General features: G+C 40.3%; 40 protein-coding genes, 1 tRNA gene and 1 pseudogene (1 of these 42 cut by a window edge). 15 read left to right on the top strand and 27 right to left on the bottom strand.

From position 1 onward, the window contains the following. From AC1F2U_RS15955 to AC1F2U_RS15940, 4 genes are all read left to right on the top strand, one after another. Positions 1–1,326, top strand: partial view of a PQQ-dependent sugar dehydrogenase gene (locus AC1F2U_RS15955; protein ID WP_480261976.1) — the 3' portion only. It extends 120 nt beyond the left edge of the window; 1,326 of the gene's 1,446 nt are visible here — the last part of the coding sequence; its start codon lies beyond the left edge, outside the window; it ends in the stop codon at positions 1,324–1,326. A gap of 191 nt (positions 1,327–1,517) precedes the next feature. Continuing rightward, a complete protein-coding gene (locus AC1F2U_RS15950; RefSeq protein WP_480261975.1) occupies positions 1,518–1,853 on the top strand; it encodes an STAS domain-containing protein in 336 nt (111 codons plus the stop codon). Positions 1,854–2,430: 577 nt separating this feature from the next. Then, positions 2,431–2,515 (top strand) — tRNA-Ser (locus AC1F2U_RS15945). Positions 2,516–2,732: 217 nt separating this feature from the next. Continuing rightward, positions 2,733–3,914, top strand: coding sequence for a CapA family protein (locus AC1F2U_RS15940; protein WP_480261974.1), 1,182 nt, complete (start codon positions 2,733–2,735; stop codon positions 3,912–3,914). 83 nt (positions 3,915–3,997) lie between these two features. Here the strand turns inward: AC1F2U_RS15940 and AC1F2U_RS15935 are convergent, their stop codons facing one another. Both AC1F2U_RS15935 and rpiA read right to left on the bottom strand, forming a co-directional pair. After that, positions 3,998–5,623, bottom strand: a complete 1,626-nt coding sequence (locus AC1F2U_RS15935; protein WP_480261973.1) for a serine/threonine protein kinase — start codon at positions 5,621–5,623, stop codon at positions 3,998–4,000. Between the two features lie 429 nt (positions 5,624–6,052). Further along, a complete protein-coding gene (rpiA, locus tag AC1F2U_RS15930; protein WP_069070380.1) occupies positions 6,053–6,760 on the bottom strand; it encodes a ribose-5-phosphate isomerase RpiA in 708 nt (235 codons plus the stop codon). Between the two features lie 243 nt (positions 6,761–7,003). Here rpiA and AC1F2U_RS15925 point away from each other — a divergent pair, with 243 nt between their 5' ends. After that, positions 7,004–7,681, top strand: a complete 678-nt coding sequence (locus tag AC1F2U_RS15925; protein WP_480261972.1) for an S-layer homology domain-containing protein — start codon at positions 7,004–7,006, stop codon at positions 7,679–7,681. Between the two features lie 30 nt (positions 7,682–7,711). On the opposite strand, the gene AC1F2U_RS15920 is transcribed toward AC1F2U_RS15925, so the two are convergent. The 3 genes from AC1F2U_RS15920 to AC1F2U_RS15910 all read right to left on the bottom strand — a co-directional run bounded on the left by AC1F2U_RS15920 (position 7,712) and on the right by AC1F2U_RS15910 (position 15,948). Continuing rightward, positions 7,712–8,983, bottom strand: coding sequence for a hypothetical protein (locus AC1F2U_RS15920; protein ID WP_480261971.1), 1,272 nt, complete (start codon positions 8,981–8,983; stop codon positions 7,712–7,714). A 688-nt stretch (positions 8,984–9,671) separates the two neighbouring features. Then, a complete protein-coding gene (locus AC1F2U_RS15915) occupies positions 9,672–11,999 on the bottom strand; it encodes a hypothetical protein (RefSeq protein ID WP_480261970.1) in 2,328 nt (775 codons plus the stop codon). Between the two features lies 1 nt (position 12,000). Continuing rightward, a complete protein-coding gene (locus tag AC1F2U_RS15910; RefSeq protein WP_480261969.1) occupies positions 12,001–15,948 on the bottom strand; it encodes a hypothetical protein in 3,948 nt (1,315 codons plus the stop codon). Between the two features lie 436 nt (positions 15,949–16,384). Here AC1F2U_RS15910 and AC1F2U_RS15905 point away from each other — a divergent pair, with 436 nt between their 5' ends. From AC1F2U_RS15905 to AC1F2U_RS15890, 4 genes are all read left to right on the top strand, one after another. After that, the gene (locus tag AC1F2U_RS15905; RefSeq protein WP_480261968.1) at positions 16,385–19,213 is read left to right on the top strand and encodes a DUF3131 domain-containing protein; all 2,829 of its coding nucleotides are present in this window, start codon (positions 16,385–16,387) and stop codon (positions 19,211–19,213) included. Between the two features lie 454 nt (positions 19,214–19,667). Further along, positions 19,668–21,662 carry a glycosyltransferase gene (locus AC1F2U_RS15900; protein ID WP_480261967.1) on the top strand — a complete coding sequence of 665 codons (1,995 nt, stop codon included), beginning with the start codon at positions 19,668–19,670 and terminating at the stop codon, positions 21,660–21,662. A 73-nt stretch (positions 21,663–21,735) separates the two neighbouring features. Next, a complete protein-coding gene (locus tag AC1F2U_RS15895; RefSeq protein ID WP_480261966.1) occupies positions 21,736–22,443 on the top strand; it encodes a PIG-L deacetylase family protein in 708 nt (235 codons plus the stop codon). Between the two features lie 76 nt (positions 22,444–22,519). Next, positions 22,520–22,846 (top strand): STAS domain-containing protein, encoded by a 327-nt coding sequence (locus tag AC1F2U_RS15890; protein ID WP_099099412.1) that lies wholly within the window; start codon positions 22,520–22,522, stop codon positions 22,844–22,846. Between the two features lie 42 nt (positions 22,847–22,888). On the opposite strand, the gene AC1F2U_RS15885 is transcribed toward AC1F2U_RS15890, so the two are convergent. Further along, positions 22,889–24,079: a PP2C family protein-serine/threonine phosphatase gene (locus AC1F2U_RS15885; protein ID WP_480261965.1), complete on the bottom strand. Its 1,191-nt coding sequence runs from the start codon at positions 24,077–24,079 to the stop codon at positions 22,889–22,891. A gap of 150 nt (positions 24,080–24,229) precedes the next feature. Here AC1F2U_RS15885 and AC1F2U_RS15880 point away from each other — a divergent pair, with 150 nt between their 5' ends. Continuing rightward, positions 24,230–24,661, top strand: a complete 432-nt coding sequence (locus tag AC1F2U_RS15880) for an ATP-binding protein (protein ID WP_480261964.1) — start codon at positions 24,230–24,232, stop codon at positions 24,659–24,661. 18 nt (positions 24,662–24,679) lie between these two features. Here AC1F2U_RS15880 and AC1F2U_RS15875 read toward each other — a convergent pair whose 3' ends face one another. The 18 genes and pseudogenes from AC1F2U_RS15875 to AC1F2U_RS15790 form a co-directional block, all read right to left on the bottom strand. Continuing rightward, on the bottom strand, positions 24,680–25,021 hold the full coding sequence (locus AC1F2U_RS15875) for an Hpt domain-containing protein (RefSeq protein WP_480261963.1): 342 nt from the start codon (positions 25,019–25,021) through the stop codon (positions 24,680–24,682). Then, positions 24,999–25,379, bottom strand: a complete 381-nt coding sequence (locus AC1F2U_RS15870; RefSeq protein WP_480261962.1) for a PAS domain-containing protein — start codon at positions 25,377–25,379, stop codon at positions 24,999–25,001. The genes AC1F2U_RS15875 and AC1F2U_RS15870 overlap by 23 nt, the downstream gene beginning before the upstream one ends. Further along, on the bottom strand, positions 25,376–25,879 hold the full coding sequence (locus tag AC1F2U_RS15865) for a hypothetical protein (protein ID WP_480261961.1): 504 nt from the start codon (positions 25,877–25,879) through the stop codon (positions 25,376–25,378). Before AC1F2U_RS15865 ends, AC1F2U_RS15870 begins: the two co-directional genes overlap by 4 nt. 5 nt (positions 25,880–25,884) lie before the next feature. Further along, positions 25,885–26,235, bottom strand: a pseudogene (locus tag AC1F2U_RS15860) (Rab family GTPase); the annotation flags it as partial. A 178-nt stretch (positions 26,236–26,413) separates the two neighbouring features. After that, positions 26,414–31,120 (bottom strand): response regulator, encoded by a 4,707-nt coding sequence (locus tag AC1F2U_RS15855; protein WP_480261960.1) that lies wholly within the window; start codon positions 31,118–31,120, stop codon positions 26,414–26,416. A gap of 206 nt (positions 31,121–31,326) precedes the next feature. After that, positions 31,327–32,676, bottom strand: a complete 1,350-nt coding sequence (locus tag AC1F2U_RS15850) for a hypothetical protein (RefSeq protein ID WP_480261959.1) — start codon at positions 32,674–32,676, stop codon at positions 31,327–31,329. Positions 32,677–32,963: 287 nt separating this feature from the next. Continuing rightward, on the bottom strand, positions 32,964–33,176 hold the full coding sequence (locus tag AC1F2U_RS15845; RefSeq protein WP_480261958.1) for a CopG family transcriptional regulator: 213 nt from the start codon (positions 33,174–33,176) through the stop codon (positions 32,964–32,966). 55 nt (positions 33,177–33,231) lie between these two features. After that, positions 33,232–33,906 carry a response regulator transcription factor gene (locus AC1F2U_RS15840; protein WP_480261957.1) on the bottom strand — a complete coding sequence of 225 codons (675 nt, stop codon included), beginning with the start codon at positions 33,904–33,906 and terminating at the stop codon, positions 33,232–33,234. Next, positions 33,903–34,118: an ATP-binding protein gene (locus tag AC1F2U_RS15835; protein ID WP_480261956.1), complete on the bottom strand. Its 216-nt coding sequence runs from the start codon at positions 34,116–34,118 to the stop codon at positions 33,903–33,905. The genes AC1F2U_RS15840 and AC1F2U_RS15835 overlap by 4 nt, the downstream gene beginning before the upstream one ends. Positions 34,119–34,287: 169 nt before the next feature. Continuing rightward, the gene (locus AC1F2U_RS15830; RefSeq protein ID WP_480261955.1) at positions 34,288–35,721 is read right to left on the bottom strand and encodes a sensor histidine kinase; all 1,434 of its coding nucleotides are present in this window, start codon (positions 35,719–35,721) and stop codon (positions 34,288–34,290) included. Between the two features lie 371 nt (positions 35,722–36,092). After that, positions 36,093–38,801 (bottom strand): MGH1-like glycoside hydrolase domain-containing protein, encoded by a 2,709-nt coding sequence (locus AC1F2U_RS15825; RefSeq protein ID WP_480261954.1) that lies wholly within the window; start codon positions 38,799–38,801, stop codon positions 36,093–36,095. Between the two features lie 464 nt (positions 38,802–39,265). After that, positions 39,266–39,721 (bottom strand): VOC family protein, encoded by a 456-nt coding sequence (locus AC1F2U_RS15820; protein WP_335003645.1) that lies wholly within the window; start codon positions 39,719–39,721, stop codon positions 39,266–39,268. A gap of 34 nt (positions 39,722–39,755) precedes the next feature. Further along, positions 39,756–40,778 (bottom strand): glutathione S-transferase family protein, encoded by a 1,023-nt coding sequence (locus tag AC1F2U_RS15815; RefSeq protein ID WP_480261953.1) that lies wholly within the window; start codon positions 40,776–40,778, stop codon positions 39,756–39,758. Positions 40,779–40,917: 139 nt separating this feature from the next. Further along, complete coding sequence (locus AC1F2U_RS15810) at positions 40,918–42,945, bottom strand: amylo-alpha-1,6-glucosidase (protein WP_480261952.1); 2,028 nt, start codon at positions 42,943–42,945, stop codon at positions 40,918–40,920. 184 nt (positions 42,946–43,129) lie between these two features. Next, positions 43,130–43,771, bottom strand: a complete 642-nt coding sequence (locus tag AC1F2U_RS15805; RefSeq protein ID WP_480261951.1) for a GNAT family N-acetyltransferase — start codon at positions 43,769–43,771, stop codon at positions 43,130–43,132. Between the two features lie 186 nt (positions 43,772–43,957). Further along, positions 43,958–44,776, bottom strand: coding sequence for a PD-(D/E)XK nuclease family protein (locus AC1F2U_RS15800; RefSeq protein WP_480261950.1), 819 nt, complete (start codon positions 44,774–44,776; stop codon positions 43,958–43,960). Between the two features lie 90 nt (positions 44,777–44,866). Beyond that, positions 44,867–45,091 carry a hypothetical protein gene (locus tag AC1F2U_RS15795; protein ID WP_480261949.1) on the bottom strand — a complete coding sequence of 75 codons (225 nt, stop codon included), beginning with the start codon at positions 45,089–45,091 and terminating at the stop codon, positions 44,867–44,869. 82 nt (positions 45,092–45,173) lie between these two features. Continuing rightward, positions 45,174–45,413 (bottom strand): hypothetical protein, encoded by a 240-nt coding sequence (locus AC1F2U_RS15790; protein ID WP_480261948.1) that lies wholly within the window; start codon positions 45,411–45,413, stop codon positions 45,174–45,176. 753 nt (positions 45,414–46,166) lie between these two features. Here AC1F2U_RS15790 and AC1F2U_RS15785 point away from each other — a divergent pair. The 5 genes from AC1F2U_RS15785 (at position 46,167) to AC1F2U_RS15765 (ending at position 55,884) form a co-directional block, all read left to right on the top strand. Then, positions 46,167–46,715, top strand: coding sequence for a PadR family transcriptional regulator (locus tag AC1F2U_RS15785; RefSeq protein WP_480261947.1), 549 nt, complete (start codon positions 46,167–46,169; stop codon positions 46,713–46,715). Between the two features lie 64 nt (positions 46,716–46,779). Further along, positions 46,780–50,205 (top strand): efflux RND transporter permease subunit, encoded by a 3,426-nt coding sequence (locus tag AC1F2U_RS15780; RefSeq protein WP_480261946.1) that lies wholly within the window; start codon positions 46,780–46,782, stop codon positions 50,203–50,205. A 30-nt stretch (positions 50,206–50,235) separates the two neighbouring features. Beyond that, positions 50,236–50,433 carry a hypothetical protein gene (locus AC1F2U_RS15775; RefSeq protein ID WP_480261945.1) on the top strand — a complete coding sequence of 66 codons (198 nt, stop codon included), beginning with the start codon at positions 50,236–50,238 and terminating at the stop codon, positions 50,431–50,433. A 303-nt stretch (positions 50,434–50,736) separates the two neighbouring features. Next, entirely contained in the window at positions 50,737–52,089 is a 1,353-nt protein-coding gene (locus AC1F2U_RS15770) for an efflux RND transporter periplasmic adaptor subunit (protein WP_480261944.1), read from the top strand. Between the two features lie 267 nt (positions 52,090–52,356). After that, positions 52,357–55,884 carry a WD40 domain-containing protein gene (locus AC1F2U_RS15765; protein ID WP_480261943.1) on the top strand — a complete coding sequence of 1,176 codons (3,528 nt, stop codon included), beginning with the start codon at positions 52,357–52,359 and terminating at the stop codon, positions 55,882–55,884. A 63-nt stretch (positions 55,885–55,947) separates the two neighbouring features. Here the strand turns inward: AC1F2U_RS15765 and AC1F2U_RS15760 are convergent, their stop codons facing one another. The 3 genes from AC1F2U_RS15760 to AC1F2U_RS15750 all read right to left on the bottom strand — a co-directional run bounded on the left by AC1F2U_RS15760 (position 55,948) and on the right by AC1F2U_RS15750 (position 57,511). Beyond that, positions 55,948–56,151, bottom strand: a complete 204-nt coding sequence (locus tag AC1F2U_RS15760; protein ID WP_094351396.1) for a hypothetical protein — start codon at positions 56,149–56,151, stop codon at positions 55,948–55,950. A gap of 10 nt (positions 56,152–56,161) precedes the next feature. Continuing rightward, positions 56,162–56,725, bottom strand: a complete 564-nt coding sequence (gene def, locus AC1F2U_RS15755; RefSeq protein ID WP_322668450.1) for a peptide deformylase — start codon at positions 56,723–56,725, stop codon at positions 56,162–56,164. A gap of 498 nt (positions 56,726–57,223) precedes the next feature. Then, the gene (locus tag AC1F2U_RS15750) at positions 57,224–57,511 is read right to left on the bottom strand and encodes a Mo-dependent nitrogenase C-terminal domain-containing protein (RefSeq protein ID WP_480261942.1); all 288 of its coding nucleotides are present in this window, start codon (positions 57,509–57,511) and stop codon (positions 57,224–57,226) included. Positions 57,512–57,671 lie beyond the last annotated feature (160 nt).

The following is a 57,671-nucleotide window of genomic DNA, read 5'->3' as shown; positions in this document are numbered from 1 at the left end:
ACTGGAGTAAGTGTTGTACCTCAAGCCCTGCGTCCTGATATCAAGGTTCGCAATATTATTAATACATTATCAGTCTCTCCTTCTGTGCGGATTGTAAAAGATCCACGAAACAATACTCTCTATTACCTCAAACGAAATGGTGAGATTTCTCAAGTCAATTTAGCCTCCTCTACTAAAACACTTGTTTACAACTCTAGTAATCATAATTTAAGTGAAACTCAAGGTATGGCCATTGGCCCTAACGGCACTATTTATTTAGTTGGCAATGCAGACCTTGTGAATAACCAAACTCAAGCAATTATTGTTAAAGGTGTAATTAATTCGAGTACAAGACAGCGTATCTGGTCTATCTTAGCTAAGAGTGCAGCCTATCCCAAAAGCAAAACAGCTTATGACCATCGGTTCAACGGCGTAGTTGTTAGCCTGGATGGTAACTTTATCTATGTGAATAGCGGTTCTCGTACCGATCATGGTGAGGTTCAGTCTGTTGATGGTCTATATCCTAATACTCGCGAAGTTGGATTAACCGCCTGTATACTCCGTCTTCCTAGTAATGGTAATAATCTCTTTCTGGCAAACAATCGAGCAACTTTAAAGACAGCTGGCTATATTTTTGCAGAAGGAATACGTAATACTTTCGATATGGCTTTTGCACCTAATGGGGATTTATTTGGCACAGAAAATGGCCCAGATCGCGATATGTCAGAAGAATTAAATTGGCTACGTTTAGGTGGTAATTACGGCTTTCCTTGGCGTATTGGTGGAACAGATAATCCACAACAATTTCCCAATTATAATCCTGCCACTGACCGATTGTTAAGCCCTCAATTTAACGCTATTCAAAAGGGCTACTATCGTAACGATCCCACCTTTCCTATTCGTCCTACTGGAAATTTGAATGAACCAATTCCTAATCTTGGCCCGGACGCAGATAATTACCGCGATCCTGTAGATGGAAAAATCAAAGATGCCAGTGTTCTTGGACAAAGTTTTAGCACTTTTACAACACACCGTTCTCCTTTAGGCTTAGTTTTTGATACGCAAGGAGTGATGAGTCCAGAATTCAATAAAGATGGATTTATGTTAAGTTGGACACCAGGCGATCCCACTGGTGAAACATTAATAGGCCCTTTTAAAGATGCCAGCCAAGACCTACTGCATTTAAAGTTAACTAAAGTAGGAAATACCAACTATAAACTTAACGCTACACGCCTTGTCAAAGGTTTTAGTAATCCCATTGATGCTGAGATTATTAGCAATAAGATTTATGTTCTAGAATATGGCGGAAATCAAGGAATTTGGGAAGTCTCTATGCCTACCAAGTAAAGTAAATTCGACATTCGCCCAACAAGTGACAGCATCGACAACGCCAAACGAAAATAGATTGCGAGAATCTAACTTTTCTAAACTTATTTATCTTTTTTCCTTAAGTGTCTTATCTGTCTTAACTGTCCTTGTAACAATTTTTCAGCCGTGATAAGTTCTTGTAAAACCAACACTATTAACGAAGCATAACTATGTCAATAGAAACAAGAACTGTGAAAGACGTGACTATTTTAGATGTAAAAGGCAAAATGACAATTGGCCAAGGTGATTTAACCCTTCGCGAATCTATCAGCAGCGCACTTGCAGATGGTGCTAGAAATATTTTGCTCAATTTAAGCGGAGTGACTACAATAGACTCTTCGGGGATAGGTGAGCTAGTATCAAGTTATACTACAACAAATAACCGAGGTGGGAAACTTAAATTAACAAATCTTCCCCCGAAAGTTAATGATATTCTGATGATAACCCAACTCATAACGGTTTTTGAGACTTATGACAGTGAAACAGAAGCACTTCAATCATTCTAATTAGTGGGATTTTTGCTGTCTGTACTGATACTGAAAAAACAAGGTACTAAATATCTAAGTACAGTAGAGATTTAAGATTTTTGCTCTGCCTGTCCCTGTAACCAATTCAATACTTAACTCATCCCACCTTTTCCCACCTTTTGATTGGTGGGATTTTTAGTTTCAGGATCTATGCATTAGTCACATCTTTCTTAACAAAAGAGTTAAAGTGTAGAAAGCAGATACAGCAGTAGTTTAAGCGATAGAAGGCAAGGATGAACGGGAGTGCGATGTCTGACGACAAGCCTTACGGCTACGCTTTTATTGGAGTAGTTGAGATAAGAGGATGCTGATTAAAAAATATTTAACAGAATAATACGAGTACTGTTATTTTTAAGCCATGCTAATGTAAGTAACATGAATCTTGTGATGTCTTTTTCGATGTCTACAGACCTTAATTTGCCGTTGGTGTTCTTGGAAGATTGCATTACGCAAAAAAAGCGATAATGCTATAGTAGTATAGGGAATACAGCAAAATTTCCCTAAATTTACAGCATTTGAATGTACAATAGATACTCAAATGTCTGAATAAATAGTTGGAGAGGTGTCCGAGCGGTTCATGGTGACGCACTCGAAATGCGTTTTGGGGAAACCCAACGGGGGTTCGAATCCCCCCCTCTCCGTTCAAAAGATTACTGAAAATTTACTACAATGTGGCTGAAATTTGCCTACCTATAGAAATGGTCTTGAGCAACTTGTCTGTTTATTTGCAAGTTGGATAGGATTATCGCTTAATATTTACGTAGTCAAATATTTGCCAAAAACACTAAAATATACACCATTAACACAGATTTTACAGATTTTCGGGATAAACTAATGCCATCGTGTGAGGAGTGAACGATGGTAGATCGCAGCTTGGGGCGAGTATTCTCATTTAGTCTGATCGGCATTTCTTTATATCTGAGTATTAGTATAGGAGTCATTATCCGGCTTGGTCAGTCACAGCGATTAAACGCTGCTACTATGCCGACTAAGCCTGTGCAGTTTCCATTAGCTATTCCTGAACTTACCCCATCAAAAACACAACAACAAACCTTTCCAAATACTATTACTATCAAAGCCGTTGGAGATATTATTCCCGGCACTAATTTTCCTAACTATAGATTACCCCGCTTTCGAGATCGATTATTACCAAAATCAGTGAGAACTCACTTGCAAGGATCTGATATCTTGTTTGGTAATTTTGAAAGTAGTCTAACTAATTATCCCTATACTGCTAAAGATATTAGTCGAGGACAAGTCTTTGCTTTTCGCTCTCCACCTGCATACGCCCAGCTTTTTGCTGAGGCTGGTTTTAATGTGTTCAATATGGCAAATAACCATGCTATGGACTTTGGCCCGGTAGGGTTCAAAGATACAATGAAAAATCTTCAGGCTGTAGGCATTGCAACATTAGGTCATAAAAATCAAATTCTTTATTTGGAAGCTAACAATATCCCTGTGGCAATGATCGGATTTTCTCCTTATGAAATGTATAACTCCATCCATAATTTAGGAGCAGCTAAAGCACTCGTGGCAGAAGCCAAAAATAAAGCCAATATTGTAGTAGTATCGATGCACGCTGGAGCGGAAGGAACGGGAGCACTACACGTTAAGAATCAAACAGAGTTTTTTTATGGAGAAAATCGAGGTAATGCGATCGTGTTTGCTCGAAACATGATTGATGCTGGAGCAGACTTAGTACTAGGACATGGCCCTCACGTTCCCAGAGCGATGGAAATTTATAAGGGAAAAATCATTGCCTATTCTTTAGGAAACTTTTTGGGATATCGGACTTTATCTACAAATGCCCAAACAGGTGACTCAATGATTTTAGAAGTCAAACTCAACTCAGCAGGAAATTTGGTATCAAGTAAAATTATTCCCGTTCGGATGGATCGGCAGGGAATTCCTCATATCGATCGCAGTTTTCAAACTGTAAAACTTATGCGTTATTTGAATAATCAAGCTTTTCCCAAAAATCCGGTGAAGATTAATAAGAAAGGGGAAGTTGTTGTACAGAATAAACTTAATCCTTCCTAAAATAATTCGTAATTCGTAATTAGTTAATAGGAGCCAGCGTGGTGCTGGACTTACCGCGCTGCTTTACCAAAATCTAAAATTGATTAATTATTGTCATCTTGTGGCTTTTCCTCGAACTTTTGAATATTCTGGGGTTGGCTATTAGTCGGTGAATTTTGCTTTTCTAGTGTTGGTACTACCACAGCAGAAGGATCTGATTGTTTGGATTCTGTTGGTGGTGCTGGTGGTATAAGTAGAGGTTTTGATGGACTTACGGGTTGAGGGGAGGCAGGATTTTGACTAGAAGCGGGTAAGTTATTTTGTGGGAATGGCAATGGTGCGGGGGAAGCTTTTCGAGATGAGCGGATTGCCCGTAGTTTCTCCACTAAGGAGGGTGTGGGGGAAACGCTAGGTGAAGGTGTGGATTGTTCGGAATCACCGCGTTGCGATTCTCTTGTAGGGCTGCTGGTAGATTCTTCTTGGGAAGAACGACGATTGCGGCGACGCTGCTTGGAATTAGAGACGGGTGCTTTTTCGGTTCTTGAAGTAGTGTTAGTCTGTTCACCTCTGGGTGAAGATGTACTATCAAAATTAGGTGCTTTCGCGCCTGATTCTTGAGTTGGCTTTTCAACAAGTGGCTTGGCGGTTGGCTGCTGCTGAGATTTGGGTAATATACTGGCAATCCCAAAACCTGCTGTCGCAGCAACTAGGGCTACACCCATACCAATAAATACTTTAGATGACCCCAGCTTTTTAGCCAGTACAGTTTCCTTAGCCATGCCTGGGTTGGGTTGCGCCAACACAGATGGTCTATGAATAGAATTTTGGGCTGTTTTCCCAATTAAAGTTGCTGCCTGCTGGGCAGATAAATTAACAGTTGGCACTGCGTAAGTGGGTAAAACTTGCGATGTCCCATTCACCTCATTTCCAGGTAGCAATTGCAGCCAGTCAGCAACTGTCGCTGGCCGAAAACGAGACTCTACTGCCATACCGCGCATTACCGCCTGGTTGACAGCAGCACTCAAGTGTGGTTGCAGTTCGCGCGGGGAAGGCATTTGTTCGCGATCGCGCAATAATGCTGGCATGGGAACTTGGGCTGTCAACAGTGCATATAAGGTTGCTGCTAAACCATAAACATCCGTGGCGGGTGTGCGCGCCGCTTGCGTCATATACTGCTCAATCGGAGAATAACCTTCAGAAACCAGACCTGTGTGAGTCTGTCTGACACCGCCATTAAATTCCCTAGCAATGCCAAAATCAATTAGTATTACTTCCTGTGTTCCTTGACGAAGAATAATATTATCTGGTTTGACATCGCGGTGTAACAAGCCGTTGTTGTGTACTACCTGCAACGCTGCCCCTATTTGCCGGATGTAATGAATTGCTGTAGCTTCAGGCAAAGTTATTCCTGGTAATACAAATGCGTCTCCCAAGGTTTCACCAGGAATGTATTCCATCACCATGTAAGGCAGTCCAGCTTCTACAAAAAAGTCACTAACTCGGACTATGTTTGGGTGAATACACGTAGCTAATCGTCTGGCTTCATCTTGGAATTGGCGCTCGAATTTGGCAAAATCAGGATGTTGTCGCAGCCGTTCGTTGATGGTTTTCATCACCACCTCCTGACCCAAGTAGTGATGCCTAGCTTTAAAGGTAATGCCAAAGCCGCCCCGCCCTATTTCTTGAATTAGGGTATATTTTCCATCCTGCAAAATTGTGCCTGCTAACATAAAGAGTCCTGAGTCCTGAGTGAGCAGATAAGTAGCGAGTCCTGAGTTTTGAGGGATTTCCCAAAAATTTTCCCATATTTTTATCGGGCAGGATTCTTGCCTGTCTATTTTACGGGATGATTTAGTTGTTGGAATTCCTGAAGTGAGAAAGACCTCCCCACGATCGCAACAGTTTTATCTTTCTCAGATGATAACGCGGGAGTGCGGCAAGCCTAAAGCAGAAGACGCGCTAAGGCTATTTTTTAGGTTTTATAGAAAAGTAGACTAAAGTTTAGTGTCAAAACAGAATTCAGAAGTCAGAATTCAGAATGAATGATGTACAACTGGCGACTTTTGTGAAATTTCTGTTTAAACTCACTAGAATCTTTCTGAGTTTTGGATTTTAGAGACATCTAAAATCTAAAATCCAAAATCTAAAATCCAAAATTATTACAGTTGCCGCACTAATGGCTGACCATCTTTGACTTCGCCAATTAAAACTAAATCGACACAGTTCACAAAGATACCATTTTCCAGAACGCCGGGAATGTTATTCAATGTCTTTTCTAATCCGGCTGGATCTTCAATAGAGTCAAATCTGACATCTAAGACAAAGTTCCCTTGGTCAGTGATTACTGGCCCAGCTTTTTTTACACCCATGCGGAGTTCTGGTTTACCACCGAGTTTTTTGATGGCATTGGTTACAGGAGTAATTGCCATTGGAATCACTTCCACGGGCACAGCAAAACTAGAACCTAAGCGGTCTACTAACTTGCCACTGTCTACCACAACGATGAACTGTTCTGCTAGGTAGTCTACAACTTTTTCGCGGGTATGTGCTGCACCACCGCCTTTAATCAAATTCTTCTGCGGATCGACTTCATCTGCGCCATCAATGGCAATATCGATGTGGTCAATTGCATCCAAGGTGGCGAGAGGGACACCGTACTGCTTTGCCAGTACTTCTGACTGAAACGAGGTAGGTATACCAATGATATCTTTGAGTTCACCAGACTTGAGGCGATCGCCCAAAAACTGAATCGTATATGCTGTAGTTGACCCCGTACCCAACCCGACAATGGAACCTGATTTGACTAGGGCGGCGGCGGCTTTGCCAACTTCTTGCTTCATTAACTTGACGGGATCTGTTGTTGTCATTCCCAAAACTCCTGAAAAACTGACTATAGTCCATAGTAGTGGGCGGATAACGCCAAAACATCAAAGGAAAAAACAAGTTTTTGCTGATTTCCACTCCCTTGATGATGAAAACCAGCTCGCCTATTACGTAGCTATGCAACATCGCCTAGCCCAAATTCGTCATTAATTAACTGAGATTAAATTTTACGTTAACCTCAGTAACGTAGTTTTTTGAATTCACGTTAGCAGCTACAAGTGGTTATCATGATACGTCAGCTTTCAATTACTCTCTCTTTAATGGCACTCCTACAAAGCTTGCCAGCAATTGCTCAAGTACCAGAATCTACTTCTGAAATACCAGCTGATTCCATTCAACAGGTAACTGCTGTCAAATGGATGACAAACTTTCCCGATGGCAAATTTTATCCAGAAAGGTTATTGAGTCGGGCAGAATTAGCCTCGATTATGGTAAAAGCATTTCGCCTAGATAAAAGAGAAGCTGTTACCAAAGAAAATTTAACTATTCCAGATGTTCCTCGTTCTTATTGGGCATTTAATGATATACAGACAGTCCTAAAAACTGACATCATGAAAGGCTATCGGGGTAATGAATTCTTTCCTAACCAAAAGGTGACAAGGGCAGAAGCTCTGGCTATTTTCGCCCAGGCTTATGGTGTATTTCAATTTCCTGATGCCGCTGTAAATGAAATTCTGGCTTCACATCCAGATGAAAAATCTATCCCAACTTGGGCTAGAAAAGCGATCGCGACAGTAGCGACTGAGGGATTTCTGAATACGGATGCTCAAGGCAATATTTCCCCATTAAAACCTGTAACCCGTGGGGATATGGCTTATGTATTGAGTAAATATTTGCAACGACAACAGCAACAACCCGAAACACCAGAAGTTCCGATAATTCCAAATAGCCCACAATCTCCTTAGCTAAACTTTATCAAGCCAACGGACTCAAAATCAGTTTTGACCCGGATTTCTATACCTGTCTCGAAGTTGACGAAGATATACGGAATTAGACTGTGTTGGTTGTTGCAACACATTATTCCCATAATTAGTTTGTGGTAGTTGGGTCGGTTGTTGCAAGCCATTATTCCCATAATTAGTTTGTGGTATTTGGGTCGGTTGCTGCAAACCATAATTCCCATAATTAGTTTGTGGCAGTTGGGTCGGTTGCTGCAAGCCATAATTCCCATACCCTACAGGGTTTGTGGGTGTGACAACACTTTGACTTGGACTTTGGCTAGAGTAAGGTACAGTATTACTTGGTGCTACATTAGGCACTACTTGACCGTTATTTAAATTAGTGTAAGTATTGTAGGGATTTTGCGGTAAGTTCGTACCCGTAGTTAACCCATTATTAGGCACTACTTGACCGTTATTTAAATTTCTGTAGGGATTTTGTGGTAAGTTCGTACCCGTTGATGTGTTGCCTGTCCCAGTAGTTAACCCAGTGTTTGGTAGAGAATTCTGACTGGTTAAGCTATTGATGGGTGGGATTAAGGTTGTTGCTGGAGCGGAGACTTGCCCTAATGCATTTGTCTGAGTTGCAGTGCTGCCATTGAAGCTAGACAATTTCTGGTTTGTCGATTGATTGAGCGCTGCTTGCAGAGGGTTGATAGAGAGAGAATTTTGATTCTTATTGGTTTGATTAGTGAATCCAACACCCAGGCTAGAAGATGTTTGATCTGCTCCTGTTGGTTCAGACGCCGTATTAAAGGTTTTAAGACCTAGAAACGGGTTATTACTATCAACTGTTCCAGTACGTAATAAATTGTCTGTTTGTTGGACAAAGGGATTTTTCGCGGTTGGGGAGGTGTCGCCGTTAACACCTAAACCAGGATTTAATTTGGTATTATTAGCAGACTTTTGTTTGTTAATTACATCATCTAATAAGCCTTTGCTCTTTTTTGCCTCAGTCTTGTCTTCAGGCGCATTTGCGTTTAATGAGAGAGTTCCTTGCTCAAAGTCATTAAATAAAGCTGGCAGGTTATCAATATCTGCTGCAATAGCTTTATTTTCTTCTGACAGGGAGGAATCAGCAGACTTTTGTAAAACGACTGGTTTTTTTTGCTTATAAACGAAAATATTTGGGTTTGACCAGTATTCCCAGGTTGCTAGCCCAACTACAGATAAAAAAATCGCAGTTACCCAAAAACCAGGCCGCCCTAGATTCCATAACCTGGCTTTAAGATAGCGTAAGTAAGCGGGAGGATAATGACGATGTGGCATGGGATTTGATAAGTGAGATTTACTATAAATTGGTAAAATTCGACGGAAGAGGCATTGCTGTTTGATGTTTTTATTTGCCTGGTAAGGAAATATCTTAACTAAAGTTCGATTGTGATTTCATCCTAACTTCTCAAGAAATTATTAGTCATTAGGTAAGTCAAAAATTAACTAATGACTATTTTAAACTAAACGGTTTAGTATAATAAATATTTTTGAGTATTTTAGCTGCGATCGCTCCAACTTCCATTTTCGCTATCTTGATTTTCTACAGGACTAGGACTAACAACCTATCGATGGTGCTTACCGAAGAATGAGTAGCTACTGCGATATCTACAATATTCACCTTGGGCAGCAGAGGTGGCATCTCTGCGGTGGAAATATTTAAAATAGTTAATTACAAATAATTACAGTTCGTAATTATTTGTAATGATTTAGGGGCAGGGCAAATGCATATAACTTTTGACAAAGTGGTAAGTAGATGTGTGTTGAAAGTAGTATAAATAAACTATATGACTAGTTAAATGAGCGATCGCTAGTTCTACCTCTTTCAATAAATCCTAAATATGCCAGAGATTGCTGATTTCTCAGCTTCTAAGCTTTTGTCGTTAGATTGTAATCGGGGTTTGCGGTGCAGTTTCCGAAATAAGCAGGTGCAAAAATGCGCAGATATTCAACATAAGACTATTTCTCAATTTTCAATTAATACCTTCGCCACTTTTTGTAGCAAGGATGATTGACTATTATCACTGATCTTTAAAATATTTTGAGTTAGTGTACTAAAATGTAAAGCTGTGATGGGATGCTCGATAAGTTCATTTGTCTGAATTTGCGTTTTTGAATATGTATTTCCAATCAAATGATAAACTTTAAACCCTCTCTTGATAATCCTATCAATACTTTTTGCAAGTGGAACATAATACTGAATAAATGTTGCTTCCTCCAAATCAAAACATATCATATTTTGGATTCGGTTAATGGGTTTAACCTCACCGTTATAATATGACACCAAAGGTAATAATCTACTACTATTCTCATCTTTAATTTGTCGGTTAATTTCTAGTTTTCCATTTTCAATATCTTCAATAATACCATTACGTCCAATTAAACTTGGTGTATACAAATCATCTGCATAACAACTAATATATAACTGCTCAGATTCATCTACAAAATATTGTTGATCGTCAATTAATTTTTCTGATTTGTTTTTTTTCCTTCTTAAAAATGGAAATTTATTTTCAATCTGTTTCATATCGCGTATTATATTTTCAATATATATGCAACCGTCTTTATATAAGAATTTTACTGCTACCGCTTTAGCTTCCTTTTTTCGGGGGCTACGCACATATATAGTAAAGAATTGTTTTTCAGGAAATGATTGAGGAGTAATAGACAAGCCAAAGTTGGGATTTACAAGACTTTGCCTGATCCAGTTCTTAATTCCCAGTTCAATCAATACTTTCTGAAATTTAGGTGAAATCTTTATCTTGTGTTTCTCGCGGAAATCTTCCCATTGTTTACTATCTTCCTGTCCTCTTAAATAGCAGGAAATAGAACCTTCAACATCCAAGAATTTACCATCTGTAAAAGTTTGCGTATCCAAGCCCAGAATATCTCGATCAATTTTTTTATCTGTATAATTGAGAACCGACCAAGAAGCAGATTTTACATCTCCAACAGCCCTAAATTCTGATATATTTATCCCCTGCGTACTAAAAAACTCTCCTGTCTCCAAATAGTTAAATTTTTTCTTTAACTGTGAATAGAAATCAACTTTCTCTCTATTATCTGTTTTTGTTGATGGATACCAAAGTTCATCATTTCTCTGGTATGCCATTGAACCCGCTTCTTCCTCCAAATCTTTATTGAGAACTAAATAGTTTTTTCCCTTATCCAGTTCAATATCTAACCAGGGAACAACTTCAGTAATTTTCCAGCAAGCATCGTCCTCACCCTCAACTTCTACTTTTTCATAGGTACTAACAGTTTTCCCAGAATTATAAAATGTGAGAAGAGATACGCCTTGATGTTTCATAAAATTTTTCAGAAATTGTTGATCATCTTCAATCAGATCAACTCCAGTATTGTTAATAATCTCTAATGATTCTACAGATTCTATATTTTTGATAAAAGGGTTTTCTAAGTAGTGATCAGCCTGAAAATGAAGGGGTCTAAAGCCAATACCACACTCACTTAAAAAATCCTCAAGTTTTGTCATGAGGTTTTGGTAATGATAAAGCTGAGTCTTTTTAAAGTTGTCAAAATTCTCGTTATCTTTACCAAATTGCATAAAATAAATATCATTTTTGCGACGAGCATCGAGGTCACGTTCAAAGTAGTAGCTCTTCTTGTTATAGACCAACAACTCTCCTACATCGTCACTATCTATGGTACTGTACTGATCTTCTGGTAATAATAGTCGCTTTTTTCGAGAGAAGGTTAATGTTAGTACATTATGGTGATTGTATTTGATTAACAAATTCTGTCCCCACACCACAAGAGCAACTTTCGATTTGGTTATATTTTTGGAATGAACTAAGAGTAATTCTTCAAAACCATTCATTGTCTCAACAGATAAGCCTTGAGAAAGAATATAAAATTTAAAAACCAAATTTAAAATTATTTCTCGATTATTAGGAAATAACTGTTTCCACCCCGAATGACTTTTATTATGGGATAAAATAGGGGATAAAAAAAACACATACTTTTGCCCATCAGCGTATGAGAGGAAATACTGAATATCTGACTTTTGACGTTTTTCGCCATATTCATAAAGCCGTTCTTGGATCTGATTTTTAATTAATCTATGCTGTTTCTTATAGAAAGTAGCCCGTGAATCCTCATCTTCGGAATACTTATCTTCATCAGGCTGTTTTTTAAGAACAAAATGATCAATACCTTTACCCTTTTTCAAGAGATATTGGACAACTTTTTCAGCAACATCTTCTAGTTTATCTAATATCTTTAGCTGGTTTGTTCGTGATTTATCTGATAATGCTTTAGTCATTTTATCTTTCATTTTATTTCTCCTTGGGGAACAAAAAGTCTTTGAGTATATTGGATTCAACGAGGAAACTTTGGCTATCAAAGTAAATCAAATTTCCAGAAAATAATGTTGGTGAGTATTGGTGACTTTTTTCTTGGGTTGCGTGCAAATTTAGAAGTAACCCTCTCACAGCGCTAAATTCTGGATAGTCTGAAACAATGGCATTTAGCTTGGTTTGGCTTTTTTCCAGTGTTTTGTTTGAAAGGCGATTTCCCGAAGCTATACTCCATGCCTTAACATCAATACAAAATAGCGTATTGTCCTTGATATAGTACAAATCAAACCGCTCATACAGCTTGTTATATTTTTTAAAATCTAGCAATTGCTCAAAACGATAAATGACTTTTATGGCTTTCCACTCTTTGCCTTTGAAAACTACATCTTTAATCCAGCGTTCTGTAAAATTTTCAGTTAGTGATGGATACAACACATCATAAAAGAAATGTGGACGCGGAATATAAGTATTAAAAACTTCTGGTTGTGGAATCAACTTGTTGTATAATTTATAGATTAAATCAGTCGAAGGATCTAGCGATCCAATTTCATTGCCTTCCAAGTCATAGCCTTGGGCATTTGTTTTTAGATATTCAGGATATAACCGCTTCTGGTAAGGATAGATTTTTTCACCATTGATGCTATCGCTGATAATCTGGAACTTTTTGCCGTCTTCCTCCTCTGAAGCTAAATATGGGGTAAACTCAGGTTGTTCCGGGTTATGATAAAATAATGACTCAATAAAATCATCAGGAAATAGTTTTAACTCTCGCAACTTTTTCAGATACCTGTCTGGCTCTTTAAAAACAACTGGATCGCGTAAAGCATTCCACATTTTTGTGATGGCAAAGGCATTTTTATCTTGGTGAAAATTATCAATCTCATCTAACATTTTTTCTCTAAAAGTTTGGAAATGCAGAGAAGCATTAATCTCATGATAGACATGCTCATCATAATCATTAATCGCTCGTTTCTTCTCTTCCTCTTGAACACTTAAGTAAACTTTGTGGTTGTTAACGGAAAATTTACGAATTTCATTGGACTCTTCCCGCTCCAAGTATCTGTAAAAATTCACTAAATTTTTTCGAGTTTCTTCATTAACAAAAATCTTTACCACTTGGTTTGGAAAATCACGTCTCTCTGATCTACCGATAGCTTGTAAAACTTCTTTGCCTAATAAGATTTGGTGTTGCTGCTCTCGAAATGCTCCAGCTTCCGATTGGCTCAGGTATTTGTTGAAATCTTTGATTTCAATATTAGATTCACCCAAATTTACAATACTTTTCATCAATGCAAAATGGTAAAGTGTAGTAGATTTTTCAGAATCTATTGGCTTCTTAAGTGATGGTTTCATTACTGTATAATAACTATCCATTAACAAAACCAAAGAGTCGAAATCTTTTTCATCACCATTCTGGTTCCTTATGATAGGGTTTAATCCTTTTGAAGCTGACTGATAAGCCGATATAAAGAAAATTTTATGACTTTCTTCTTCAACAAGCTCATCCAAATATGTTTTTTGAGTTGTTTTATCGGAGTAAAGACTATTGAAGGATGCCTCATATAAAATGATTTTAATCCGAATATTACTCTGATCTTTTTGAGGCTTCAAATTAACATAATATATGTTTGGATGCTTTAGTGATTTCTCAAATACAAAATTAGTATTATGAACTTTATCCCAAAAGTTCATCAACTTTTTAATCCAACGTAGGGTTTGTGTAAAAGCAATGGTTTCTTGAACTGAATCATCTTCAAAAAGGTAAAACAAGAAACGAATAAAATTGTTTAATTCTTGTATTTTATAACTACCCAACCAAGTACTATCATTCTTACAATCATCGATAAAATCTTTTAAAATCTTTTTTTCAAATCGTTCTGCAACTTCTTGAGTTTTGTTATTTGGGAAAGATAATAAATTCTCGCTGAAAAAATTTACTGTAATCTGTCGCTTTGCCTCACGCTGATCTCTGATTTCTTCACAAAGCAAGACTTCTTCTTCAACCATTTCCTTAAAGGAACTTTGACCAGATTCATTACGCAAATTATCTTCTAAATAACGCATATCATAACTTGTGCTTAAATCACCAATAATTCCCCCTGTTGCTGAAATAATAAAAATCACATTGCCGTTATTACCTAGCATGGAATTTATCTTCTGTTCAGGCGAAGTTAATATAGCAGTACTACCAATAGAAACTTCTCTAAGCTGGTCAGCAATCAGATCATTTTTGGAATTTTGATAACGAGAAATTTCTTTAATATTTATGATAGACTTATAGCTTTCATAGACATAGGCACGGTTTAAGTATTTGAGCAGTTGATTTTGCGATATGCTTTCTTCACTCGCTTTTTGAACTCTGGCTATCTGTTTTGACCAAATATCTAAAGAACGGGATTGAGAATCCTCAGCATTCAGAACATTAGCCAGGAAATCTTTAATGGGTTTGATTTGCGATCGAACAACCAGAATTGCATAAATCAATTCTGCTACAGAGGTATTATCTGAAACTTTTTCCTCAGTGATACGAACGTGCCCACCGGAAGGTCTGGTTAAAAATAATTTTTTTAGAGGTTCGATGTTGTAGATGTATAGGTTATTATATGAAAAAATATTCATCAACTCATCACTGATTTTGTTGTAAAGCTTCTGAGGAATCAACAAACTTCTATTATTCTCGAATTTTGAAAAAACTCTGGATAACATTTCAAAATCCAATACAATGGGATTCTCTTCATCATAATCATCAAAAAGCCCAATAATTTCTTTCAGTGAGTTCTCAAGTCCTTTTTTAATCGTTATTACCTGTTCCAAAAAATTGATAGAGTTCCCTTCATCAAAAATAAGCTTTTGATATATGTCTGCATACTTTTGCAGTTTTACTTCAAGAGGTTTGCCTTTTTCAAAATGTTCTTTAAATTCGTGTAAAGCTCCCTTGTTTTTCTCAATAAAATTTAGGAATCCTCTGTTTTCATTGTTTTGGGTTGAAAAGAGAATAGAAAATTCCCTATTGATAGATGAGAGTGCATTATTGATTGCCAGCATTTGAGGGGAGATGATATCAATCTTCTTATCTAGCATAATTTGATAGCCATCTTCCTGCTCATCAAAGGCAAGGATAAACTTTATGGAGTTGTTTGTTTGCTGAATAACGTATTTATCAAGATGGCTGCTTTTCTTTATCCATGTTTTCTCATTATGCTTAAAGTATGGAATAGACGTTTCAAATTTATCATAAGTGAGCATCAAAATACCAGATTTCTCTCGCAGGAGATGCAGAGGAAAAAAGATTTTAATCAACTCTAAACATTCATTTGGCCAACTTTCTTGATCCAATTTACATTTAATGAGGAATTCTAAAAAACTTTCAAATAGATTATTCAGATCCTGCTTTGCTTTATTCTCCTCAGAATCATTAAATTTATCATCCCCAAAACCTGTCTTTTTTACGAATTCAATGCGGTTTATGACATCTTTTATTTTCTCAAGTTTTTGACGGCTTTCCTGAACCTTTTCATGAGGATAGACTTTTGAATCAATCTTCCAGAAATTTGTGTTATTTAGGATTGAAGGTATCCATTCTTTGTATTTTTTGATAAATTCATCCGCCGTTTTCATTTCTAATGAATTTAGTTTATAGACGGGAATATCTGGGTATTGGCTTGCAACTGGAGTTGGAACACATAAATGTTCTCTCAATGGGGCAACATATATGCCTATTATTTGAATATTTGGATGATCTTCAATCGTTTTATATATTGCTTGAAACAATTGGTGAGTTTTTCCTGACCCTGTACCATAATTGATGAGTTTGAGTTGGGAACGGTTTTCTCGAAAACTATCTTCAATTGTTGTAAGGTAGGAATTAAGAATTTTGGAACGAGCTGATTCTAACTGCTGGCTAGGAGAGTCTTTTTGCTTGTGCATTATATGCCATCACTTTATCTAGAGTAAGTACATAAAACCCCTGAGCTTGGTTGACTGACAAATCTTTAGCCAAGGACAGTTTAAATCGCTGTTATCAAGGCAAAGTCGGTCTGCACCGACTATATTTGTATAAGTATTATTAAATGCTGGAATTATACCAAAAATTGCCCGTTTATTTACCCAATTCGTCATATATATAGAAGAAATAAATTTTCTCTATAAAATCTCTTTATGGGCAAAATACAAACTTCTTCCGTATACAGTCCCCATTTAAGGAAACAGTATAGAAAATTTCCGTATAATTCACCCTGATTTCCAGAATTTTTCCGAATATCATTTACTAGCGCTACTTGACTCATTCAATACATCTCTATTTATGAATATAGCTGTACAGATGTGCTATGACGTTGCTAAGTCCTAACTCTTTCTTTGCATTATGATATACAAACCCCCTCAACAAAAGCTGTTGAGATGGATTGCATTGTTCTTAATTGGGGCATTTCTGCAATTTTTGTTTTACATCCCGACACCAGTCTTATCTCAAAATTCCAATAGCTGTAGCAATATTACAACCCCGCTTACATCTGAAGAACAAACTTATGCTCGTGCTGCTTGGCAGTATTTTGTCAAAAATTATCAGCCAGCAACGGGATTTACCAATTCTACTGGGGGTTATCCTTCGGGTACACTCTGGGATATGGGTAACTACCTGATGGCATTGAATGCTGCACGATGGTTGAACCTTACCGATCAAGCAGACTTTGATTCCCGCCTCAATAAGTTTTTGACGACTCTTAGCAGTCTGAAGTTATTTGAAGATGCCTTACCAAATAAAGTCTATAACGCAGCCACTGCACAGATGGTTGATTATGGTAACAATCCGCTGGAGCGTGGTCTTGGCTGGTCTGCTTTGGATGTTGGGCGAATATTGGCTGCGTTTGATGTCATCCGTACCTGCCATCCTCAATATAATGACTGGCTCAAAGGAATTATAGCGAAGTGGCAGGTGGCGCGATCGCTCAAAGATGAACAACTTTATGGTGCTACTGTTCTCCCAGACAACAAAACGTTACTGGTGCAAGAAGGACGACTCGGCTACGAAGAATACGCCGCTAGGGGTTATCAACTTTGGGGTTTTTCTGCATCCAAGGCCATTGCTTTAGAACCGTTTAAATTGGTCGAAGTTAATGGTGTGCAAATCCCTGTTGATACGCGTGACTTTCAAACCACCAACGCTAATAATTATGTTGTGAGTGAGTCTTATATCCTTGATGGGATTGAATTTGGCTTGCAGGGTGAGTTAGCTGATTTTGCTGCTAGGGTTCTAGACGTACAAAAACGGCGTTTTGATACTACAGGTCAGTTAACTGCGGTGACAGAAGATAATATCGATCAAGCACCTTATTTTCTCTACAACACCGTTTACGCCAACGGTACAAATTGGGCAACTATTACCGATACCAATCAACCTTACCCACAGTTTCGCAGCCTCAGTACAAAAGCTGCTTTTGGCTGGCGCTATCTGTTTCCAGATAATGCTTATGCCCAAAAAGTTTTTGATGCAGTCAAGGATCTCCGCAGTCCTGATGATAGCGGTTACTATGCTGGGATCTATGAAGAATCAAAACAACCCAACAAAGCTTTGACAGGTAATACGAATGGGTTAATTTTAGAGATTTTATACTATAAAGCTAGGGGAAATCACCCGTTAATTGCTTCCACTTCTGCGAGTGTGCCTACTAGCAAGCCTAGTGAAAATGCTTCTTCAGCAACCCCTGCAAATCAATCGAATTCTACTGTTACGACTCCGATCGCAATCCCTGTAAATCAACCGAATTCTACTGTTACGACTCCGATCGCAACTTCTAAACCTACAGAAGTAGCTGTTGCACCAATTCCACCAGTGGATAGTCCTCAGCCATCATCTAAACTGAAACTAGATCGATCGCTAACGCCTGTTGAACGGCGCTATGCAGAGGCGGCTTGGCGATACTTTCAAGCGAATTATCACCCCAAGAGTGGGCTGATAGACGATCGCAGTGATTTTAAAGGTGCAACCCTCTGGGGATTGGGAGATTATCTCGCAGCACTCCATGCAGCGCGATCGCTCGATACAATTACCCCCAAAGAATTTGATCGGCGCACCCGCCATCTCTTAGGAGCTTTGACAAAGTTACCGTTATTTGCAGGTGAATTGCCAAGTCGGAGTTATGATACGCGATCGCTCCAACCAGTCGATTATGGTGGTAATCCAGTTCCCGAAGGAAACGGTTGGTCAGCTTTAGATTTGGGTAGAATGCTGGCAGCGCTTTACAACTTAAAAAGCTGTCATCCAGAATACACGGCTGCTGTAGATAAAATTGTCTTGGATTGGTCATACTTGCGTGTGGTGCGCGAAGGTATTCTTTCTAGTGCCACCGTTACCAAAGAGGAAGATGGGCGATATCTCACCCGCGTTAACCCAGAAATCCGCTTGGGTTATGAGGAATATGCCGCTCGTGCTTTTCAATTATGGGGGTTTAATCTCGATCGTTCTGCTGTTGGGGGTGAATATCAAACTGCGTCAGTGGAGGGATTGAAAGTCCCAATTCAACGCCATCGCACAGATACTAATTCCAAAGTTAACCAATACACAGTTAGCAATCCTTTTGTACTCTATGGATTAGAGTTTGGACTAGATCCAAAAATGCGATCGCTCTTTGAACCAATTTTTCAAGCACAAGCTGAACGTTACCGTCGCACCGGTACTCTCACAGCCTCAGCTACCACCTTAATCGATCGTAAACCTTACACTGTCCACAGTACAATTACTGGACAAGGGGAGTCTTGGGTAGCTTTAGGAGATGACGGTCAACCAGTACCAAAAGGGCGATTGGTAAGTACAGCAGTCGCTTTTGCCTATCATGCCCTGCTTCCAGACAATAAGTATAGTCAACAGTTACAGGAAGGAACGACTGACTTATATAATCCATTAGTTGGATTTTATGAGGGCTTCTACGAAACCACTGGCAAAACAGCAGTTGGTTTCACCAGCAGCACCAACAGTATGATTTTGCAATCCTTGCTATACAATCTGACAAATCGACAACCCTTAATTCGTCCGGCCACTATGAACTCCCTTTGGTGGCAGACAGTTAGCAAGGGAAATTCTGGGCGAGGTCTACCAAACAGCGCCACACAACAAACTAAGTTAACTTCTGATAGTTCTGGAAGTTACTGGGTTTCAAATAATGAAAAGACTCATCTAGTAACTGGCACAAAATAACATAACCAAAACCCTGATTTTCAGGTAGGGGCAATTCATAAAACATACGTGTCAACTTAACGTGAAAGCCATCTTAGAACAAGCTTTTAGATATTGTCTCGTTCCCAGTCTCCGACTAGGAATGCCGTCCTAGAGGCTCCGCCTGCCTTGCTGGCGGCAGAGCCGCAATTGAAGTGCATTTCCAGCCTCTGGCTGGAAACGAGGTTTTAAAAAAGTTTCGGCTTAGGTTGACACCAATGTTCATAAAATTGCCCCTACAGTATGTAGTTTTGCATAAGTCCTAGTAATCCAAAATCCTTGTAGAGGTGTAGCAGTGCTATGTCTCTAAATCTTGATTTGTAGCTCAATCAGCAACGCCAATTTTGGAGCGATCGAGAAAATTTGTTAGTCGCAAATTTAACTAGGGAATACTTATTTTGATGGGGATGCAGATACATTAACTATCGGTACTAACATGACTTCAGTTTCTCTGACAAACTTTCCTGGTAACAGCCGCTCATTACTCAAAAAAAGAACGCTGTTATTTCGTTATTTAGCAGAAATCAATTTAATTTTTGGTATCTGGTATTTGCAATGGCGCGTCACCCATTCGATCAATTTTGATGCCCTCTGGATTTCTATTCCTTTGCTGATAGCCGAGATTTACAGTTATTTCGGTGGCGTCATGTTTGTAATTGGGTTGTGGCGACCTTTAGTCAGACAAATTAAGTCTCTCGACCAGATGACCCCACCCATACCCAGAGCCGACTGGCCAACAGTGGATGTATTTGTAACCTGCTACAATGAGCCGCCGGAAATTGTCGAAGAAACTGCCAAAGCTGCCTTAGCAATGGATTATCCGCCCATCAAGTTACGCGTTTATGTGCTGGATGATGGGAACTCGGCTGATATGCGAGCGATGACAGAAAGATTGTGTATTGAAGATTTGCAGTCCCCACAATTACAGCTAGAAGCGGAACGGATTGATGCAGAACATGCTGAATTGTTGGAGCGTTTGAAGCAACTGGAAAATCTGACACCTAATACTCAAGCTGCCGAAAAATGGCTGCAAACATCATCAGAATCAGTGGTGAACCAGCCTGCGGCTGGATTTGTGCAAAGTTTGCGATCGCTGATTCTTTGGCTACCTCCGACTCATCCCAGTATTAGCGATTTTACTGTAAAGACGCTACGCGATCGCCTAATTATTGAACGGAAAGCTTTAGAAGAAGCTATTTACAGAAAAGAACTAGAACTAGTTGAACTCGCTCGTTTTCGTTACATTGCTCGTCCGAAGACGCCTGGTGTAGCACATCATGCGAAAGCAGGCAACATCAATTATGCAATTTTTTCTGGAGAAACGTCAGGAAATTTTATTGTAACTCTAGATGCTGACCACATTCCCAAGCGAAATTTTCTCAAGCGAGTTCTGCCTTATTTCTACACCTATAATCTTTTAATCGGAAAATACGACCAGAATCAAATTGCTTTTGTACAGACCCGCCAGGATTTTTACAATATTCCTCCAGGCGATCCTTTTGGGCATCGAGCAAATTTATTTTACGGGCCACTTCAACAAGGTAAAGATGGCATGAATGCTGCGTTTTATACGGGCACAAATGCCATTCTCAGACGTGAAGCATTAGTTAGTGTCGGACTACAAAATTTTGCTGATGAATTTGCCAAAGATGAAAAACGTTTAGATGAATTTGATTTAGTTGGTGGGGTATCTAGTAATAGCATTACGGAAGATATGAATACAGCCATGCGTCTGCATAGTGCTGGCTGGAAATCTATTTACCACAATGAACTTTTGGCAGAAGGTTTAGCCCCAGACGATCTGAGTTCTACTCTTAAACAGCGGCTACGCTGGGCACAAGGAACTATCCAAGTGCTAATGAGGGAAAATCCACTGACAAAATCAGGGCTAACCTTTTGGCAAAGGTTGCAATATTTCAAGACGATGTATAGTTATTTCTCTGGTTTTGCAACTCTGGTTTTTATTTCTTGTCCAATTATCTATTTTTTTACGGACATTGTTCCAGTTAAAACCTACGGGTCTGACTTTGCCATACACTTTTTCCCAGCTTTTATTATTAACCGTCTGACTTTCCTTACAGCTACTTGGGGCATTCCAGCTAGAGAAGTTTGGCGTTCCGAACAATATGCGATCGCTTTATTCCCCTTATTAATCCAAGCTGTATGGAGTGTATTCACAGGACAAAAACTCAATTTCCAAGTCACGCCTAAGCAGCGGCAATCCGGGATTTATCTCCGGCTTGTTTGGCCGCAGTTGGTTGTTTTTATCCTTACCATCTTGGGGATGTTATGGAGCCTTTACCAATTCGCTATCGGCCATCTAAATAATCCTGATGTTCACCTGCTCAATGGTGCATGGGCTATCTATAATTTATTACTTTTGTGGGCGATCATTCGCGCATCTGTTTGGCAGCCTCCAAAAGAGGTTTAAAAGTTAAGTAAGAGGAGTGAGCAGAAGAAAGAATGACTACTGACTTATAAATCCAGCACAGAAAAAAACAGCTATGAACACTCATTCAGACTCAAAAAACTTTGGTCAGCGAACTGTCTTAACAATTTATGCTCATGCTGATGATGAAGTTCTACCTGCTGCTGGTACTCTCAGTCTGATGTCTAAGGCAGGATGGAATGTTCGTTGCTTAATTTTGACTGATGGTGGTCTTTCTAGTTCGCCTGTAAAGGGTACACGTCATCAAGAAGCAGATGCAGCTGGCAAAATCATCGGTGCAACTTACGAGTTTCATGCACTTGAGGAGTGCAATTTCTCCACACAAGCAGTGATTAAAGTTACTGAAGAAGCTCTTGGGCGTTGGCAACCGGATCTGATTATTACTCACGCACCACAACCGGAAAAATATGGGCATAGAGATCATGAAGTGTGTGCGATCGCAGTTTCTAATGTTGCTACCCGCAAAAATATACCTTTATGGTATTCAGCACCACCTGTTTTTTTGCGCGGTTTTGAACCCAACTTTTTTGTAGATATTACCTCTGTAATTGAGGAAAAAGTCGCAGCCATCGGTTGTTATGAATCAGAGTTAAATAAAGCATTTATGCAGCTTGATGCCATACTTATTTTGTCTCGTTTTTGGGCACGAGAGTTAGGTCAAAAAGATGGCTATTTTGAAGCTTTTGAAATTTCTCGGCAATGGGTTGACGCTAGCTTTTTTACTGCTATAGCAAATAATAGTAATCAGCAAGTATTAAAATAAAAATAATTGTAGATACCTCTTGCAGTTTGCATGAAGTAAATGCCAAAATATAACTACATAATAGGGAAACAAAACCATGAATTTGAGTGTAAAAGTACTAGAGATATCGGGAATTTTAGATGGTATTAGAGGTAACGAACTACGTCGTGAAGTTAGAGGGATGCTAGCAAACGGAGCCGATATTTTGTTGATCGATATGAAAGAAGTCAAGTTTATTGATAGCTCTGGTTTAGGTGCTTTAGTATCAGCGATGCAAATGGTGCGAACTGCGAATGCTAAACTGTTTGTTTGTTCGATAAGCGATCAAGTCAGGATGTTGTTTGAACTGACTAAAATGGATAGAATTTTTCAAACTTTTGCTGACAAAGATGAATTTCACCGCCAAATATTGGCAACACAATAAGCTATAATCAAATCCAAACTTAACTATGCATATTTGACTATTCTAACCAAACTTAACTTTTACTAAAGATAAGTCATCATCAAGATTGTCTTGAGCATTTAAGGTGAGAATCTTTGCTAATACTTGATTGAGGTTGCAAGTATGTTTTTGACTATATTTGGTTAGTAATTCAATGAAAGCATCGATCCCCCAGATTTTACCATCTGGTTGATTAATTTCATAAGCACCATCACTAAAAATATATAAAGTGCTGTTTTCTTCGACTTCCAAAACTGCATCCTCAAATTGAATTTCAGGCAAAAAGCCAATTGGTAAATCTAAAGAAGTTAGCTGTTTAACTTCGATATTATTTGTGGAGGTATTAGATAACAGTAAAGCTGGTGGATGTCCGGCGTTGGCATAAATGAGTTGACGTTTAAGGCGGTGATAAACTCCATACCAGATTGTAAAGTATTTATCACCGTGCTTACTCATTTGGAAGGCATGATTGAGAGCTTTTAGGACTTCACTTGGTTGACAAAAGTTAGTGTTTGGTAGAGATTGCGATCGCAAAACATTTTGTACGGATACTGATAGGAGAGCTGAACCCACTCCATGACCAGATACATCCAACAAATAAATTGCCAAATGATCCTCGTCAATCCAATAATGGTCGAAGCAATCGCCTCCTAGCTGTGCTGAGGGAATAAACAGATTTTCTGTAGTTACCGATCCTACAAGCGGTAAAGGTAAAAGCGATCGCACATAATCAGCGGCCTCAGCCAATTCTGCTTCCAAAATTTGCTTTTGAGTTTGCAAATCCTGATTTAGTGTCTCCAAAGCTTGCTTTTGACTTTGTAAATTCTGATTTAGCTGGTGTAACCTTAGTCCTGCTCTTACCCGTGCTTTCAATTCATTTATCTCTATTGGTTTGGAGATAAACTCATCTGCTCCAGCATCAAGTCCTCTAACTCTATCTTCCTCCTCTCCTCGAGCGGCTCCCCTAGCTGTCAATAGAATAAAAAAAGTAGTTGCCAACTCTGGATCGGTTCTAATTCGACGACACACTTCTAGCCCATCTACCTGTGACATCATCCAATCACAGATAATCAGGGCAGGATGTAGCAGTTGTGCTTGGATAATTCCTTCTTCACCATTGCTAGCTACAGTAGTCTCATAACCCTGCCTTTGGAGTGTGCTTTTCAGTACTGCTCGCACTGTCGGATCATCATCAATAACCAGAATTTTAAACATAAATTACAGTTTACTAAGTAAAATGATTGATAAATAGTTGCTTTAATTTAAGTTATATGCAATTTAGTTTTTAATGTATAGTAAAAATACTCAAATTAAATAAACTAATTAACGAATATGATGATTCCACGATATTTTATTAGTTAAGAAGTGAATAATAAAATTTATCTCAAAGTCAACACAGATTTGATAGCTTCACCTCAAGTTTTGTCTTGGTTCGAGCAGATGAATCAACCACCTATTCCGGATAAAGAAATTTGGTGGCAATGTCAAACGCTGATGATGGAAGGCTTTACTAACATTGTTGAACACGCCCACAAAAATTTACCTATTGAAACTCCAATTGAGATGGAAGCTGTGCGGTTAGATGAATATATAGAAATTCGCATCTGGTCTCAAGGCAAACCATTTAACTTAGAACAGCAATTGCACCAAGCATCTGAATTTGAGGATAACAATCGAGAGCGCGGGCGGGGTTTAAAAATCATGTTTGCTATTGCCGACAAGTTGAGTTATGAGCCGACAGGAGATAATCGTTACTGTTTATTTATTAGTAAATCTTACAAAAAAGGATCGGAGTAGAAAGTGGGGAGATACTGACTATTGACTCCTGATTAAAAACTCTTGGATGCGTTTAATAAAGTCTTCTAACTCTACGATTAAGTTAATAGTACCTCGACGCTCTTGGTCTATCGCTAATTGTTCTAGTTTTTCTGCTGCAAGATGCATGGTTGTAACTCCCATATTGGCGCTAGCACCTTTAATTTGATGCCCTTGGAGCGCTATTTGCCCAAAGTCACGATCTGCGATCGCTATTTTAATGACCTCTAGACGAGGTTGAATATCTTCAACAAATATTTGTAGTAGTTCTAATTCAAATTCTGGGTTATTTTCTGAAAGTTGATGCAAGCGTTCCCAATCAATTGAGACCGGCCATACCAATTACCGATGCGATGGGAGTCCGAACTTCATGGCTAATCATCGCTAAGAATTCCTGTTTAGCAAGTTCTGCCTGCTTTCGTTCAGTCATGTCTCGCAAAATGTAAACATAACCTTGAAAATGTTCAATTTCTGTCTTTACAATTGAGGATGAAAAAGCTATGGGAATTGTTTTACCACTTTTGGTATAACAAACGGTTTCTACTTCTTTTACTAAAAAATTTATGTCTTGACTGTGGGATATATCAATATCATCAATTATCAATGGATATTTATTGGCTTCTCCAATAACTTTTGCGATCGGTTGACCGATAAGTTCTATTTCGTTGTATTGCAATAAGATTTGTGCGGCATAATTCATTTTTTTATCTCGCCTGATAGCGTTGTCACTAACAAGGCATCCGCCATTGATGTCACAATTTGGTCAATATATTGTTTAGAAGCCTTTAAATTACGTAATAAAAGATTTGCTTCATTTGCACCTTGAAATAAAGATTGCTCAAGCACCATTCGTTCTGTCGTATCTTCGATAACAATGGTTAGTCGATTCCTAGAATGGTCTTCTTGGAGGTTATTAGTAATACGAATATCAATATATAAAGGAGAAGGCGTATCTTGCGATCGCCTAATTCCTTTTAATTCAAAATTATCTTGTTTTCCCTGGAGAATTGCATCAAAAACATCTTCCAGTCCCTCTAATTCTGGAAACACAATCCGAACATCCTGACCTAGATTTACTTCATTAGGAAGATCGGCAAAATGATTTAATCCCAAAGACATCTTTAAAATCTTAAAGTTTTCATCAATTATCAAATATTCAATACCACATACAGCTAATAGGTTTGTAAAAAATGAATTCATCTTACTTAAATTAAACGAGTGGCTAAATCTTGAAATATTTTATCAACATTATTACCAGTTTTAGCTGAGGTTACATAAGTGTCTAATATATTAGCTTGATTAGTAAATTGATGCATTTGCCGAATTTTTTCTAAATATTCGGCTGCAATCATATCTGATTTGTTCAGTGCAACAACAATATAGCTGTTAGGATTAACAGCTAAAAAAGTTTGAATATGCTCATGGATATGATTGAGCGTTTCTGCTTGTGTCACATCGCCGACTATCACAGCACCTTTAGAACCTTGAAAATAACTTTTAGCAACTGCTTTAAACTTATTACTACCTTCAATATCCCAAATTATTAACTGTAAGTTTTGTTCAAAATCTGGGTCTTTTTCTTCTTAGCTGATGATGCAGCTAACTCACCGAATATACTTTGTTATTATTCCCAATCGGTTACAATTTATATCTGTAAAATAGGAAATGAGTAATGAGAAATGTAAAATAAGTGTTTTTCATAACTTACTCAGGAAAAATGCTCCAGTTACTTTGTTAATAAATATTATTATTGAAGGTTGTGGCGTTACTATCTTTACAGTTCAAAAACTCTTGGATGCGTTTAATAAAGTCTTCTAACTCTACGATTAAGTTACTAGAACCCCGACGCTCTTGCTTATAAGCTAGTTGTTCTAGTTTTTCTGCTGCCAGATGCATGGTTGTAACTCCCATATTGGCACTAGAACCTTTAATTTGATGACCTTGGAGTATTATTTGCTCAAAGTCATGAGCTGCGATCGCTATTTTAATTAACTCTAGACGAGGTTGAATATCCTCAACAAATATTTGCAGTAGTTCCAATTCAAATTCTGGGTTGTTTTCTGAGAGTTGGTGCAAACGTTCCCAATCAATTGGAAGGTTAACTGCACCGATATCTGTCGTAGTTTGTTCTGTGGCAGTTGTTTCTTTTGCCTCGAAGATCGCATTTCCCCAACGCTCTAGCGCTCCCGCCAATTTTTCTTTGATTACTGGCTTGCTCAAATAGTCATCCATTCCGGCATCTAGACACATTTGCTGGTCTTCTTTCATGGCATTAGCTGTCATTGCAATTACCACCGGACGATAACCACTAGCAAAGTGGTTTTCTTGCCAACGATGAATTTCTTTTGTGGTTTCTAAACCATCGAGAACTGGCATTTGGCAATCCATCAGAATTAAATCGTAGGGAATTTTTTCTAATAACTGTAAAACTTCTTTACCATTACCAGCAACATCAGCGCTATAACCCAGACTTTGGAGTTGCTTCAAAGCAACTTTCTGATTCACCAAATTATCTTCAGCTAAGAGAATTCTAAGTTTGGGAGAGTCAGGTGAATAATAGTTGCGGTTGTTTTCAGAATTTTTCAGTTTTAAATCCCGATCTCTGACTTCTAATTCCTGAATTATGACTTCTGACTCTTCTTCTGGCTGCGTTCCTAAAATAGTCACGATCGTATCGAGGAGCCGGGACGGCTTAATAGGTTTGACTAAATAAGCCGCAAATCCTATTTTTAGCGCTCGTTGGATTTCATCGCGTTGATTAGTAGAGGTAAGCATAATTAAAGGTAGCCCAGCGATCGCTGAATTTGCTTTAATTTGTTCTCCTAAAGTCATGCCATCTATTTCTGGCATCTGCATATCAATCACAGCTATGTCATAGAAATTTTTTTGCTTGGCGGCTTCCTGAATAGCTTTCAGGGCAGTAGTAGTCGAAGCAGCTTGATCCACCAGCATCCCCCAACGGGTAGCTTGATGGTAGATAATTTTACGATTAGTAGCATTATCATCCACTACTAACAAGCGCCGATTGAGCAAAAGTTCGCGTTCGCCTTCTAAAGAAATAGGATCGAGTTGCTTGGCGAGAGTTATTTCAAACCAAAACTTAGATCCTTTCCCCAAACGACTTTCTACGCCCATTTCTCCTCCCATCAAGCTTACCAGTTGCTTGCAGATGGCTAATCCTAAACCTGTGCCGCCATATTTACGGGTGGTGGAAGCATCTACTTGGGTAAATGGCTTAAAGAGTTTGGATTGATCTTCAGGGGTAATGCCAAGACCGGTATCTACGATCGCAAAATAGATGGTGGCTGTAGTCGAGGAAAGCGATCGCAATTCTGCTCGTAATACTACCTCACCCTTGCTGGTGAACTTGATCGCATTGCTAATCAGGTTCATGAGAATTTGCCGTATGCGGCCAGCATCGCCTTGGAGATGGGTGGGGACGTTGCTGTAAATTAATCCTGCAATTTCTAATCCCTTATGATGGGCAGAGGGAGCCAATAATTCCAATACTTCTTCTACACAGGTAGATAAGTCAAAATCTAGAGTTTCTAGTGCCATTTCCCCAGCCTCTAGTTTGGAAAGATCCAAAATTTCGTTGATCAGGCTTAAGAGAGCATCGCCACTAATGCGAATTGTTTCCATAAAATCCCGCTGCTCGGAATTTAGGGGAGTTTCTAACATTAAGCTTGTCATCCCCAGCACAGCATTCATGGGAGTCCGAATTTCATGGCTCATGTTGGCCAAAAAAGCACTTTTGGTTTGGGAGGCTAATTCAGCTTGCTGACGAGCAATTTCGAGTTCTCGTCGTTGTTGAGTTTCTGCATCTAACATTTGGGCTTGGGCTAAGGCAATACCTACTTGGTCAGCTATTTGCCGTAAAAGATGAGTTTCAAAGCTAGACCATTGGCGGGAACTGCCGCACTGATGGACAATCACCAAACCGCAGAGTTCTTCTTTGACAAGAATGGGTATGACTAAATTACACTGGACTCCAAATTGTTGCAGTAATTCGAGATGGTTTTTTTGGACTTCAGCTATATCTAAGTTAGCAAGCCCCAGACTCGGTTTTTGACGGTACTGCTGTAGATAGTACTGCTGGATGTATTCGGCTTGAAAGTAAGCATTGACTAGCTCTTTCTCTTTAATTGCTAGCCAGCCAGAAATTACTGCCTCAACCACGGTAGCTCCAGAGCCATCAGCCAAAGGCTGATAAATCAAAACTCGGTCGCTACGGAGAATTTTTTGAACCTCGGTGACAGTGATTTGGAGAATTTCTTTGATTTGCAAAGACTGACGAATTTTGAGGGTGATTTCAGTAAATAGTTGCGATCGCAAGTTTTGGCGTTGGAGTTGTTCTTCTGCCTGCTTGCGCTCAATAAACTGCCCTACTTGCTCACCAATAGAATTCATAACTTTTGCCAAATTTGGGTCAGCTTGCTGGATTTCATGGCTCAAGCAGGTAATCACACCGATGATTGTTTTACCACTACAGATCGGAAAACCAAAAGCTCCGTGCAGTTTTGCTTCGGCAGCGATTTGAGAGCGAATGAAACTCCGATCTTTAACGACATCAGCGATCCAAACAGGTTCAAGACTAGCCCAGACACGACCAGGCAGCCCAATTCCTGGTGCAAACATGGTCTGGTGACTGAGAATGTCAAATTCTTGCATCTCGAAGGAGATTTTATACCATGAATTTAGCAAATACAGTAGATTTGATCGCCGATCTACCATCCAAAATTCACTTAAATCCCATCCCAAACTTTCGCAGATTCCTTGCAAGATTTGGGGCATGGCTTCATTGATTGTGGTTGACTCTGCCAAGACACGAGTTGTAACATACTCTGCTTTCAAATGCTGTTCAGTTCGTTTGCGTAAGCGAAGTTCCTCAAAGACATCGCTGATGTCAATACCTGTAGCAACAATGTATTCAACGTGCCCCTCATAGTCTTGCAAGGTAGTGTTAGTCCAAGAAATGAGCCGTCGGCTGCCATCCTTAGTTACCCAATAGTTTTCGTATTCTTTGGGCGCTTCACCAGATAGCAACTGCTCAAAAACTGCTTTAACCGGCTCTACCTGTTCGGGAAGTAGAAACAGGTTCCAGAAATGCCTTCCTTTCACCTCATCAAATGAGTAACCAGTAATTTGTTCGCAAGCTTGATTGAAGCGAATGATTTGCCCTTTCGGGTCAAGAACTATTACCAAAGCGCTGGTTGTATTAAGGACTGCTGAAATAAAATTGCGTTCTTGATTCAGTATTTCTTCTGTTAATTTCCGCTCTTTTGCTTCACGGTAAATAAAGTAGTAGACTATGGCCAGAATCAAAAAACTTAAACAAATAGCGATCGCCAGTGTTAAAACTGTGTTGTTAGCACTGGCTTTTGCAGCTTGTGACTGGTGTTGAAGCAACCCTCTATCCTGATTTTCTATCTCATGGACGATCTTGCGGATATCATCCATGAGATGTTTTCCTTGATTTGTCTGGATTACCTGCAACGCCGCCTCAAATCCCTGATTTTGACGCAGGTATATAGTCTGCTTGAGTATGGCAAGTTTTGCAACTATCAGAGATTCAAGAGTTGCGAACTGCTTTTGTTGGTTAGGTCGATCTGCGATTAAATCTTTCAGTTCTACAATTTTGCGATCGATGTTTCCAACTACTGCTTGATAGGGTTCTAGATAACTTTCTTGTCCAGTGAGGATGTAACCGCGTTGTCCAGTCTCAGCATCTTTCATCTCGGACAGTAATTCTTCTAGTTTATTGATTTTCTCTTGGGTTTGTTGTACCTGATTATTCGTATCAATCAACCTGTGTGTGTTTTGAAAAGAAATCACGCCAATCAAAACTAAAACTGCCGATGCTAACCCAAACCCTCCGGCTATCCTTTGAAAAAATTGTTTGCGTGTCTTCTGAGACTGTTTGCGTGTATTATTTGCCAATACCAAACTTGCTAAACTGCGGCGCATTTCTAGTTGTTTAATTACCTGGCGACCAATAATTCGTAATGCTTCAAGTTGTTCTGGAGAGAGGTTTCTTGGTACACGATCGATTACGCAAAGTGTTCCTAGTGCATATCCTTCAGGGTTAGTCAGCGGTACCCCAGCATAAAACCGAATATTTGGGTCAGAAGTGACTAACGGGTTTGTCGCAAACCTTTCATCTTCTGTGGCATTAGGTACAACAAAAACTTCAGGTTGCAGAATAGCATGGGCGCAGAATGCCAAGTCGCGGGGTGTTTGTTGGGCATCCAAACCAACTTTTGACTTGAACCACTGACGATTAGTATCAATTAAACTGATTAAGGCAATGGGAGTTCCACAAATATACGAGGCTAAACGGGTGAGGTCATCAAAGGCTGTTTCCGAAGGAGTGTCGAGTACTTTATACTGCAAAAGAGATTCGATTCGCTGTGTTTCGTTATCAGGTAATGGTGCTTTCATTCTCCAGCCTTATACCATTTTGGATATTAAAAACAGACTTCAGAATTATGAATTCAGAATCCAGGAGTTAGAAGTTAGAAGTTAAAATTAAGAATACTTTGATAGTCAAAGTTTATGATTTTCAAAAAATCAAAAAATAAAATAAATATATATAGTGCACTTGATTCTATATTCATTCTGAATTCTGACTCCTGAATTCTTTTTTGTTAAAACTTAACCCGCAACTGTCCTGTGAAGGAATTACCACCGTAGGCGCTTCCGCCGGTTTCTTGATTGCGGACATTACTAAAGCTATAGCCTAAATCTGCTTCTATACTGGGCGACAGTTTTACCGTACAGCGCGTTTGATAGGTATTGGCATTGTCAAATTCTCCTTTAAGTCGCTGCCGTCCTAAATTGGCAGCGAGGCGACAGCGTAAGAAATTAGCAATATCTCCTTCCCAAGCTACCTCACCGTTGTAAACTAAGAAATCTGGTGGAGAAAAATAACCGCTTGTGCGTTCTAAATCGCGATCGTAACTCCAAGTGAATAAGTTAGCTGCCAAAGAAAATTGTCCGAACTTGCGCTCTAACCTACTAAAAGACTGCACCTCGGAATTACCATCGTTATAATTACCCAAACGCAATGACGAAAATAAGCTGGTATTACGGTCAATCTGCCAGTATAAATCAGGGCCAAATCGCCAAGCAGTAATTTGATTATCTAAAGTTCGAGCATTAGATTTATAAGGCCCTTGTTCTAAATTACCTGATATTATTACTGCCGATAGCAATCGACCTGATGACGAAACTCGCGGCGGCGAAATGGGAGTATCTACCTTAACGTTGAGATTGATAGCTGTAGGTAAACGATTGAACACATCGACTCCGGCTGCTGTTTGTAGAGTCACTTGTCCAATTTTTCCTTGCCATCCAACTTGCAAGGGAAAATTGGTAATTGATTCAACACCGCGTTTTTCAAAGAAGTTAAAACCTGTCTTGAAAAATATTTTATTGCCATTTCTCAATCGAAACTGAACTGTTGGTTCTAAGAAAAAATTAGTTTGACCAAAGTTGTCTGTCTCATAGTGATAGTCTGTATGAATACTTTCCAAAACTGCATTTGGCGTTTTTGCTTCGGTAGCAGTTGTTGGTGGACTAGAATTCTGCTGCGGTGGTTCGGGTAGGGAAGATGGACTAGAATTCTGAGGTGGTTCGGGTAGCGAAGATGGACTAGAATTCTGCTGTGGTGCTTCGGGTAGGGATGGTGGTAATCGCAAATCAGGATTGAAGTTTTCCGGTGCCGCCAGCAAAATAGGTGTTGGCTTGAATCGATAGGGGAGTGGTTTTGAGTATTGCTCTGCTGACTCAGGATTTACTGTGGTGACTTGCTCAGTCAATCCTAAAGGTGATTGCCAGGTCTGATGTGCTTGGGCTGCTTGTAATTTAGCTGCTGATAATATCCAAATACCTACGCTACAGATTACTCCCAATTGAATCTGTAGGCATCCCAAAAGAAATACAGCGTACAAACTATATCGAGAAACAAAGAGATAAGGTCTAAAACTATATACCATCGGTTGATACTATATTTGTAAATGCAAAACTTGCTGCCAAATAGTTTTCTGGCTGCGAGCTGATGTATTCGGACTGGGATTATGATGCCCATAATCGATGCTTGTTAAGACATAGGAAAGGCAAAAGGCGTAAAGGCGTTAATTTGGCGGGATATAGAAGTTCCCAGGTGCATAAAGGACATATCAAAACCTCACCCCCAACCCCTCTTTTCACCAAGGAGAGGGGTTGGGGGTGAGGTTAAGCTGTAGCTGATTCTGATTAGGAAACGCTATATTCGAGTCGATAGTTAGTGTGATTTTGACGAATTGCCAACAGTGATTTTTGAGTCTGCTGTTCCCATCTCAGAGTTTTCGGTATTGTCAACCTCAAGACTTCGGAGCAATTCTCGAATTACATCTGTTGCTGGTCTTCCTGTGAGAGTACAGTACTGTTCAAGTTTCTTCATTTCCTCGGTTGTGAGATTTACTGTCAGTCGTTTAACAGCCCATTTTTTCTTCATAATTCTCTTTTATCTTGAATATGTTGCTTTTCTCGAAATCACCAAGTCATTACGATTACTCCCGTAGTGCATAGCCTACACCACGAACTGTATGAATTAAACGTCTTTCATTATTTTCTTCTAACTTGAGTCGCAAATAACGAATATATACTTCAATAATATTAGAATCACCCATGAAGTCGTAACCCCAAACTTTCTCTAAAATTTGATCTCTAGTAAATACTTGACGGGGATGTGAAAGGAGATATTCTAATAAGTCAAATTCTTTTGCTGTTAACTGAATGCTTCGTTTTTCCCGAAATACTTCACGAGTGCGCTTATTTAAGCTTAAATCTTCAAATTGCAACAAATCCTCGTCTGTTTCTTGCGTGCGCCGGAGATGAGCGCGAATTCTAGCTAATAGTTCCTCAATGCTGAATGGCTTAACTACATAATCATCGGCTCCCGCATCTAATCCGGCGACGCGATCGCTGACTTCATCTTTTGCTGTCAACAAAATCACTGGTACTGTACTACCTGTTGTTCGCAAACGCCGACAAATTTCCAAACCCGTTAACCCTGGAAGCATCCAATCCAGAATTGCTAAATCTGGTGAGGAGTCTCGCGCCATAGTCAAGCCTGCGATGCCATCATGGGCAACACTTACTCGGTATCCTTCGCTATTAAGTTCTAATTCGACAAATCGCGCCAGTTTGACTTCATCTTCCACCAAAAGGATATGTGCTGTCATATTTTTGCTCCTAAAGCAGGTAATATGAGAATAAAAGTGCTACCATAACCTGGCTTTAAAAGGATGGCAATTTTGCCTTCCATACCTTCGGTTAGGTGTTTCACAATCGATAAACCCAAACCTGCTTTGCCAGTTAAACGAGGGCTGTCTTTATTCTCACAGGAAACGGAGTGAGTTCTAAATAGATTACCCGATGTGTAAATTTCTGGCATTGCTGATTAGATGTAGAAATGTTCGATTGCCAAGAATCTACAGAGCTTTTGAAATCACGCAAAATCATTTTCATCTTGGAATTCAGCAACACCAAATTTCTCTGTCATCTGTACTATGTCTGCAATCAAATCCAAAAACTGGGGATCTGAGTCTTGCAATTTTTACAAATCAGATAGAGCTACTATATGTAGGTAAACTGATTGTAAACATACTTCCTTCTCCTAACTTTGATTCCACACTAACACTACCTCCCATACCTTCTACAAGTGTCTTAACAATCGATAAGCCCAAACCACAACCCCCAGTATTATGGGAGCGAGATTCATCTACACGATAAAATCTCTCAAATATCCGTGCTTGCTGTTGCAAAGGAATGCCATACCCTTTGTCACAAACTTGAATAATAGCCCGATCTTGAAGCCGATCTAATTTAAAAATTATGGATGTGTCAGCATCAGAATACTTAATGGCATTATCAATTAAATTTAATAATACTTGTTTAAAGCGGCTATAATCTGCTTTGATCTCAATTGGATAAATTTCTGATTCAATTGTAATTGTGCGATCGCTATATTTTTTTGCCATCATGACAACTTCTTCAACCAAATCATTCAGCACATAAGATTTCATTTGAAAGTATAAGTAACCACTATCTGCACGTGCTAAATCAAGTAAATCTTGTAGCAGGCGGATAGTACGTTCAGCTTCTGATGCCGCAGTTTCTAAAGCTTCTTGCTGAGTTTGAGTTAAATTATTCTGCCTTCGTAAGACGCTTTGCAAATAACCATGTACAATCGTTAAAGGTGTGCGTAATTCATGAGAAACATTACTCACAAATTCCCGTTCTTGCTGCCATGATTGGGAAAGGCGCGATAACAGCATGGTTAAAGTTTGAGCTAATTCTTTAACTTCACTGGGTGCATTATCAAGATATAGCTGCGCTTGTCCTAAATCTTCAGCGGAAATCACAGAAGCCATTTGATTTAGCTGACGCAGAGGTTGCAGAGAGCGCTTAATGTAAAATGCGATCGCAGCAGTTAAAACAAGAATTGCTAAAACACTAGTAATACCTAAACTCTGCACCATTACGACAAACATTTTCTGTTCGCGGGTAATATCCTTGACTACAAATAACTCACCCAGTAACTTACCCTGTACTTGCACAGTACTACCACATAAAACAAAGTAACTTTGGTTCACTTTGTAAACTTGTGCTTTAATCGGCATCTTAGTCAGAGTCATTAACTCAGCCACCGTAGTATCAGATAATAAATCTAAAGTGGTAGATTTTACTAAAATTTTATTATCGGGACTTTTTAGCCATAATAATGTGTTGGTATTTGCTAAATTATTAATAGCCTTTTGCAACCCCGTTTCAGGTTGCATCATTTCACTATAAATTTGCACATCTTGCGGCAAGCGCTTGGCAATTTGTTCTATATTATATTTATGACTATCAACTAAAATTTGCTGCATTTTCCAACTAGTCCATGTAGCGAGGCTACCTAATACCAAAGCGGAAAATGATGTCATACCAACCATGAGGCGTGATTGTAAGGAAAATGGATCTATATTTATCCCAAATTTTATGATTTGCTTCACTGTTATGGTTGCGTTTTAGGTGTTTAATAAAGTTTGAAAAATAAAATCAGACTGGTAAATATAAAGTTACTCTTAATAGCTACATCTTTAGTTATAGCCGATTTGAACTTACTTCTGTTGCATACCGACAGTGAAAAATACAACCATTCCCAAAAGATTGCTTCCCAAAAGATTGCTAAAAATTTTATTTAATTGCCATCTCAAATCCACGAATTCTTGTCTAAGAATAGTCTAAATGCATTTACTAGTAATTAAATTAATTTCTGCTGAGAATTACCTTAATATTTTGAATCCTTGAAATTGATTCCGAGGTGGGTTAGTGAGAACAAACCTTTTTCATTAAAGCAAGAGAGAATTGGATTTGGATGTTGTTATGTTAAAGCGATCGCGTCTTTATCCTTCTCTATTTCTGATTCTTGATGCTGTGCTTCATATTCACCAAATTGCTGGATTAATTTGGCAACTAAACCTGTCCAGCCAGTTTGATGGCTAGCGCCAATTCCGGCTCCATTATCACCATGAAAATACTCATAAAATAAAATCAGATTTTGCCAGTGTGGATCGTTTTGAAATTTTGGCATTCCACCGTAAACAGGACGTTTACCAGAGGCATTTTGTAAGAAAATTCTGGTTAAACGTTGAGATAATTCTGATGCAACTTCCCAAAGTGTCATCATTTGACCAGAACCTGTCGGACATTCCACTTTGAAATCGTCTCCTAGATAATAATGAAACTTTTGCAGAGATTCAATTAGGATGAAATTCACCGGAAACCAAACAGGACCGCGCCAGTTAGAGTTACCACCAAATAAACCACTACTAGATTCAGCCGGTTCATAATCAACTCGAAATTGCGAACCATTGACATCAAAAATATAAGGATTTTCAGCATGAAATCGAGAAAGTGCTCGAATGCCATAAGGGCCAAAAAACTCGCTTTCATCTAGCATTTTTTGCAGAATACTTCTGAGCTTATCTCTGGAAACGATCGCAAGTAATCTCCTCGCACCCACTCCTTTTGTTTCCATACAAGCCACATTTTGCCGCAAGTCAGGACGGTTTTGGATGAACCATTCCAATCGCTTTTTAAAACCAGGAAGCAGTTTTAAAGTTTCTGGCTCAATAGTTTCAATGGCAAATAGAGGAATTAAACCTACCATTGACCTAACTTTTAAACTAATTTGTCGTTCAGGTAAATGCAGGACATCGTAGTAAAATCCATCGGAATCATTCCACAAACTTGCTTCCATTTCGCCAATTTTATTCATAGCATCGGCAATGTAAAGAAAATGCTCAAAGAACTTGCTAGCAATGTCTTCATAAACAGGATTCGTCTTGGCTAATTCTAGAGCGATCGCTAACATATTTAAACAATACATCCCCATCCAACTCGTACCATCAGATTGGTCAATGTGTCCGCCAGTAGGTAAAGCTGCGCTGCGGTCAAATACACCAATATTATCTAAACCGAGAAATCCCCCTTGAAAGACGTTATTACCCTGAGTATCTTTGCGATTTACCCACCAGGTAAAATTCAGCATTAGCTTTTGAAATACTCTTTCTAAAAACTGTCTGTCTGCTCGTCCGTAAATCTTCTGCTCAATCTTATAAATTCGCCAAGTTGCCCAAGCATGAACAGGCGGATTAACATCACCAAAAGCCCATTCATAAGCAGGAATTTGCCCATTAGGATGCATATACCATTCCCGTGTTAAAACATCCAACTGATACTTAGCAAAATCGGGGTCAATCATTGCCAAAGGAATAGTATGAAATGCCAAATCCCAAGCTGCAAACCAAGGATATTCCCACTTGTCGGGCATAGAAAGAATATCTTTATTGTAGAGATGAAACCATTCCCGATTTCTGCCTTGTTGGCGTTCTGGCGGTGGCGGTGGTGTATTGCGATCGCCTTTCAACCAATCCTCTACAACATAGTGATAATATTGTTTACTCCAAAGCATTCCAGCAAATGCTTGTCGTTGCACATTTCGCATATCTTCACTCAATGGAAATGGCGTAACTCGCTGATAAAACTTATCTGCTTCTTGTTGTCGTACCCCAAATATTGTATCGAATTCCTTGCCAAATGGCTCAACTAAATCGGGTAGATCGCACAATCGTAATTTAATAATTTTAGTTTCACTTTCACCAACTGTTAATAAATAATCAGCAGATGCCTTCGTGCCAACTTTATTTGGATTTATTGCCTCTTTTTTACCTTGAACGATATAGTCATTAATACCATCTTTGACATAGGCAGATGAATTAGAATAGCCAAACAATCGCTGATAATTTGTTTCGTTTTCTGTAAAGAGAATTTCGTTTGCTTGCTGACAATACAGCCATCTTTTACCTAAAGTTGGATGAAACGCCTCAACCAAATGAAAGCCATTACCAGATTCGACCTCTTTTAAAGTAGGTTTGTTGCTATCCCCATTCCAACACCAAGTGTTACGAAACCAGAGAGTAGGTAATAGGTGTAGTGTTTTTGCTTCTGACCCTCGATTGACTACTTTAATTTCAATAAGAATATCTTCAGCAGAATTTTTGGCATATTCGATAAAGACATCAAAGTAACGATTTTCATCAAATATACCTGTATCTAGTAATTCAAATTCTGGTTCTTGACGATTTCTGCGTTGATTTCCCGCAACTAATTGGGAGTAAGGAAAGGCTTTATGGGGATATTTGTAAAGCGCTTTCATGTAGGAATGAGTAGGAGTATTGTCTAGATAAAAATAATATTCTTTAACATCTTCCCCATGATTTCCCTCGCTACCAGTTAGACCAAAAAATCTTTCTTTGAGAATAGAATCTTCGCCATTCCAAAGTGCGATCGCAAAACAAAGTCGTTGATGATTATCAGAAATACCAGCAATACCATCTTCACCCCAACGATAGGCACGAGAACGAGCTTGATCGTGGGTGAAATAGTCCCAGGCTGTACCGTTGTGACTATAATCTTCGCGTACCGTTCCCCATTGGCGATCGCTTAAATATGGCCCCCATCTGCGCCAATGAGCTTTGTGACTCAAGGCTTCTGCTAATCTAATTTCTTCTGGGGTTAAAATTGTCATAATAATATCACCCTATGCATACCTGTATTTTAATTCAGTTAATTTTGCTATCTGAAGTATCCCGTTTCTACTTAAGATAGTCCTGAAGTTATAATTAATAATTGATAGTAAAATGGGTATATTAAAATTTATGATAAACTTATTAAAAAATAATTTTAATTAAAAACCAAATTTAATTTAGCGTTGAGTTTAGAGTAAAAGCGATAATTAAAAACTATAACACAACATTATTACAATTTAAGCGGATAAAAGAAGTGGTAAACTTGCATTTGAGGAATGCGGATTGCTGTGTATGATATTTAAGTATTAATTAACCACAAAAAGTGAAGGAAGCTAATATCGTGTCCGGTTAAAGACTTATCATTAAGACCGCAGAGGGCCAAATAGGACGGGTTTTTGGTCTTTCTGTATAGATTCGGAAATTATAACTAATTAGCCGGACATGATATAACGCTAACTTCAACCTATTGGTTGATAGTCTCTAGATATGGCCGCGGTTGGTGAAAACCCTGGAGTGAAGCATCGACGATGAGACAAACTTCGATATGCATACCATCAGGATCGGAAAATGACAAGTTAAGTACTGGGCCAAGATCGGCGATCGCGCCATCACTCACACCTCGATCTATAAGTTTGCGGCGGATAATCTGGAATGCTGATTCTGTTGGGGCATTCAAAGCTAAGTGGTCGATGTGTCCTCGTCCAAACATATCCGGCAATCCAGAACTATGAATATTATTAGGCATCTCTGCTGCGTGAAGCACGCTCTGCGATCCAGCTAGCAGAAGTGCGTGGCGAAAGGCTGGGGTCGTCTCTTGGAAGATTACTGGCATCTCGAATACATCAGTATAGAAGTCGATAAAGCGGTCAATATCTGCTGTCACCACTGCAACATGGTGGATACCTGATACAAGGCTCATGGTGTTACTCCAGTTAGATTGTGCAATTTCTTTTCTATGAATAGGGAGCGATAACTTCTTTACGAGACGCCTTAGTGAAGCGATGTCTACGACGGGCTACGCCTACGCGATCGTGCTGTTGGTCAAAATCAACGATCGGCCCCTTCGGCACAATTCGATTTGGATTAATATGAGTCATGCTCATGTAATAGCCGCGCTTGGTATAGTCTAGATTGCAAGTCGCTTTGAACTCAGGACGCTGATATAGGTCTAGTAAATAATTCCAAAGATTTGGATAGTCGATAATTCGCCGCAAATTGCACTTAAAGTGACCGTAATACACTGAATCGAAGCGATACAAAGTTACAAACATACAAATATCGGCTTCGGTGAGTTGATTGCCACATAAATACCGCTGCTCGTTCAGAATGGCTTCCCATCGATCTAAACTCTCGAAGAGTTCTGTTACCGCATCTTCGTAAGCTGCTTGCGAAGTCGCAAAACCAGCGCGATATACACCAGCATTGATTGGCAGATAGATTGCATCAATCGTTTGATCAATTTTATGCTGTAGGTCGCGTGGGTATAAGTCTATTTTTTGTGTTGCCAATTCCCCAAACTCTACATCAAACATCCGCATGATTTCGCGAGATTCGTTATTGACGAGCGTTTGAGTTTGCTTATCCCACAACACCGGAACAGTAACTCGTCCCGTGTATTTGGAATCGGCTTTCAGATAAATCTCTTGCAAATATTGAGTGTGATTCACCCAGTCAGGAATAGCTCCCGGTGCTTCAGAAAACATCCATCCCTTGTCGCTCATAATCGGATCGACGATAGAGACTGAGATGGCATCATTCAAACCTTTGATTTCTCGCATAATTAAGGTGCGATGCGCCCACGGACAGGCTAAGGAAATGTAGAGGTGATAGCGTCCTGCTTCTGCTTTAAACCCACTAGAACCATCTGCGGTGACGCGATCGCGAAACGTTGTCGGCGTTTCATTGAACTTACCGCTGGGATCTGATTTATTCCTATTGGTTGTCCATTTGCCTTCGATCATCATTCCTGACGGCATAATTTCCTCCTAACACTAAGGCGTGTTTATAAACTTTTGAGGATTACTTCAGGATTACGTCTTTCCTTTTCTGAAAGATTTTAATTTCTTAAAAATTCTTGACAAAATCGACTTTGTAGATAGACCGCGGTTCGGCGCATCAACTCGTTGTCGCCAACCAAGCACGCAAAACCTCTGCCACTGTCCATGCTTGGGCAATACATCCCCGTGGAGTCATCGGAGCATCACCATCAAAAATTTCGCTGAGATTACCAACACCGTGCGCGTTCAGGTGATTAGCCATTGGTTCCAAAAATTGACGAGCCTGTTCGGGATTTTTGTAGACGCGCAGGTGTGCTAAGACGAATGGCCCCAACAACCAACCCCAAACGGTTCCCTGGTGGTAGGCTCCATCCCGTTGATACTGATTGCCACCGTATTTACCCTGGTACTGAGAACGATCGGGGGCTAGCGATCGCAACCCATGAGAAGTCAGCAGCGATCGCCCGCAAGCTTCCACCACACCCCTCTGCTGGGCAGGTGTGAGCGGACTTTCTGGTAATGATACAGCAAATATTTGGTTAGGACGCAACAACCCATCATCACCATCAGGACTGTCTAAAACGTCATAGCAATAACCTGTCTCGTCATTCCAGAAGCGAGAAAATCTATACTTGGCGCGGTCTGCCATTGCTTCATACTCTTGGTGTGGTTTACCAAGCTGACGGGCAAACTTTGCCATTGTCCGTAAAGCATTGTACCAGAGGGCGTTAACTTCAATTGGTTTGCCAATTCGCGGCGTAACTACCCAATCGTCAACCTTGGCATCCATCCAGGTCAGTTGTACGCCTGCAACGCCTGCATAAAGTAAGCCATCGGCTGCATCGAGATGAATATTGTAGCGTGTACCGCGACAGTGCCAATCAATGATGTCTGCAAGTATGGGAAAGAGTTCACCAAGCAAAGTATCATCGTCTGTAGCGCTGTAGTAGGCGCGGACTGCTTCAAAGTACCAGAGAGTAGCATCGACTGTATTATATTCTGGTTGCTCACCCGCATCGGGAAAGCGATTAGGCAGCATTCCTTGGTCTACGTATCTGGCAAAGGTGCGAAGAATTGAGCGTGCTACCTCTGGGCGACCAGTGGAAATTGTCAAACCAGGTAGACTAATCATGGTATCGCGTCCCCAATCGCTAAACCAGTGATAACCAGCGATGATCGTTTTACCGTTGGGGTCTTCTGGCAATGAGCGATCGACAATAAACTGGTCAGCAGCTAATACTAGGTGGTCGATCCAACTAGGTGATTCCTTAGTTTTCAGGGGTCGATTAGTTTTCCAAAACCCTGTTAACTTCTGCTCTTGAGCGCGACGTAACTTAAGTGCCGCTTCACCATTGAGATTTGGTTGTTTTTCTGTGCTGGCTACAAAGGCGATCGCTTCCCCAGGATTCAGTGTAACTTCAAAGGTGGCGGCGTGGAGGTGGTCTTCTTTATCTCTCAATCCCCGATAGCGTTCAACTGCCAAGTCAAAGCCATGATACCAATTGTGGACAACAGATGTACTAACACGTGAAACGCTGCGTAGCTTGCCGCCGTAGGCATCGCCTTTAGGTGAATCACTCAGTAGATATAGTGGTACAGCACCCGGATAAGCAGTTATACAAATCCCCTGTTCCACCTCCTCTACAGACATCTGCCAACCATTGCTTTGAGTGTCGCTGTGATAATCGCGGTAGTTGACTATTGCTTTGAGCCTCAACTTTAGCGGTTGAGTGCCACGACGCAAAGTATACTGGACATAAGTTGTGTTCGCGCCTTGTTGCATCCACACCCGTTTTTCTAATAAGGCATCGCCAATAGCAAAACGCCATACAGGAATTGTACCTTCCAGAGAAAAACGTTCAATATTTTGATAACCTTGGGGACTGACAATACCATCAGCCCAACGATTGGTGTCTAGAGAATAAGAGCGAGTATCGTACAGGACAGTTTCATCTAGTTTTGCCACCATTAAGGTACGACCTAGAGGTGGTTTCAATGCTGCTACCAATAGTCCGTGATAGCGGCGAGTCAACAAACCAGCCACAGTCCCAGAGGCGTAACCACCAATACCGTTAGTAACTAACCACTCCCGCGATTCTGCAATGTCAAGATTGCCGCAGATTTCCCGCCCAAATTCTATACACATAAGTCACGCCACTTTGCTCTAAATTCAAAATTAACAATCGCCATCATGCTTTTCTCTCTGCGTTTTCTATGCGTCTACGGTTTGAAAGTAATTTATTGAACTACAGAGGCGCAGAGAACACGGAGAAAAGAGGAATAATCGTCCAAAAATTTTGCCCACCTTGAAAGGGCTACTTTAGCTTTTATTAGATTGGGGATTGATCCTCAGTTATTGGAGATTCATTCACTAGAGGATTGAGGACGACTTCATTAGCAACACTATCAGGTTTACGGGCACGAATTGCTGGACGCGACCGCTTGTAACCGGCTCTTTCAGCTTTTTGGTGTTCGTAATCAATCAATCTGCCATAATATTCATGCTTGCTTAAATTCATCGACAAAAAAATATGCTGGCGGATATTACCAAAACCTTTGCGGTTAAAAAACTTTAATGCTGAAGTATTGGTGGGGTCAGTATCTACCAGCATAAACCGCGCCCCATCTTCAATCATCCGAGCGACGACTTTATCAACCAACTTGTCTGCAACTCCCCGACGCTGATACTTTGGGCTAACTCCCAGCCATAAAATGTATCCATAAGTCCAAGATGCTTTGGTGATGATGGTTCCTAAAACGAATCCTGCTAATTCCCCGTCTGTTTCAGCCACAAGACAGTATTCTGGATCGGTGTTGTAAAGTCCAATCACTTCCCATTCGTCCCAGGTGCGGTATAAATAAGGATATAAATCGCTTGTAAATAACCCTTCTCCCAAGTGGTAAACGGGAGCAATGTCATCAATTCCTAATTCGCGTACATAAATTGCTTCAGTTTCGTCAAAAGTTGACATAAATTTAGAAGTTGTGATTTATTTTCATAAATGAAAAAAAGAGTATTTACCGAATCTATCTCTTTTAATAAAAATAGTTTCAAATGCTTTAGATTTAGACAAAGGACTTTACATTACTTTTTTACTTTACGCAAGAGTCTACAGATATAAGAAATCTGTTTTAGTAACACAATCCTGCGGATCAAATCAAAGTGAGACTTCTTGAATACTGTCAAAATTTGGCAATGAGTCTTTCACTGCTTCTTCAGTAGATTGGATGCGTGGTTTACCGCCGTAGGCATCGCACCGTTTGGCAAACTGACAAGAATCACAGGTTTTGCTACCCTCCACCACTTGGGGAAACTGCTGGTTATTTTGGTAATTTTCCAGCCAATTAGTTAACTGACTTAACAGTTGATTAAGTTTTTTAGCTGTTTGTGTATGTTGAGCCGTATTGTAATTAAATTTAATATTTTGGGGTTTGCCTTCAGATTGAACAAACCAATAAGTCATGGAAATCTTTTCTGGTAAATAGTCACTAGTTTCTGCCAAGACATACATATAAAGCCGTGTTTGCCAGTTGGATTCTAACTTGCGTTTGTTGGGTGGTTTAGGATAAGTTTTCCAGTCGAGAATTTGCGCTTGTTGGTTATCTGCAATCAATAAATCATAGATAACTGTGAGCAAATAATCCTGAACTTGCAGAGTGCGGTAGTGTTCGCTTTCACGGAAAGTTTGATTATCAGATGCAGCCGTTAAAATTTCTGGTGCTGCATCGGCAAAACCTAGCATCCAGCTTTGCAGTTGAGCATCTGCTTCCAGGAAACTATCAATTGGCAAACCCATTTCTCGCTGTTGCATTAGCAAGTGAAAACGACTACCCAAAGTTAGCCGTTCTTCTTGTTCTGGATTTGAGGGAGAATTAAGTTTTTCGAGATAGGTATGTTGAAATTTACGCGGACAAGTTTCTAGTAAGTTAAGTTGTCCTTGAGATAGTCGCAATAGTTGAGTGGGAGTTGACAGCATTCTTCTATTTTAGAAGTAAATTATAATCTGCAACTCACCTTTAGCAGACTATCTGTAAAAAATAGGTATTTTTTACTGCCTTTACATATGTTATTTCAAATCGTCTCGATCTACCTCATCTTGGCGATCGTCGGAATGTTTACTTTTTCCTTGGGACTTGATTGAGCCAAAGCTGTAGGCTATAGCTATTTTAACTATGTCAAAATATGCTGGGTGATTAGCTTTGTTAACGATCGCCAAAGAAATTGACCCTGCCACTAAGATGATTAAAAGTGGCGAAAATGTTTCTACCCCAGAGCCATTGTTATTGGGCATGATACGATCTCCAAGTGAAAAGATTACGAAGCCTTTAGCTGACCTTCACTCAGCTAAAGGCTATTTTTGGTCAGTATGAGTGTTAACCCCAAGACTCGAACATCATGGCGATCGCAAATAGACAGACTAGGAAAATCGCTATCTTCGCAACCCATGACCGTAGACTTGCAGATAAAAGTATCCCGACGATCGCATTTGCCCCAAAAGTGTGAGACACAACAAAGGCTATTCCCAGCCCCAGCAGCCCCAGCAGAAAATATTTGAGTCCTATACAAAACCACTTGAACAACAGATTATCGTTATCTTTGAGACTGGGTTTCATAGTTTTTTTCCTGTTTTGAAAGTTGAATCTAGGTAGCAGTTTGCGCTCCCCCGACCACACTAAGGAAACAGCGAATCTCCACAGTTTTGCTCCTACCAAGTCAAGATAGACAAAAGTCCTACTCCTGAGTGGTGTGGGAATACCAACAAAGGTGGTTTTGATATTTGCGGCTCATGAAAAATTAAGCTCTTTGATGAATTACCAGGGCAATCTGGATATCAAAAATTAGGCGTTCAATGCGCGTAGTGCGCGTTCTGTGCTTCTAAGCGCATTGAACTCTCGAAATTCCTACAGGCAATTTGTATACTTGCCTTTTTCAGAATTTGCAGTTCCAGTCTTTGCCTTTATGCCTTACTCACTAAGTTTTTTTAATTCACCCGTAACCTTACTAAGTCACCGTGGTTTCTACTGTTAAACTAACTATAAAGTAACTTAGTTGCTAGGTCAAGTAACTTAGTTACTTAGGTCAAGGTAAACTGTAGAGAAAATTATTTAAATAGCATAAGATACTACAAATCCTGCTGAAATCCCCCAATGAATCCTCAGTTTTGGCACTAAAGGACTTTACAAATAAATAAAAATACTCAACCACCTATTGTGAGGTAGGCGTTTCACTTGCTCCTACCCCACAGATAATTTATCCGGCTAGCATCCTGCGGCATGACAGAGAATGCTGACAATTGAACCTTAAGTACTTGGCTAAAAAGGCTCAATTTGATATTGTTGATCGACATATCAGATTGATATATCAAAATGCTGAAGTTGGCGGTATTAGGTTTATTACAGCGAGAGCCTTTAAATGGTTATCGGCTCAAACAGCAACTAGAGATGTTTATGAGTTGCAGTATTTGTGTCAACTATGGCGCGATTTATCCTCTTCTGAGGCGCATGGAAGAACAAGGTGAAGTGAGCTTATGTCCAGAACAAGGAGAAGAAGGCGGACAGTGTGGAAAGGTATATGAGATTACACCCCTCGGTAAAAAAACTTGGTATCAAGAGATGCTGGCATATCCTCATGAAAGCTGGGTGAATATGCGATCGCGATTCTTTATCAAATTTTTTTTCTTTAGCCATTTATTACCGGAAGAACGAGTGCAGTTAATCGAACACCGATTAATGTCATGTCAATTACGCCTTGCAGAGAAAAAAGCAGTTGAAATTAGTGATGATTTATATCAAGCGAAAGTGCAAAGGCGGGCATTTGAAGTCATCAAATCGGAGATTGAGTGGCTAGTTGAGCAACTCCAAACAGAACAACTGCAATTAGCTCAAACGCCAACCTCAATAATGAGTAATGAGTAATGAGTGATGAGTGATGAGTAAAACAGCCATAACACAAAAAACTTTTGAAGTATCCTAACTAACTATGTGGATCGTCAAAATTGCTTTACGTCTTCCGTATACATTCGCGATCGCCGCTTTGATGATTGTGATTTTGGGTGTAGTGACGATATTTGGTACACCTGTTGACATTTTTCCGGCAATTAATATTCCGGTTGTCAGTGTAGTTTGGACTTACACTGGAACCACATCTGAGGAAATGGCACAGCGAATCGTTACGATTAGCGAACGCGCTATGACAACAACTGTTGGTGACATCGAACACATCGAGTCTCAATCTTTGAGTGGTGTTAGCGTCGTTAAGGTTTTCTTTCAACCCAACGCTAATATCGCCTCAGCAGTTGCTCAAATTACCTCTGTCAGCCAAACAATTCTCCGCCCTTTGCCACCTGGGATTACACCGCCATTCATCATTCAATACAACGCTTCTTCGGTGCCGATTATCCAGATGAGTGTCAGTAGCAAAACCTTGCCAGAACAAGCACTTTTCGACTATGCTACCAACTTCGTCCGCACCCAATTAGCAACAGTGCAAGGAGCGAGTATACCTCTGCCTTATGGTGGTAAACCTCGGCAAATTATGGTTGATATCGATCCCCAAGCGATGTTGGCTAATGGCATTTCTGCCCAAGATGTGACTAATGCTGTCAGTGCCCAAAATCTGGTTTTGCCAGCAGGGGATATGAAAATAGGCGATCGCGACTTCGCCGTCCAAATCAACAATAGTCCAAGTGTGGTGGAAGCCCTCAATGACTTACCAATTAAGCAAGTTAATGGTACTGTCATTTCCATTCGTGATGTCGCGCAGGTAAGAGATGGCTTTGGCGTGCAATCGAACATTGTCCGTCAGAATGGCAGGCGATCGAGCTTACTTAGTATCCTGAAGAGTGGCAATGCCTCAACCATTGATGTGATCGAGCGAGTCAAAAAAACTTTGCCTCGCATCCAATCCACCTTGCCCCCAGAACTGAATTTAGCGTTTTTGTTCGATCAATCTATATTTGTGAAAGCTTCTATTCAAGGCGTTCTCAAAGAAGGATTGATTGCAGCCTGTCTCACTGCGCTGATGATTTTGATTTTCCTGGGAAGTTGGCGCAGCACCGTAATTGTAGCCGTATCGATTCCTCTCTCAATGCTGGTTTCAATTATTGTGATGAGTCGTTTGGGACAAACTTTCAACATCATGACGTTAGGTGGATTGTCCTTAGCTGTTGGTATTTTGGTAGATGATGCCACCGTAGAAATTGAAAATATCCATCGCAATCTCGGACAAGGTAAACCCATTAAGCGAGCAATCTTAGATGGGGCGCAGCAAATCGCTACTCCAGCACTTGTAGCAACATTATGTATTTGTATTGTCTTTGTGCCGGTCGTGTTTCTCAGTGGAGTGGCAAAGTACCTATTTGTCCCCCTAGCGATGGCGGTAGTATTTGGAATGCTTGCTTCCTATGTGCTGTCTCGGACTGTAGTGCCGACAATGGCAAGCTATCTTTTGCCATCCGAAGCAGACTGGCATAGAGAAAGCGAGAATCATAATGGTCATAGCGACAACCATCATCTAGATTCGCCAGTTCAAAACAATAATGGTCGCGACGATCGCCACAGCCATTCGCTAGTCGAAATCCATGATAATCGCGATCGCCACACCCATTCGCCAGTCCTAAACAATAATGGTCATAGCGATAACCACCACCAAACAGAAGAGGCAGCAACGACAACTGCCGAACCTGTAAAGAAAGATTGGATATGGCGGCTACACGAAAAGTTTAACCGACAATTTGAGAAACTTCGCAGTTGGTACTACAACGTCCTGGCCTCAGCATTAAGTCACCGCCGCATAGTCTTTGTGTTATTTGGTGCTTTTATCGTCAGTGCCGGAGTTTTGTTGCCGTTCGTCGGTCAAGACTTTTTCCCTGAAGTCGATGGCGGTCAGTTTAGCCTCCATGTTCGAGCCTTACCTGGCACTCGTTTGGAAGAGACAGAAAGAATTGTCAGCCAAGTTGAAGGCGTTATCCGCCAAACTGTACCGAAAGAGAATCTCTCTCTAATTCTGGATAACATCGGCTTACCTACCAGTGGCATTAACCTTACTTATGGCTACAACGGCGCGACAATTGGGCAGGCTGATGCTGATATTCTTGTGTCCCTAAAAGAATCTGGTGAAACTTTTGCTTACGTCAAGGAACTCCGCCAGAAATTGAAAGCGACATTTCCCAACTACACTTTCTTTTTTGAGCCGGCTGATATTGTGACTCAAATTCTCAATTTCGGTTTGCCTGCTGCTGTTGACGTGCAAATATCTGGCCCTCTGAAAAACTCAAAGGGTAACTTTGAAATTGCCCAACAAATCGCCGCACGGATGACGCGCATTCCTGGGGCTGTTGATGTACATCTCCAGCAAGTTGTCGATGCTCCCAAATTACGTCTTGATGTCGATCGCACCGAGGCTCAACAACTGGGTATGACTCAGCGTGATGTTGCCAATAGCGTTCTCACTTCCTTAAGTTCAAGCGGTCAAGCTGCAATCAACCAATGGCTCGATCCCAAAAAAGGCGTGAGTTACACCCTGGCTGTACAAGTTCCCCAATATAAACTTGACTCTATTGACAGCCTAAAAAATACGCCAGTTGGCAACGGTCAAACTACACCGCAACTTTTGGGTAATTTGGCTAGTGTCAAACGCGACACAGTGATGCAAGTTGTGAATCACTACAACATTCAGCCAGTTTTCGATATCTACGCTAACGCCTCTGGTCGCGACCTGGGGGGAGTTGCCGGCGATGTAAATCGAATCATCGCTGATTATCAGAAAAAATTGCCTAAAGGAAGTCAGATTAATATCCGCGGGCAAGTGCAAACGATGAACTCTTCCTTTCTGGGACTTGGTTTAGGACTTGTGTTTGCAATTGTGTTGGTTTACTGCTTAATGGTGGTGAACTTCCAATCTTGGCTCGATCCCCTGATTATTATGATGGCATTGCCAAGCGCTTTAGCAGGGATCGTTTGGATGCTGTTTGTCACCCGTACCACTTTCAGCGTTCCTTCATTAATGGGTGCAATTATGAGTATAGGTGTAGCGACATCAAACAGTATTCTCATGATTACTTTTGCGAATGAGCAACGTGCAGAAGGGGAAAATGCCTATAAAGCAGCTCTAGCGGCAGGTCACACGCGGTTGCGTCCGGTGTTGATGACTGCCTTAGCCATGCTCATCGGGATGGTGCCAATGTCTCTCGGTCTTGGTGAAGGTGGCGAACAGAATGCGCCCTTGGGTCGCGCTGTAATTGGCGGTTTGTCAGCTGCAACAGTCGCGACTCTGATCTTTGTACCTGTTGTATACAGCATTATGCGGCGTCAACCACCTCGTCCTATCGATGAGGATGATGACGATTTAAATTTCTCAGATCCAAAGACAGCCTACTCGTTGTCATCATCTCAAGGCAAGTCATAGAGAACTACGTTACGTAGAGTAGATTAATTTTTGCAGGTCAATGCAACAAAGGTGCAGGTCAATGCAATTAAGGTGCAGGTCAATGCAATTAATGTGCCAGTCGATGCAACAAAGGTGCAAGTCAATGCAATTAATGTGCCAGTCGATGCAACAAAGGTGCAAGTCAATGCAATTAATGTGCAGGTCAGAAACTTGTGTGTACACCGTAGGGGAAAGGGAAAAGGTTAAAGGAAAAGAGTTTTTTCTAAGAAGATGTTTTAAACGTCCTCTGGTCGGTATAAAAACGTTTTAGATCCCCCTAAATCCCCCTTTTTAAGGGGGACTTTGAGAAAGTTTGCCCCCCTTTTTAAGGGGGGTTGGGGGGATCAACAAGTGCCTAAAATTACAGCCAACCACTTTTAAAACATCCTCTAAGCTGCTTTCCCCTTTACTCCTTACCCGACGAATGGAACTTCTGCAAGAAGTCTAATAATGGTAATGACTCTAGCTGCTAAATTTCTGCAAATTAAGATAATACAGGACAGTTTACTTATGGATTCTCAGCATCGTCCATCTCCTGATTCTGAACAACAAACTACTTCTAGAAAACAAAAACGCGGCATCGGTGGAATTGGTTGGGCTGTAATTGGTGCTGTTTTTTTTGGTAGCTTACTGGCAATAGGCATTCTACCCCGGTTGGGCCAAAAGTCAGAATTACAAGCAGCAGTCAAGGAAGCAAGCACTGTACCCTCAGTCAACGTAATCACTCCCCGTCGCGCTACTGGTGCTACGAAAGTGGAACTACCTGGCAGTGTTGTAGCCCAGAATCAAACGACCATCTACGCTCGCAGTACTGGGTATTTACGGCGGTGGTACGCAGATATTGGCGATCGCGTCCGAGCCGGTCAGTTGTTGGCAGAAATTGATTCACCAGATACCGATCAGCAAGTTCTGCAAGCGAAAGCAGAGGTAGCGCAAGCACAAGCCAATGTATCTCAAACTCGTGCTAATTTAGCTAAAAGTATTTCTGATTTGAAGCAAGCCCGCGCTAATTTATTGATCGCACGTCAGAGCTGGGAGCGCTGGCAAGTTCTTGTCAAACAAGGTGCAGTACCTCAACAAGATGCAGATACAAAATATGCTACATATCAAGCTAATCTTGCCAGCGTTGAGGCAGCACAAAACACTATTAATTCTGACTCTGCCAACATCAAAGCAGCACAAGCTAACGCCTACGCAAGTCTGGCAAACTTCCAGCGTAATACCGTATTGCAATCTTATAAGAAAGTCACTGCTCCTTTTGCAGGAGTGATTACTGCACGTAATGTCAATACAGGTGTTTTAATTTCAGCAGGTAATGGCAACACCAGTACCAGTACCAGCAACACTAACAATAGCAATAGCAGCCTTTATACTATTGCTGCTTATGACAATCTAAAGGTAAATGTGAGTGTTCCACAGAGTTTATCGCAGTCACTTCAAACCGGACAAACAGCACAAATTACAGTCAGAGAGTTACCCCAACGAGTGTTTACGGGTAAAGTAGTGCGTACTAGCAACGCTATAGATCCAACTACTCGCACTTTGCTGACACAATTAGAAGTACACAATTCAGACGCGACGCTGCGACCTGGGATGTATGCCAATGTCAAATTTGCCATTAACCGCACCAATCCTCCCTTTGTTGTGCCAGATAGTGTTTTAGTCGTTAATGGCGGAGGTACGCAGGTAGCAACTGTAACCAAAGACCACACAGTGCATTATCAAAAAGTTGCCGTTGGGCGAGATTATGGTACTGAAGTAGAAATTACATCAGGTCTGACAGGAAATGAATCGCTGATTGCCACTCCTACGGTTGATGAGACAGAGGGTTTGCGCGTGCAGCCAGTTGCACAAACTAAGTAGACTCAATGTATCTAATATTAGTTCTGTATGAGGATGCACGGAATATTAAACGAACCGCCAAGTACGCCAAGAGCGCCAAGAATAGAGAGTTACACTAAACTCATCAGCGCGATCGCGCACCCCGTCAGAAAAAGAACGACAAAGCCGAAGAAAGCATTCTCAGAGCAACAAATGTCTACCTCGAAATATTGAGGGAATAACGTATTAGCAGTAATGTTATCTCACTATGTGAGATAACATTGGTTTGTAATGTGTCTTTGGGTGAGTATGAGTGTCATTCCCGAAAACGTTCTTTTGGCTTTAGCCGAAAAACGCTGCTTGTCTAACAGCGAGATAGAAGTATTTTTATATGCTGTTGAGGGACAATCGCCAAATGCGATCGCGAAAAGATTGGCAATCAGTGCCGAAGCAGTACGCAAAAGATTGAGCGAAGTCTACAAGAAATTTAATGTTACTGGTAGCGGCCCAGGAAAGCTCACTAAGTTACAGCAAGTTATAGAATCTGAGTATCAAGCATCTTCACAGACTGAGAAATCCATTACCCAAAACCGTCAAGATTGGGGTGAAGCGCCTGGTGTCTGCTTTTTTCGAGGACGCATAGCAGAATTGTCTCAGCTAACGCAGTGGCTGATTAAGGATAACTGCCAACTAGTGGCAATACTGGGAATGGGTGGAATCGGCAAAACTGCTTTATCTGTGAAACTGGCAAAGGAAGTTCAGGAGAATTTTGAGTATTTGATTTGGCGGAGTCTCCGCAATGCGCCACCTGTTGCAGAGATGTTGGCGAATCTAATCGGGTTTTTATCTGATGAGAGAGAAACAAATTTGCCAGAAAGCGTAGATGGTAAAGTAACGCTGCTGATTAATTATTTACGAGAGCGTCGTTGTCTTTTGGTATTTGATAACACAGAGACAATTTTACAAGAAGGCGATCGCGCCGGACAATATAGACAAGAATACGAAGATTATGGTCAACTACTTAGTCGGGTAGGGGAAGAACCACATCAAAGCTGCTTGGTGCTGACATCTCGCGAAAAACCAAAAGAATTTGCTCCTTTAGAAGGAGAAGCATCACCAGTCAGAACATTATCATTACTTGGCTTAGGAGAAACAGAAGGGCAAGAAATTCTTCAAGATAAAGGGTTATTTGGCTCACAACAGGAATGGGCCAAGCTAGTTGAGAAGTATTCAGGCAATCCTTTAGCGTTAAAGCTAGTTTCTGAGCCAATTCGGGAGTTATTTGATGGTGATATCGCTGCCTTTCTTGCTGAAGGAGAAATAATTTTTGGCGACACCCGAAATTTACTACACCAGCAATTTGAGCGGTTGTCAGAGATCGAAAAAGAAATAATTTATTGGTTAGCAATCAAACGCGAGTTAGTTTCTCTTGACGAATTGCTAAACGATCTTGTGCGTCCCTTGACCAAAAGGGAAGTGATGGAAGCGCTAGAATCTCTACGGAGGCGATCGCTAATTGAACAAAGAACAGCACTTTTCACCCTTCAATCTGTGGTCATGGAATACATCACCGACCAACTGATTGAACAGGTTTGTGACGAAATTACCACTCGTAATATTAGACTATTTATCAGCCATGCTTTAATGGAAGCGACGGCCAAAGATTATATTAGAAACACTCAGATTACTCTGATTATTAAACCAATAATATATAGGTTATCAACTATTTTTAGATATGCTAAAAATATTGAACATCATCTATATCAAATTTTATTGTCCCTGCGACAGATTCCCCAAACAGCAGGATATGCAAGTGGAAATCTGTTAAATATTCTTTGTCAATTACAAATTGATTTTAGCGGCTATGACTTTTCAAATCTGACCATTTGGCAAGCATATTTACAAACTGTGAATTTGCATCGGGTAAATTTTGCCAATAGCGATTTAGCTAAATGCGTTTTTGCCGAAACATTAGTTAGTATTTCGTCAGTCGCATTTAGCCCGAATGGAAAACTTTTGGCTACGGGTGATGCTGATGGCAAGACTTACTTGTGGCAAGTTGACGATGGAAAGCTACTTTTTACTTGTATTGGACATAGCAGTTGGGTAAAATCAGTTGCTTTCAGTCCCAATGGTCAAACTTTAGCTAGTGGCAGTGATGACCAAACAGTGAAGTTATGGGATGTTCGTGATGGTAAATGTCTGAAAACCTTGCAGGGACATAGCAATTGGGTCAGGTCAGTTGCCTTTAGTCCTGATGGTCAAACTTTAGCTAGTGGCAGTGAAGACCAAACAATAAAGTTATGGAATGTCCACATCGGCAAATGTCTGATGACTTTGCAGGAAAATACCAATCGAATTATGTCAGTTGCCTTCAGTCCCGATGGTCAAACTTTAGCTAGTTGCAGTGAAAAGCAAACAGTGAAGTTATGGGATGTCCGTGATGGTAAATGCCTGAAAATTTTCCAGGGACATAGCAGTTGGGTAAGATCGGTTGCTTTTAGTCCCGATGGTGAAATTTTAGCTACTGGCAGTGACGACCAAACCGTGAAATTATGGGATGTTCGTAATGGTAAATGCTTGAAAACCTTACAGGGACATACTAATCGGGTATGGTCGGTTGCCTTTAGTCCCGATGGTCAAACTTTAGCTAGCGGTGGTGACGACCAAACCGTGAAATTATGGGATGTTCGTGATGGTAAATGTCTGAAAACCTTCCAGGGGCATACCAATCGGGTAAGGTCAGTTGCTTTCAGTCCCGATGGTCAAACTTTAGCTAGTGGTAGCGAAAACCAAACAGTGAAGTTATGGAATGTCCAGGATGGTAAGTCCTTGACAACCTTGCAAGGGCATAGCAATCGAGTCAGGTCAGTTGCCTTCAGTCCCGATGGTCAAATTTTAGCTAGTGGCAGTGAAAAGCAAACAGTGAAATTATGGGATGTCCGTAACGATAAGTTCCTCAAAATTCTGGAAGGGCATAATAGTTGGGTACGTTCGATTGCCTTCAGTCCTGATGGTCAAATTTTAGCTAGCGGCAGTGAAAAGCAAACAATTAAATTATGGGATGTTCAGACGGGGCAATGTCTGAAAAAATTGCAGGAACATACCAATAGAATTAGATCGGTTGCTTTTAGTCCAAATGGTCAAATTTTAGCTAGCGGCAGTGACGACCAAACGGTGAAATTATGGGATATCTACACCGGCAAATGTCTCCAAACCTTGAAAGGGCATACCAGTTGGGTAAGATCGGTTGCTTTTAGCCCCGATGGTCAAACTTTAGCTAGTGGTAGTGAAAACCAAAGAGTCAGGTTATGGGATATTTATACAGGAGAATGCATCCAAGTTTTAGAGGGACATAGCAATCGGATCAGGTCGGTTACTTTCAGCCCAGATGGTCAGACTTTAGCTAGTGGTAGTGATGACCAAACAGTGAAGTTATGGGATGTTTTCATGGGCAAGTGCTTCACAACTTTGCAAGAACATACTAACCGAGTCTGGTCAGTTGCCTTTAGTCCTGATGGTCAAATTTTAGCTAGTGCCAGTGAAGACCAAACGATAAAATTATGGGATGTCTATAATGGCAAGTGCTTTAAAACTTTGCAGGGGGCTAATTGGGTAAAGTCAGTTGCCTTTAGTCCCGATGGTCAAACTCTGATTTGTGGTAGCCAAGATGAGACAATCAAGCTTTGGGATGTATCTACGGGTGAGTGTCGAAGAACACTGCGATCGCCACGACCCTATGAAAAAATGAATATTATCGGGGTTACAGGATTAACCGCAGCGCAGTTAGTGACGCTAAAAGCTTTAGGGGCAGTGGAAGATGGAGAGCAAAAATAAAAGGTAAAAGAATGAATTTTGCCTTTTTCCTTCATCCTTTTACCTTTTTTATGTACCTGATGCTTATTTCATGTTAGCCCTTGCATCCTTAACTGCGGCAAAGAAAAATAATCCTGTAAGTGGAATGCTTAATACCAGGATAATTGCCGTGGCTGTGAAACCAAAATCTGGTTGTCCGTAACCGAGTTCAAAAATCGAACCGACGGCTGCGATCGCACTTACACAAGAACCACCCAGAAATAAACTGCTTTTTGGAGTTAAATACACTATTGCCCCCCTATGCTATTGGTTTCACCGCTTGATACGAGAAGCCATTCTTAGATAGCTCCTGGGCTAAAGTCAAGGAGTTTTCTACACGGTCTACAAATACCACGCCGTTAAGGTGATCCATCTCGTGCTGAATGCAGCGTCCTAAGAGGTCATTAGCCTTTAATGTCCGGGGACGACCGTATTCGTCTTTATAGGCAATTTCTACGACTTCGGGGCGCTTTACGTCTAAATATACGTTGGGAATACTCAAGCATCCTTCTTGGGCAACAGAGAGGTCGCGGCTGACTTGTTTAATAGTGGGGTTAATCAACACCAAAGGCTGATTAGCTGCGTTCTCTGGTTCCAGGTCGATGACAACTAGTTGTTTGTGAATTCCTACTTGGGGTGCAGCCAAACCAATGCCATCTTTGCTGTACATAGTTTGCAGCATTTCGCGCACTATTTGGCGAAGTTCGTCATCAACTTTAGAAATCCGCTTTGCAGCTTGACGCAGCACGCGATCGCCTAAATAATGAAGTTCCAAAGGTGGATTTTTTAACTTTTTTTTCTCGACAGCAATTTCAGAGGGCATGAGTCTCGATGGCTAGATGGTGAAAATTCCTACTATTTTCATTCTATCAATCTCAGTTAGAGGATGTTTAAAAAGTCCTGGAGTATACCAAAAACCCACTTGCCATTCCTCTTTTTGCTTGCCTAACGGCAGGCTGATGCCAAGAGTGAGAGGCTGTGAAACCCTTATTTTATCGTCAGTAAGGTTTGCTAGGGGTTAGGTCTCCGAGGTTGTATTGTTAGCAATAATACTTTTTAAATATCCCCTTAGACGTAGTACCAATCTCCAAAATAATTATTGTGAAGTCACGTTGCACCATACTTGGAGCGATCCTTTTATCGAGGCTGACATCATTAAACAGTACTTTTAAAACTTCTGAGCCTCACCGAATGTGAAATCGATTGTAAGTCGTTCACCAGCCTATTTCTGATTCACCCCTGATTGCAACTAGGATTTCTATACAATTTTTCTTAGTAAAAAGATTTCTCCAATCAATTTTTTATTGATGGAAACCTATGTTTAGCAATATTTTCTGGCATCTTCACCACATTCATTAACTAAATATAATAAACACTTAAAACGAAGACCAACTATCTGTTCATAAAGAGGGTTCAATTTACATAAAGGTGGAATCTGAAACAGAGTCCGACCGAAAACTTTAACAGTTCTTGCAAAAGGGCAATTGGAAGGAATTATCTTGCACAATAGTCGAGCTAGATTAGAATTATGTATTTCTACGGACTCAAGCTGATAGCGAATCTGGTTTAAGAAGCTATTGTCCAAATTGGCTTTATTTAATAAGTTCATGATTCAACTTTCCTTCCATCAATCTGTTTCTCCCTATCAAATTACTACGATATCCAGAGAAAAACATAGTATAAATACCAAACTATTTTTCCACTTTTTGGAGGTCAGTTTAAAGAACCGTAGAATTGCTGAGAAACTAGAACAGCTAGCCAATTATTAT

This window comes from Nostoc sp. LEGE 12454 (genome assembly GCF_056620565.1).
This window is presented reverse-complemented; position numbering and strand designations above follow the sequence as displayed.

What these genes read in the sequence shown, in the direction of transcription:
- AC1F2U_RS15950 (WP_480261975.1), top strand. Translation starts at nt 1,518, where the DNA reads ATGTCAATAGAAACAAGAACTGTGAAAGACGTGACTATTTTAGATGTA.
- AC1F2U_RS15940 (WP_480261974.1), top strand. Translation starts at nt 2,733, where the DNA reads ATGGTAGATCGCAGCTTGGGGCGAGTATTCTCATTTAGTCTGATCGGC.
- AC1F2U_RS15935 (WP_480261973.1), bottom strand. Translation starts at nt 5,623, where the DNA reads ATGTTAGCAGGCACAATTTTGCAGGATGGAAAATATACCCTAATTCAA.
- rpiA (WP_069070380.1), bottom strand. Translation starts at nt 6,760, where the DNA reads ATGACAACAACAGATCCCGTCAAGTTAATGAAGCAAGAAGTTGGCAAA.
- AC1F2U_RS15925 (WP_480261972.1), top strand. Translation starts at nt 7,004, where the DNA reads ATGATACGTCAGCTTTCAATTACTCTCTCTTTAATGGCACTCCTACAA.
- AC1F2U_RS15920 (WP_480261971.1), bottom strand. Translation starts at nt 8,983, where the DNA reads ATGCCACATCGTCATTATCCTCCCGCTTACTTACGCTATCTTAAAGCC.
- AC1F2U_RS15915 (WP_480261970.1), bottom strand. Translation starts at nt 11,999, where the DNA reads ATGAAAGATAAAATGACTAAAGCATTATCAGATAAATCACGAACAAAC.
- AC1F2U_RS15910 (WP_480261969.1), bottom strand. Translation starts at nt 15,948, where the DNA reads ATGCACAAGCAAAAAGACTCTCCTAGCCAGCAGTTAGAATCAGCTCGT.
- AC1F2U_RS15905 (WP_480261968.1), top strand. Translation starts at nt 16,385, where the DNA reads ATGATATACAAACCCCCTCAACAAAAGCTGTTGAGATGGATTGCATTG.
- AC1F2U_RS15900 (WP_480261967.1), top strand. Translation starts at nt 19,668, where the DNA reads ATGACTTCAGTTTCTCTGACAAACTTTCCTGGTAACAGCCGCTCATTA.
- AC1F2U_RS15895 (WP_480261966.1), top strand. Translation starts at nt 21,736, where the DNA reads ATGAACACTCATTCAGACTCAAAAAACTTTGGTCAGCGAACTGTCTTA.
- AC1F2U_RS15890 (WP_099099412.1), top strand. Translation starts at nt 22,520, where the DNA reads ATGAATTTGAGTGTAAAAGTACTAGAGATATCGGGAATTTTAGATGGT.
- AC1F2U_RS15885 (WP_480261965.1), bottom strand. Translation starts at nt 24,079, where the DNA reads ATGTTTAAAATTCTGGTTATTGATGATGATCCGACAGTGCGAGCAGTA.
- AC1F2U_RS15870 (WP_480261962.1), bottom strand. Translation starts at nt 25,379, where the DNA reads ATGAATTATGCCGCACAAATCTTATTGCAATACAACGAAATAGAACTT.
- AC1F2U_RS15865 (WP_480261961.1), bottom strand. Translation starts at nt 25,879, where the DNA reads ATGAATTCATTTTTTACAAACCTATTAGCTGTATGTGGTATTGAATAT.
- AC1F2U_RS15855 (WP_480261960.1), bottom strand. Translation starts at nt 31,120, where the DNA reads ATGAAAGCACCATTACCTGATAACGAAACACAGCGAATCGAATCTCTT.
- AC1F2U_RS15850 (WP_480261959.1), bottom strand. Translation starts at nt 32,676, where the DNA reads ATGGTATATAGTTTTAGACCTTATCTCTTTGTTTCTCGATATAGTTTG.
- AC1F2U_RS15845 (WP_480261958.1), bottom strand. Translation starts at nt 33,176, where the DNA reads ATGAAGAAAAAATGGGCTGTTAAACGACTGACAGTAAATCTCACAACC.
- AC1F2U_RS15840 (WP_480261957.1), bottom strand. Translation starts at nt 33,906, where the DNA reads ATGACAGCACATATCCTTTTGGTGGAAGATGAAGTCAAACTGGCGCGA.
- AC1F2U_RS15835 (WP_480261956.1), bottom strand. Translation starts at nt 34,118, where the DNA reads ATGCCAGAAATTTACACATCGGGTAATCTATTTAGAACTCACTCCGTT.
- AC1F2U_RS15825 (WP_480261954.1), bottom strand. Translation starts at nt 38,801, where the DNA reads ATGACAATTTTAACCCCAGAAGAAATTAGATTAGCAGAAGCCTTGAGT.
- AC1F2U_RS15820 (WP_335003645.1), bottom strand. Translation starts at nt 39,721, where the DNA reads ATGAGCCTTGTATCAGGTATCCACCATGTTGCAGTGGTGACAGCAGAT.
- AC1F2U_RS15815 (WP_480261953.1), bottom strand. Translation starts at nt 40,778, where the DNA reads ATGCCGTCAGGAATGATGATCGAAGGCAAATGGACAACCAATAGGAAT.
- AC1F2U_RS15810 (WP_480261952.1), bottom strand. Translation starts at nt 42,945, where the DNA reads ATGTGTATAGAATTTGGGCGGGAAATCTGCGGCAATCTTGACATTGCA.
- AC1F2U_RS15805 (WP_480261951.1), bottom strand. Translation starts at nt 43,771, where the DNA reads ATGTCAACTTTTGACGAAACTGAAGCAATTTATGTACGCGAATTAGGA.
- AC1F2U_RS15800 (WP_480261950.1), bottom strand. Translation starts at nt 44,776, where the DNA reads ATGCTGTCAACTCCCACTCAACTATTGCGACTATCTCAAGGACAACTT.
- AC1F2U_RS15795 (WP_480261949.1), bottom strand. Translation starts at nt 45,091, where the DNA reads ATGCCCAATAACAATGGCTCTGGGGTAGAAACATTTTCGCCACTTTTA.
- AC1F2U_RS15790 (WP_480261948.1), bottom strand. Translation starts at nt 45,413, where the DNA reads ATGAAACCCAGTCTCAAAGATAACGATAATCTGTTGTTCAAGTGGTTT.
- AC1F2U_RS15785 (WP_480261947.1), top strand. Translation starts at nt 46,167, where the DNA reads ATGCTGAAGTTGGCGGTATTAGGTTTATTACAGCGAGAGCCTTTAAAT.
- AC1F2U_RS15780 (WP_480261946.1), top strand. Translation starts at nt 46,780, where the DNA reads ATGTGGATCGTCAAAATTGCTTTACGTCTTCCGTATACATTCGCGATC.
- AC1F2U_RS15770 (WP_480261944.1), top strand. Translation starts at nt 50,737, where the DNA reads ATGGATTCTCAGCATCGTCCATCTCCTGATTCTGAACAACAAACTACT.
- AC1F2U_RS15765 (WP_480261943.1), top strand. Translation starts at nt 52,357, where the DNA reads ATGAGTGTCATTCCCGAAAACGTTCTTTTGGCTTTAGCCGAAAAACGC.
- def (WP_322668450.1), bottom strand. Translation starts at nt 56,725, where the DNA reads ATGCCCTCTGAAATTGCTGTCGAGAAAAAAAAGTTAAAAAATCCACCT.
- AC1F2U_RS15750 (WP_480261942.1), bottom strand. Translation starts at nt 57,511, where the DNA reads ATGAACTTATTAAATAAAGCCAATTTGGACAATAGCTTCTTAAACCAG.